This is a genomic window from Hoyosella levis (genome assembly GCF_026008515.1).
In the GTDB taxonomy this organism is placed as follows: Bacteria; Actinomycetota; Actinomycetes; order Mycobacteriales; family Mycobacteriaceae; genus Lolliginicoccus; species Lolliginicoccus levis.
The window spans coordinates 344,952-390,055 of record NZ_BQYM01000002.1 but is presented as its reverse complement, the minus strand read 5'-3'; the positions used below and the strand labels follow the sequence as shown (position 1 = coordinate 390,055).

43 protein-coding genes, 1 tRNA gene and 1 pseudogene (1 of these 45 only partly in view) are annotated in these 45,104 nt (G+C 68.4%); 17 read left to right on the top strand and 28 right to left on the bottom strand.

The features are described from left to right. Both QC765_RS03985 and QC765_RS03980 read left to right on the top strand, forming a co-directional pair. Positions 1-323 (top strand): annotated as a pseudogene (locus QC765_RS03985) (thioesterase family protein); the annotation flags it as partial. 121 nt (positions 324-444) lie between these two features. Beyond that, a complete protein-coding gene (locus QC765_RS03980) occupies positions 445-1,086 on the top strand; it encodes a TetR/AcrR family transcriptional regulator (RefSeq protein WP_278313105.1) in 642 nt (213 codons plus the stop codon). A gap of 61 nt (positions 1,087-1,147) precedes the next feature. Here QC765_RS03980 and hisG read toward each other — a convergent pair whose 3' ends face one another. From hisG to metH, 8 genes are all read right to left on the bottom strand, one after another. Next, the gene (gene hisG, locus QC765_RS03975) at positions 1,148-1,996 is read right to left on the bottom strand and encodes an ATP phosphoribosyltransferase (protein ID WP_278313104.1); all 849 of its coding nucleotides are present in this window, start codon (positions 1,994-1,996) and stop codon (positions 1,148-1,150) included. 52 nt (positions 1,997-2,048) lie between these two features. Further along, the gene (locus tag QC765_RS03970; RefSeq protein ID WP_278313103.1) at positions 2,049-2,312 is read right to left on the bottom strand and encodes a phosphoribosyl-ATP diphosphatase; all 264 of its coding nucleotides are present in this window, start codon (positions 2,310-2,312) and stop codon (positions 2,049-2,051) included. Between the two features lie 39 nt (positions 2,313-2,351). Next, positions 2,352-3,410, bottom strand: a complete 1,059-nt coding sequence (locus QC765_RS03965; protein ID WP_278313102.1) for a DUF8320 family protein — start codon at positions 3,408-3,410, stop codon at positions 2,352-2,354. Next, positions 3,403-4,593, bottom strand: coding sequence for a sensor histidine kinase (locus QC765_RS03960; RefSeq protein WP_278313101.1), 1,191 nt, complete (start codon positions 4,591-4,593; stop codon positions 3,403-3,405). Before QC765_RS03960 ends, QC765_RS03965 begins: the two co-directional genes overlap by 8 nt. Then, positions 4,584-5,630 (bottom strand): hypothetical protein, encoded by a 1,047-nt coding sequence (locus QC765_RS03955; protein ID WP_278313100.1) that lies wholly within the window; start codon positions 5,628-5,630, stop codon positions 4,584-4,586. The genes QC765_RS03960 and QC765_RS03955 overlap by 10 nt, the downstream gene beginning before the upstream one ends. Beyond that, complete coding sequence (locus QC765_RS03950) at positions 5,627-6,763, bottom strand: sensor histidine kinase (RefSeq protein WP_278313099.1); 1,137 nt, start codon at positions 6,761-6,763, stop codon at positions 5,627-5,629. The genes QC765_RS03955 and QC765_RS03950 overlap by 4 nt, the downstream gene beginning before the upstream one ends. A 177-nt stretch (positions 6,764-6,940) precedes the next feature. After that, a complete protein-coding gene (locus QC765_RS03945; protein ID WP_278313098.1) occupies positions 6,941-7,624 on the bottom strand; it encodes an HAD family hydrolase in 684 nt (227 codons plus the stop codon). Further along, positions 7,617-11,183, bottom strand: a complete 3,567-nt coding sequence (metH, locus tag QC765_RS03940; protein ID WP_278313097.1) for a methionine synthase — start codon at positions 11,181-11,183, stop codon at positions 7,617-7,619. Before metH ends, QC765_RS03945 begins: the two co-directional genes overlap by 8 nt. 203 nt (positions 11,184-11,386) lie before the next feature. Here metH and QC765_RS03935 point away from each other — a divergent pair, with 203 nt between their 5' ends. Both QC765_RS03935 and QC765_RS03930 read left to right on the top strand, forming a co-directional pair. After that, the gene (locus QC765_RS03935; RefSeq protein WP_278313143.1) at positions 11,387-12,238 is read left to right on the top strand and encodes a PAC2 family protein; all 852 of its coding nucleotides are present in this window, start codon (positions 11,387-11,389) and stop codon (positions 12,236-12,238) included. A 75-nt stretch (positions 12,239-12,313) separates the two neighbouring features. Beyond that, entirely contained in the window at positions 12,314-12,610 is a 297-nt protein-coding gene (locus tag QC765_RS03930; RefSeq protein WP_278313096.1) for a hypothetical protein, read from the top strand. 69 nt (positions 12,611-12,679) lie between these two features. On the opposite strand, the gene QC765_RS03925 is transcribed toward QC765_RS03930, so the two are convergent. From QC765_RS03925 to QC765_RS03885, 9 genes are all read right to left on the bottom strand, one after another. Then, positions 12,680-14,050 carry a wax ester/triacylglycerol synthase domain-containing protein gene (locus QC765_RS03925; protein ID WP_278313095.1) on the bottom strand — a complete coding sequence of 457 codons (1,371 nt, stop codon included), beginning with the start codon at positions 14,048-14,050 and terminating at the stop codon, positions 12,680-12,682. Positions 14,051-14,113: 63 nt separating this feature from the next. Continuing rightward, the gene (locus QC765_RS03920; protein WP_278313094.1) at positions 14,114-14,482 is read right to left on the bottom strand and encodes a hypothetical protein; all 369 of its coding nucleotides are present in this window, start codon (positions 14,480-14,482) and stop codon (positions 14,114-14,116) included. A gap of 364 nt (positions 14,483-14,846) precedes the next feature. Next, positions 14,847-16,100, bottom strand: coding sequence for a cysteine--1-D-myo-inosityl 2-amino-2-deoxy-alpha-D-glucopyranoside ligase (mshC, locus tag QC765_RS03915; protein WP_278313093.1), 1,254 nt, complete (start codon positions 16,098-16,100; stop codon positions 14,847-14,849). Between the two features lie 60 nt (positions 16,101-16,160). Continuing rightward, on the bottom strand, positions 16,161-16,952 hold the full coding sequence (locus tag QC765_RS03910) for an SCO1664 family protein (RefSeq protein ID WP_278313092.1): 792 nt from the start codon (positions 16,950-16,952) through the stop codon (positions 16,161-16,163). Continuing rightward, positions 16,949-17,548, bottom strand: coding sequence for a DUF3090 domain-containing protein (locus QC765_RS03905; RefSeq protein WP_278313091.1), 600 nt, complete (start codon positions 17,546-17,548; stop codon positions 16,949-16,951). Before QC765_RS03905 ends, QC765_RS03910 begins: the two co-directional genes overlap by 4 nt. 47 nt (positions 17,549-17,595) lie before the next feature. Further along, complete coding sequence (locus QC765_RS03900) at positions 17,596-18,282, bottom strand: histidine phosphatase family protein (protein WP_278313090.1); 687 nt, start codon at positions 18,280-18,282, stop codon at positions 17,596-17,598. Between the two features lie 63 nt (positions 18,283-18,345). Then, entirely contained in the window at positions 18,346-19,179 is an 834-nt protein-coding gene (locus QC765_RS03895; RefSeq protein WP_278313142.1) for an undecaprenyl-diphosphate phosphatase, read from the bottom strand. Between the two features lie 38 nt (positions 19,180-19,217). Further along, positions 19,218-20,261, bottom strand: a complete 1,044-nt coding sequence (locus QC765_RS03890) for an LLM class F420-dependent oxidoreductase (RefSeq protein ID WP_278313089.1) — start codon at positions 20,259-20,261, stop codon at positions 19,218-19,220. A gap of 49 nt (positions 20,262-20,310) precedes the next feature. After that, a complete protein-coding gene (locus QC765_RS03885) occupies positions 20,311-20,685 on the bottom strand; it encodes a hypothetical protein (protein ID WP_278313088.1) in 375 nt (124 codons plus the stop codon). 206 nt (positions 20,686-20,891) lie between these two features. Between QC765_RS03885 and QC765_RS03880 the strand changes: the two genes are divergently transcribed. Both QC765_RS03880 and QC765_RS03875 read left to right on the top strand, forming a co-directional pair. Further along, on the top strand, positions 20,892-21,935 hold the full coding sequence (locus QC765_RS03880) for a hypothetical protein (protein WP_278313087.1): 1,044 nt from the start codon (positions 20,892-20,894) through the stop codon (positions 21,933-21,935). A gap of 21 nt (positions 21,936-21,956) precedes the next feature. After that, positions 21,957-23,036 carry a quinone-dependent dihydroorotate dehydrogenase gene (locus QC765_RS03875; RefSeq protein WP_278313141.1) on the top strand — a complete coding sequence of 360 codons (1,080 nt, stop codon included), beginning with the start codon at positions 21,957-21,959 and terminating at the stop codon, positions 23,034-23,036. A gap of 105 nt (positions 23,037-23,141) precedes the next feature. On the opposite strand, the gene QC765_RS03870 is transcribed toward QC765_RS03875, so the two are convergent. Together QC765_RS03870 and QC765_RS03865 are read right to left on the bottom strand one after the other, a co-directional pair. Beyond that, positions 23,142-23,672, bottom strand: a complete 531-nt coding sequence (locus tag QC765_RS03870; protein WP_278313086.1) for a YbhB/YbcL family Raf kinase inhibitor-like protein — start codon at positions 23,670-23,672, stop codon at positions 23,142-23,144. Between the two features lie 49 nt (positions 23,673-23,721). Then, complete coding sequence (locus QC765_RS03865) at positions 23,722-25,113, bottom strand: M20/M25/M40 family metallo-hydrolase (RefSeq protein WP_373876650.1); 1,392 nt, start codon at positions 25,111-25,113, stop codon at positions 23,722-23,724. Between the two features lie 142 nt (positions 25,114-25,255). Between QC765_RS03865 and QC765_RS03860 the strand changes: the two genes are divergently transcribed. Then, positions 25,256-25,340: transfer RNA gene (locus QC765_RS03860), tRNA-Leu, on the top strand. A 133-nt stretch (positions 25,341-25,473) separates the two neighbouring features. Here QC765_RS03860 and QC765_RS03855 read toward each other — a convergent pair. Continuing rightward, the gene (locus QC765_RS03855; protein ID WP_278313084.1) at positions 25,474-25,797 is read right to left on the bottom strand and encodes a hypothetical protein; all 324 of its coding nucleotides are present in this window, start codon (positions 25,795-25,797) and stop codon (positions 25,474-25,476) included. 196 nt (positions 25,798-25,993) lie between these two features. On the opposite strand from QC765_RS03855, the gene QC765_RS03850 reads away from it, so the two are divergent. Together QC765_RS03850 and QC765_RS03845 are read left to right on the top strand one after the other, a co-directional pair. Next, entirely contained in the window at positions 25,994-27,427 is a 1,434-nt protein-coding gene (locus QC765_RS03850) for an SDR family NAD(P)-dependent oxidoreductase (protein WP_278313140.1), read from the top strand. A 74-nt stretch (positions 27,428-27,501) separates the two neighbouring features. Next, entirely contained in the window at positions 27,502-27,903 is a 402-nt protein-coding gene (locus QC765_RS03845; protein ID WP_278313083.1) for a DUF2784 domain-containing protein, read from the top strand. 4 nt (positions 27,904-27,907) lie between these two features. On the opposite strand, the gene QC765_RS03840 is transcribed toward QC765_RS03845, so the two are convergent. Both QC765_RS03840 and QC765_RS03835 read right to left on the bottom strand, forming a co-directional pair. Further along, positions 27,908-28,891: an Acg family FMN-binding oxidoreductase gene (locus QC765_RS03840; RefSeq protein ID WP_278313082.1), complete on the bottom strand. Its 984-nt coding sequence runs from the start codon at positions 28,889-28,891 to the stop codon at positions 27,908-27,910. Positions 28,892-28,929: 38 nt separating this feature from the next. Continuing rightward, positions 28,930-29,805, bottom strand: a complete 876-nt coding sequence (locus QC765_RS03835; protein ID WP_278313081.1) for a nitroreductase family protein — start codon at positions 29,803-29,805, stop codon at positions 28,930-28,932. A gap of 224 nt (positions 29,806-30,029) precedes the next feature. Between QC765_RS03835 and QC765_RS03830 the strand changes: the two genes are divergently transcribed. From QC765_RS03830 to QC765_RS03805, 6 genes are all read left to right on the top strand, one after another. After that, a complete protein-coding gene (locus tag QC765_RS03830) occupies positions 30,030-31,070 on the top strand; it encodes a nucleoside hydrolase (protein ID WP_278313080.1) in 1,041 nt (346 codons plus the stop codon). Continuing rightward, positions 31,057-31,683, top strand: a complete 627-nt coding sequence (locus QC765_RS03825) for a hypothetical protein (protein WP_278313079.1) — start codon at positions 31,057-31,059, stop codon at positions 31,681-31,683. Before QC765_RS03830 ends, QC765_RS03825 begins: the two co-directional genes overlap by 14 nt. A 119-nt stretch (positions 31,684-31,802) precedes the next feature. Further along, positions 31,803-32,591 carry a histidine kinase gene (locus QC765_RS03820; RefSeq protein WP_278313078.1) on the top strand — a complete coding sequence of 263 codons (789 nt, stop codon included), beginning with the start codon at positions 31,803-31,805 and terminating at the stop codon, positions 32,589-32,591. Further along, the gene (locus QC765_RS03815) at positions 32,584-33,321 is read left to right on the top strand and encodes an energy-coupling factor transporter transmembrane component T (protein ID WP_278313077.1); all 738 of its coding nucleotides are present in this window, start codon (positions 32,584-32,586) and stop codon (positions 33,319-33,321) included. The genes QC765_RS03820 and QC765_RS03815 overlap by 8 nt, the downstream gene beginning before the upstream one ends. Further along, entirely contained in the window at positions 33,318-35,042 is a 1,725-nt protein-coding gene (locus tag QC765_RS03810) for an ABC transporter ATP-binding protein (protein ID WP_278313076.1), read from the top strand. The genes QC765_RS03815 and QC765_RS03810 overlap by 4 nt, the downstream gene beginning before the upstream one ends. A 170-nt stretch (positions 35,043-35,212) precedes the next feature. After that, positions 35,213-35,509: a helix-turn-helix transcriptional regulator gene (locus tag QC765_RS03805; RefSeq protein ID WP_278313075.1), complete on the top strand. Its 297-nt coding sequence runs from the start codon at positions 35,213-35,215 to the stop codon at positions 35,507-35,509. A 5-nt stretch (positions 35,510-35,514) separates the two neighbouring features. Here the strand turns inward: QC765_RS03805 and meaB are convergent, their stop codons facing one another. From meaB to QC765_RS03790, 3 genes are read right to left on the bottom strand one after another with little or no spacing between them, the layout of a single operon-like run. Then, a complete protein-coding gene (gene meaB / locus QC765_RS03800; RefSeq protein ID WP_278313074.1) occupies positions 35,515-36,492 on the bottom strand; it encodes a methylmalonyl Co-A mutase-associated GTPase MeaB in 978 nt (325 codons plus the stop codon). 2 nt (positions 36,493-36,494) lie between these two features. Continuing rightward, complete coding sequence (scpA, locus tag QC765_RS03795; protein ID WP_278313073.1) at positions 36,495-38,771, bottom strand: methylmalonyl-CoA mutase; 2,277 nt, start codon at positions 38,769-38,771, stop codon at positions 36,495-36,497. Continuing rightward, a complete protein-coding gene (locus QC765_RS03790) occupies positions 38,768-40,657 on the bottom strand; it encodes a methylmalonyl-CoA mutase family protein (protein ID WP_278313072.1) in 1,890 nt (629 codons plus the stop codon). Before QC765_RS03790 ends, scpA begins: the two co-directional genes overlap by 4 nt. 167 nt (positions 40,658-40,824) lie before the next feature. On the opposite strand from QC765_RS03790, the gene QC765_RS03785 reads away from it, so the two are divergent. Together QC765_RS03785 and QC765_RS03780 are read left to right on the top strand one after the other, a co-directional pair. Then, a complete protein-coding gene (locus tag QC765_RS03785; protein WP_278313071.1) occupies positions 40,825-41,550 on the top strand; it encodes a TVP38/TMEM64 family protein in 726 nt (241 codons plus the stop codon). Positions 41,551-41,694: 144 nt separating this feature from the next. Then, positions 41,695-43,188, top strand: a complete 1,494-nt coding sequence (locus tag QC765_RS03780) for a flavin-containing monooxygenase (RefSeq protein WP_278313070.1) — start codon at positions 41,695-41,697, stop codon at positions 43,186-43,188. A 232-nt stretch (positions 43,189-43,420) separates the two neighbouring features. Here the strand turns inward: QC765_RS03780 and QC765_RS03775 are convergent, their stop codons facing one another. The 3 genes from QC765_RS03775 to QC765_RS03765 form a co-directional block, all read right to left on the bottom strand. After that, positions 43,421-44,581 (bottom strand): SPFH domain-containing protein, encoded by a 1,161-nt coding sequence (locus QC765_RS03775; protein WP_278313069.1) that lies wholly within the window; start codon positions 44,579-44,581, stop codon positions 43,421-43,423. After that, a complete protein-coding gene (locus QC765_RS03770) occupies positions 44,581-45,012 on the bottom strand; it encodes an NfeD family protein (protein WP_278313068.1) in 432 nt (143 codons plus the stop codon). Before QC765_RS03770 ends, QC765_RS03775 begins: the two co-directional genes overlap by 1 nt. 80 nt (positions 45,013-45,092) lie before the next feature. Then, on the bottom strand, positions 45,093-45,104 hold the final stretch of the coding sequence (locus tag QC765_RS03765) for a DUF3097 domain-containing protein (RefSeq protein WP_373876664.1). 744 nt of this gene lie beyond the right edge of the window; 12 of the gene's 756 nt are visible here — the last part of the coding sequence; its start codon lies off the right edge, out of view; it ends in the stop codon at positions 45,093-45,095.

Genomic DNA, 45,104 nt, shown 5'->3' with positions numbered 1-45,104 from the left:
TCACCATCGTGACATCACTCCTTCTGGGCCCTTCATGGCCCAGTGTTCAGGATGTCCACACTCCGGGGGGAATGCCCCAGAGGCTCTTCGCCGTGGTCGACTCGGCGAACGGGCTCGGCGCGAAGCTCGACATCCGCAAGTGGACCTACCTCAACACCGATCTGACCGTGCACCTGTACCGGCAGCCCGCGGGCGAATGGGTCGGTGTCTCCGCGGAGTCCTCCGTCGGCCCGGATGGCATCGGCATGTGCGCGGCAACGCTGCATGATGCGAGCGGCGCGCTGGGGAGGTCGGCGCAGACCTTGCTGGTGCGGCGCCGCTAGCGATCCAGCAGGTCACGGCGACGCGCCGCGCGCTGAGCAACCTAGCGGCCAGGTAACATTTCGTGCCGGCAGTGGCGCGATCACTACATCGCCCACCACGGCCGCACTAGGGTTGTTCCCCATGGCAGATGAATCGAGCAGGAAGAAGTCCGGCCGGCCGAGAGTGCTTCACGAGCACGATATCGTGGCCGCCGCGCTCGCGGAAGGCCTGCTCGATGCCACAATGCCCGCCGTTGCCCGCCGTCTCGGGGTCTCTCACTCGGCGCTCTACCGCTACTGCGCCGACCGCAACGCTCTGCTGCAGGCCTGCATAGCGCAGGCGGTCACCTCGATGCCCTGGCCGGACCCCGAGGAGCCCTGGCGCACCATGCTGCCGAAGCTCGCCGAGACAACCTGGGCCATGCTGGCACGCTACCCCGGCCTCACCGAGACCATGCTGACCGCGACCCGCTCGCCCGAGGAGCTGACCATCCTGGCCGAGAAGTTCGTCGGAGGGCTCGTGCGGCAGGGCTTCACTGCCCAGGACGCGATACTGGCGATCGAGCTGATCGGCGACCTCACTCTCACGACTTTCACCGCCATGCAGCGGCTCGACGCGCCCGTCGAGGGTGGCGGCACCGCTCGCGACCTCGCGCGGCAGGACTGGGTACGCCCCGGCGTGCTCTCCGACGCCCTTGCCGACGAGGCGCTCTGGCATGGACGCGGCGCGCTCGACAACAAGGTCGCGCTCCTCATCGACGGGTTCGCCCAGCGCGTCACCTAGGAGACCACGCTCCCGAGCCACGCCGACGAGCCTGTCGCGCTCCCAGTGGCCCGGGGCCGGACTACAGGCGGCAGGACCGGATGTCCGAGGCGAGGATCGCCTTGGTCCCCAGGGCCGCGAGGTCATCCATCACATTGTTCACGGAGCGGCGCGAGACCATGGCCCGCACCGCCACCCAGCCGGGGTCGGCGAGCGGCGCGACGGTGGGCGACTCGATGCCCGGAGTGATCGCGGTGGCCTGCTCGAGAAGCTCCTTCGGGCAGTCATAGTCAAGCATCATGTACTGCTGCGCGAACACCACGCCCTGGATGCGGGCGACGAGCTGATCGCGAGCTGGCGTGGAGGGCACATCGCTCTCGCGCTCGAGCAGCACTCCCTCGGAGGCGCAGAGGGAGTCTCCGAAAGCGACGAGGTTGTGCTGCCGCAGCGTCCGCCCGGATCCCACGACATCCGCGATGGCGTCGGCGACGCCGAGCTGGATGGAGATCTCCACCGCCCCGTCGAGCCGGATCACGGTGGCGTTGATGCCGCGACGCGACAAGTCGGCACGCACCAGGTTCGGGTAGGACGTGGCGATGCGCAGTCCCTCGAGCTCCTCGACCGTCCATTCGCGTCCCTGCGGGGCGGCGTAGCGGAAGGTGGACTTTCCGAAGCCGAGCGCGAGTCGCTCCCGGACGGGTGCTCCGGAGTCAGCGGCGAGATCGCGGCCGGTGATGCCTAGGTCAAGCTCTCCGGATCCGACGTAGATCGCGATGTCCTTGGGCCGCAGGAAGAAGAACTCGACCTGGTTGAGCTGGTCGAGCACGGTGAGGTCCTTGCTGTCCGAGCGGCTGCGGTAGCCAGCCTCGGCGAGGATCTCGGCAGCGGCCTCGGACAGTGCGCCCTTGTTCGGGACAGCAACGCGCAGCATGGGACTCGTTCCTTCGTGGTCTCGCGGTCGTGGTGGGTGGCGGAGGCGACGCTCAGAGATGCCGGTAGACGTCCTCGAGGGAGAGCCCGCGCCCGACCATCAGCACCTGCACCCAATAGAGCAGCTGCGAGATCTCCTCGGACAGCTCATCGTCGGACTGGTACTCGGCCGCGATCCATACCTCGCCAGCCTCCTCGAGGACCTTCTTGCCCTGGGCGTGCACGCCTGCGTCGAGCGCCTTGACAGTGCCCGATCCCTCGGGCCGGGCGGCGGCACGATCCTGCAACTCCGCGAACAGCGCGTCGAAAGTCTTCACGACCGCCTATTGTGGCACGGAAGCCATGCCTGCGGCGATTCAGCGCACCCTCGACAGCGATTCCGGAGTGATCTCGAACCGGGTAACACCGTTGTCCGCCATGCTCAGGACCGTCGCGATGGCGTCGCGGCCGGGTGGCAGCACACGAGCGGTCACCGTCGTGCCCGTACCGGCCTGGTCCAGCGCGCCACGCAATGCCGTGCTGATGGCATGCACGGCTCTGGAGCGCTGGACCTGCGGCAGGCCATCGAGGCCACCATCATCGAGCAGGACCACGGTCGCGCCGCGGGAGCGGGCATCGCGCGCGGCGGCAAGGATCTGCTCGGTGGCGAGCGACCTGGCGCGGATGCGGTCCCGCAGCTGGGCCTCCACGAGGGCGATCTGGGTGATCTCGGCATCGGTGAGCTCCTCGGCCTGCACGATCCTCTCGAGCAAGGGCCGAGCTGTCGCGTTGAGGAACACGAGCTGCCGATCACGCTCGGTGGCCCGGGCTGCCCCTCCATGCCGGTCCGCGATAACCGATGCCGAGGTATCACGCAGCTCATTGATAACGCCGACCTGCCTGCGCATCGTGATGCCAAGCACCGTGCAGGTGCCGATCATGCTGAGGTTCCACGAGAGCTCCTGCCACGGATCAGCGATGTCCGACGGTACCGGTCCCGCGATGAACCACCAGCCGAGGATCGTCGCGGCGAGCAGAGCCTCGCCCGCCCACGCAGCGAGAGCCCGGCCACGCAGCACGAGGAAGGAAAGAATGATCGTGCCGGTCGGCCAGGTCCACGACGCGTAGAGCGCGACATCGTCCGGGGCGCCGATCATCGCGGCATTGGCTAGCGCGGCGATCCCAGGCAGTGCCGCGATGGTTGCCGTCTCCCGGGCCGGCAGCGGGTCTCCGGGCGCGCGGAGCAGCAACCACGTCGCGGCGAGGATCAGCACCACCGAGAGGATCCACCAGGCAGGGCCGCGGTCCCACGTGCCGGTGGTGAATGCTCGGGCGCACTCGGCAATGGTCCACGCCGCTGCTATGGCGAGGGCGGTGCCGCTGCGCAGGCCGAGCAGCGTTGGCGTATCCGTGCGAGGTCGATTCCGCTCAGTCATCCTCGCTGCTCCAGGTGACGGTAATGGTGGTGCCCTCGCCCGGCGCGCTGTCGATCTGGAGCCGGGCGCCCTCGATGATCGCGACGCGCCCACGCATCGCGGTGTGGATCCCGAGCCTGCGCGGCGGGATGCGCGCGGGGTCGAAGCCTATCCCGTTGTCGGCGAGCATCGCGCTCACGAAGCCAGGCCCGCAGTGCACCAGCAACCCTCGCCTCGCGTGCTCGCCGGCGTGGCGGATGCTGTTGCGGGCTGCCTCGGCGATCACCTCCTGGAGCATGCGCACCACCTCGAGGGAATAGGAGGCACCCTCGTCGTCGATGGCCGCGTGGAACCCAAAATCCTCGCGGACATCACCTACGGTCTGGCGCAGCCGCGCTACCGCCTCCCGGGCGCTGACGGTCGCGCTTTCCTCGTCGCTGCGGGCGAGGGTGTCTAGCGTCTCGAGGCTTCCTCGCGCGGAATCCCGCACCTTGGGCAACGGCGCCCGGCTGCACGCGGCGACGAAGGTGGACACGATCGTGTCGTGGACGAGCGCATCGAGCCGGTCCCGCTCCTGGTTTATCGCCGTCTCGCGGACCCTATCCGTCGCCTCGGCGCGCAACGCCGCGGATTCGGAGTCGATGGTGGCCGCGTTCGCTTGCACGCTGCGGATCATCGCCGCGAAGATCACACCGATCATGGCGATCGAGATGCCCTCGCGAATCGCCCAGCCCGCGGGCACGTCGTACTGGGCCCAGGACGTTCCGATCGCATGCAAGGCCGCATAGGCGATGGCGATGGGAACGAGCCCGCGCAGCGGCAGGACGAAGGACGCCGTGATAATCGTCCCGGAGCCGATGAGCAACGGCCAGGGCATCGTGATCGGTGGGAGCTGATGCTGCTCGAACGCCAGGGGCAGCGCCGCGACGACCGGGATGTACAGGATGGGATAGGTGCCGCAGATCATGCGGACCGCCCGCGCGCTGCCCCACACCGAGGCGATCACCATCGCGGCGTACATCCCCGGGATGGCAATGATCGCCGGCAGCATCCACCACCAGGGGTTGCTCGCCATCTGCTCGAGCATGCCGGGCAGCTCGATGCCGAGGAACGCGGCCCCCGCGATGCCCAGGGCGAACCCGAGGACGCGCGTCATCCGGTCTGACGCCGTGTCCTCCCGTGCCATCAATCCCGCTAGTGGCATGCAGGGTCCTCCGCCTGCTGGTCGATCTGGATGGGTTCCCCCCGGCTCACCGTGACGCGGCGCGTCCCAGCCGGGGAGCTCGTCACGATGGAGCAGGCATGCCCCCGGCCCGGCGGCACTACCCGTACGGTAACGGTACCGTCCCGCTGTGCTTCGAGCACTCGAGCGACCAGCGCGCGCACCGCCTCCACCTCGTTGCCGCTCGCGCCCGCGAGCCCACCATCATCGAGCAGCACTACCTCGACGCCCCTGCGCCGGGCGCGAGTGGCCGCCTCCAGCACAGCATCGGTCGCGAGGATGCGGGCGCGGACCCTATCCCGCAGGCGCGCCTCGACGAGCAGCAGTTCCGACCGCTCGCGCGCATTGAGCGAGACTCCTCCAGCAATGCGCTCCAGGCCGGGAACGGCGCTCCGCTCGAGCTCCATGACCAGGGCGGCGGACTCGCGCTCGCGGGCTGCCAGCGCCGCCTGCTCCACCGCAAGTGCTTGCCCGGCCTCACGGAGCCTCGTCGCCCTGCGGCTCTGGGACCGCAGTGTCAGCGCGCAGCCAAGCCCGATGCCGAACAGGCATGAGGTCCAGATCAGCTTCTGCACGATGCTGCCCTGCCAGCCGTGCCCGGCGGCGATGGGCATCACGGCATGCGCCACGGAGGCCACCACGTGTCCCACTACTGCCTCGGCGAGCCGGCCCCGGCACGCGAGCACCGCCATCATCGCCGCGATGACCACCCACGCCCATCGCGGCTGGCTGGCCTGCATGGTGATCACCCAGGACTCAGCGATGGCCACGACCAGCGCAAGCATCACCACCAGCCACGCCGTTCGGGCCCGCATCGGCTCGCTGCGCCCGCTGACCGCAAGGAGTGCCATCGCCAGCGTGGCCGACCCGATGACAAGCGCGCCGGCCACCCCGAGCCGCGTCGGGTTGGCGATCACAGCGCCCGTGGTCCCGACCATCACCCACGCCACCACCACACCGACCGCTGCCCGGGTACCGAACCCCGCGATCGCCGCAGCGGTAACCGCTCCGCGCGTCACAGGGCCTTCCAACCTATCCGCACGGTCGTCCCCTGCCCGGGCGCCGACTGGACCTCCGCGATCCCGCCCGGCAGGGTCCGCATCCGTTCCTTGATCGAGAGCGCGATGCCGATCCGTCGCGGTGGCACCGTCCGCGGATCGAATCCAGCTCCATCGTCGACGATGCTGACCGTGATCCGTCCTGGAGCCACGTGCCCGCTGATGCGACGGGCCACGGGCCCGGTCCCGGCGTGGCGCAGAGAGTTCACCACCGCCTCGCCGACCGCCGCCTGCACCGCGTGGACAACCAGCGCGGGAATCGGCAGGTCGCCGGTCGCGACGACGTCATTGGCGAAGCCGGATGCCACGGCATGGCTCGGCACGATCAACTCCGCCGCGACGCCGGGCGCGATGGCGCTCGCGAGGTCCTCCTCGCGAAGCCGGAGTCCATGGATCGCGCGCAGCCCATGGTCGGCCGCTTTGACGGCTTCTTCCTCCGCATGCCCTTGGCCAGCGAGGGCGAGCGCCGAGAGCACCGTGTCATGGACGAGCGCGTCCACGCGCGCCCGTTCCTCGCTGCTCGCCCGCGCCGCCGCCACGCGCGCGGATTCCGCCCAGATGGCTGCCGTCTCCCGGTCCACGAGTGCCGCCCCGCTGCGCAGCGCGGACACCGCGACGACGAGGATGACGACAAGCGCCAGGGAACCGGATACCTCCTCGCTGAGCAACCTGGCCCAGAGCCTCCCGGTTGCCCAGCTCATCTGCCCCACGACCAGGCACATCATTGCCCCCAGGTGGAGCCACGCGAGCCGGCGGGAGCAGACCGCGGCGACCACTGATGCCACGGCGCCGCAGACAGCGCTTGTCCAGGGCCAGTCCCCCCAATCGAGGCCTCCTCGCGGATAGGCGACAAATCCGGACAGGACGACGAGGGCATAGAGCAGCGCGTAGGCCGCACCGGCCATGCGGACCGCGCGCAACGGCGCCAGAGCACCTGCCACTACTGGAAGGAGCGCACCGCCGGCGAGCACGACTGCGGCGAGGACCGACCAATCGGCGGAGGCCACAGCAGCCTGTTCCTGGATCGCGCTGGCTGCGACAAGGATGAAGAGGACACCGGCGATCCCTGCCATGACGGCCACGAGCCGGATCATCCGTTCCTCGGTGCGCGGATGTGCGTCCAGTGCTCAGCGCTCCCCTCATGCCGCGCAGGATGTAGCTATTGGCGTATATACGCTACTCAGCGATCGGCGGGATCGCGAAGCGCGCAGTGGGCGTGCCTGCAGGCCCCGGAGCCCAGCCATTCGACCCGTTGCGATCTTGCCGCGCTGCTAGCTCGGCATCCAGATGGAGCGCAGCTCATCAAGGGTGAGACCCTCGAGGCTGTCGCGCTGGATGCGGCGCGGCCCGGCCGGGACGGGCACCGCGCAGGGGATGACGAGCACGGTCGTGCCCGCGGCCTCGGCGGCGGCGGTGCCGGTCGGCGAGTCCTCGATGGCGAGGCATTCGGCGGGGCGCAGCCCGAGCATTTCGGCTGCTTTCTGATAGGGCTCAGGGTGCGGTTTGCCGAGTTGCACCTCGTCGCCGCACACGATGGCGCCGAACCTGTCCCTCCCGAGAGTGCCTAGCGCCCGCTCGGTCAGGAAACGCTCGGTGTTGGTGACCAGCGCCATGGGAAGTCCGCTGCGGCCAACGAGTTCCAGCGCCTCGCGGGCACCGGGGCGCCATTCGAGGCCCGCGTCGAACAGCTCGGCGGTCTTCGCGCGCAGCCACTTCCGGGCAGTGGCGAGGTCCTCGGGCGTGCAGGGGATGCCGAGATCGTCGAAGAGGATGGTGAGGCTGTGCGCCATGTTGGAGCCGACCATCGATTCGCGTCCCTCTGCGGAGAGGGTGCCGCCGAGTTGCTCCGCGAGCGCTTCCAAGGAGACGTCCCACAGCTTCTCGCTGTCGAGGAGGGTGCCGTCCATGTCCCAGAGGATCGCGGACGGCCCCCCGGTGCTGCCGGGCTCAGACATTGAAGTACTTCGCCTCGGGATGGTGCAGCACGAAGGCATCGGTGGATTGCTCGGGATGCAGCTGATACTCCTCGGACAGCACCACGCCAAGCCGCTCTGGCTCGAGCAGGTCCACGAGCGTGGCACGATCCTCGAGGGTGGGGCAGGCCCCGTAGCCGAAGGAGTAGCGGGCTCCCCGGTACCCAAGGTTGAAGAACTCCTGGACGTCCTCTGGATCATCGCTGGCAACCTTGGTGCCGCTCTCGTAGACGAGTTCCTCGCGCACCCGCTGGTGCCAGTACTCGGCGAGGGCCTCTGTGAGCTGCACGCCGATGCCGTGGACCTCGAGGTAGTCGCGGTAGGCGTTCTCGGCGAACAGGTCATTGGCGAAATCCGCGATGGGCTGGCCCATCGTGACGAGCTGGAAAGGCAGCACATCCACTTGCCCCGTCTCGCGCGCCCGCTCCCGCGAGCGAACGAAGTCCGCCACGCACAGGAACCGGTCCCGCTGCTGCCGGGGGAAGGTGAACGAGCACCGCACGGGGGCATCAGGCTCGGGGGACTCGAGCACGTGCACGGTGTCCTTCTCCGATACCGCGGGGAAGTAGCCATACACGACGGCGGCGTGGGCGAGGATGCCCTCGGTGGCGAGCCGGTCGAGCCAGTAGCGCAGGCGTGGCCGGCCCTCGGTCTCGACGAGCTCCTCGTAGCTGGGCCCCTCGCTGCCCCGGACACCGCGCAGGCCCCACTGCCCCATGAACAGGGCTCGCTCGTCGAGCGTGGTGGAGTAGTCGTTCAAGCTGATTCCCTTGACCACCCTGGTGCCCCAGAACGGTGGCGTGGGCACATCCATGTCGGCAGCAACGTCGGAACGCTCGGGAACGACGATGGGCACTTGCTCGGCCTTGCGCTTCGCGGCGATGCGCTTGGATCGCTCATGCCGCGCCTTGCGCTCCTCCTCCTTGCGGCGGGCCTCGATGGCCTCGGGGCTGTCCGGGTCGGGCCCCTGGCCGCGCTTCTCCGCGATGATCGTGTCCATCAGCCGCAGTCCCTCGAACGCATCGCGGGCATAGCGGACCTGGCCCTCGTAGACCTCCGTCAGATCATTCTCGACGTAGGTGCGGGTGAGGGCGGCCCCGCCGAGCAGGACAGGGAACTGCCCTGCCATGCCGCGCTGGTTGATCTCCTGGAGGTTCTCCTTCATCACCACGGTGGACTTGACGAGCAGGCCGGACATGCCGATGACATCGGCCCGCTGCTCCACGGCGGCATCGAGGATCGTCGAGATGGGCTGCTTGATGCCAAGATTGACGACGTCATAGCCGTTGTTGCTGAGGATGATGTCGACGAGGTTCTTGCCGATGTCATGCACGTCGCCCTTGACGGTGGCGAGCACGATTCGGCCCTTGCCGTCCTCATCAGTGGCTTCCATGTGCGGCTCGAGGTGGGCGACGGCAGTCTTCATCACCTCGGCGGAGGTGAGGACGAACGGTAGCTGCATCTGGCCAGACCCGAAGAGCTCGCCGACCTCCTTCATGCCCGCGAGCAGGTGATCATTGATGATGGCGAGCGGCGGCTTCTCCCCCATCGCCTCATCGAGATCGTCCTCGAGGCCATTGCGCTCACCGTCGACGATGCGCCGCTCGAGCCGATCGAACAGGGGCAGCGCGGCCAGCTCCGCCGCCCGGGACTCGCGCGCCGAGGCCGCGGAGACGCCCTCGAACAGCTCCATGAACGTCTGCAGCGGATCATAGTCATCCCGGCGGCGGTTGTAGACGAGGTCGAACGCGACCTTGCGCTGCTCGTCGCCGATCTTCGACATCGGCAGGATCTTCGACGCGTGCACAATGGCGGTATCGAGCCCGGCCTGGGTGCACTCATGGAGGAACACCGAGTTCAGTACCTGCCGGGCGGCCGCGTTCAGGCCAAAGGAGATGTTCGACACCCCGAGGGTGGTGTGGACGCGGGGGTGCTTCTCCTTGAGCAGCCGGATGGCCTCGATGGTCTCGAGCCCATCCCGGCGCACCTCTTCCTGGCCCGTGGAGATGGGGAACGTGAGGCAATCAACAATGATGTCCTCCTCGAGCAATCCCCAGTTCGTGGTGATGTCCTCGATGAGCCGCTCGGCGATGCGCACCTTCCACTCGGCGGTGCGGGCCTGCCCCTCCTCATCGATGCACAGCGCCACTACTGCGGCCCCGTGCTCCTTGACCAGCCGCATGATCTTCTGGAACCGCGAATCCGGCCCGGCGCCGTCCTCGTAGTTCACCGAGTTGACGGCGCACCGCCCGCCCAGGTGCTCGAGACCGGCCCGCAGCACCTCCGGCTCGGTCGAATCGAGCATGATCGGCAGCGTCGAGGAGGTGGCGAGGCGGGAGGCGACCTCGGACATGTCCGCGGAGCCATCACGGCCGACGTAGTCGATGCACAGGTCCAGCATGTGCGCGCCATCGCGCGTCTGGTCCTTGGCGATGTCGAGGCACTTCTGCCAATCGGCGTCGAGCATGGCATCGCGGAATGCCTTGGAGCCATTGGCGTTGGTGCGCTCGCCGATCATCAGGATGGAGCTGTCCTGCTCGAACGGGACAGCCGAGTACAGCGATGCCACGCCCGGCTCGGGTCGCGGATCCCGGTGAGCCTTCTCGACGGCACGGACCGCGTCCCGAACCGCGGTGATGTGCTCGGGAGTGGTGCCGCAGCAGCCCCCTACCAGGCTCAGTCCGTAGTCGGTGACGAATCCGGTGAGCGCGGTGGCGAGCTCGTCGGCAGTCAGGGGATACTCGGCGCCGTTGCGCCCGAGAACCGGGAGCCCCGCGTTGGGCATCACCGACACGGGCAGCCGGGAATGCTTGGACAGATGGCGCAGGTGCTCGCTCATCTCCTCGGGCCCGGTGGCGCAGTTGAGCCCGATCATGTCGATGCCCAGTGGCTCGAGCGCGGTCAGCGCGGCGCCGATCTCGCTGCCGAGCAGCATCGTTCCCGTGGTCTCCATGGTGACGTGCGTGATGATGGGCAGGCGCGTCCCGGACTTGTCCATCGCGTGCTGCGCGCCAATGATCGCCGCCTTGACCTGCAGCAGGTCCTGGCTCGTCTCGATGAGGATCGCGTCCGCGCCCCCATCGATCATGCCGAGCGCGCACTCGGAATAGGCATCGCGCAGCGCAGCGAAAGGCGCATGGCCGAGCGTGGGCAGCTTCGTGCCCGGGCCGATCGACCCCAGCACGAAGCGCCCGATGCCATCCGCGCCGGGGCTGTACTCGTCGCATGCCTCGCGCGCGAGGCGGGTGCCCTGCTCGGCGAGATCCCGGATGCGATCCTCGATGTCATAGTCCGCGAGGTTCGGCAGGTTGCACCCGAACGTATTGGTCTCGATCGCGTCCGCGCCCGCCTCGAGATAGGACAGGTGGATATGACGCAGGACATCGGGCCGCGTCTCGTTCAGGATCTCGTTGCAGCCCTCGAGGCCGCGGAAGTCGTCGAGGGTGAGTTCCGCCGCCTGCAGCATCGTGCCCATCGCGCCGTCGCCGATCAGGACACGGCGGGACAAGGCATCGAGAAACTTCGACGAAGGCACAGGCATGGTCTCCAGGGTAATGGTCGGGGCCGACAATCCTCATCATCGGTGCTCGCGCTGCCGCGCGAGAGCAGATCGCCACGCTACCTGCTCCGCCAGTCGGGCCGAAACCAAGCACCGGCACGCGGGCCGGGCCCAATCGGTCGTAGGCTGCATATGTGAGCTTCCGCTACGAGACCAACGACCCGCCAGCCCTGCGTGCCCCCATCATGGTGGCCGCGTTCGAGGGATGGAACGATGCGGGCGACGCCGCCACCGATGCGGTGGAGTACCTGGAGCTCATCTGGGATGCCTCGCCGCTGGCTGAGCTCGACGCCGACGACTACTACGACTACCAGGTCAACCGGCCCAACGTGCAACTGGTCAACGGCATAACCCGCGAGGTGACCTGGCCCAGCACGCGCATCTCGGCCTGCACGCCACCGGGCAGCGAGCATGACCTCGTGCTGCTGCGCGGAATCGAGCCCAACTTCCGGTGGAAGACCTTCTGCGACGAGCTCCTCGGGCTCGCCGAGTCCCTCGGTGTGACCCGCATCATCCTCATCGGGGCACTGCTCGCCGACACCCCGCATACCCGTCCCGTTCCCGTAACGGGCACGGCATTCAGCGCCGAGGTCGCCAAGCAGTACGGTCTGGAGCAGACCAAGTACGAGGGCCCCACCGGCATCGTGGGAGTGCTGCAGGACCAGTGCGTGCGGCGCGGGATTCCCGCCGTGAGCTTCTGGGCCGCGATCCCGCACTATGTCGCGCAGCCCCCCAATCCCAAGGGCACCGTCGCGCTGCTGCGCCGCATCGAGGATGTCCTTGATGTGGAGGTCCCGCTCGGCGAGATGCCCGTCCAGGCCGAGGAATGGGAGCAGGCCATCAGCGAGATGGCCGAGGACGACGAGGAGATCGCGGAGTACGTCCGTGCGCTCGAGGAGCGCGGCGACGCCGAGGATGATCTCGGGCAACTGGCATCGAAGATCGATGGTGACGATATCGCCCACGAGTTCGAGCGCTACCTGCGTCGCCGCGGCCCCGGCACAGCGGGCGGGCATGGGCCAGGCTCGCCTGCCTAGCCGCGCGCCTCGCGCTCGCGCCGCGGATCCGGGATCCTGGAGGAGTACCACCCACGTCGAGAACAGGAGGGTCGCATGTTCGCCATCCTCGCGCTGGTCGCCATCGCACTGATAACCGCGACCGTGCTCGCGTTCGCGGCGAGCGGCCCCAGGACGTACTGGCGGGCCAGCGCTGCCTTGCTCTGGGCAGGGGTCGGCGTGTTCATCGCCCGCGCCACGGTGCTCGAGGATCTCGATGGATTGCCGTTCCTCCTGCCGCTAGCGATGCTGCTGCTGATTGCCGGCAGCATCGCCACCTACACGCGTGTCATCGTCAGCACCCTGGAAACGCTGGAACGCCGGGACGGCCCTGCGCGACGCCGCCCCTGGTAGGAGCCAGCGGTCTCAGGGAGGAACCGTCCCTGGTTGTTGCCGTCACTGGCCACGCGGGGCGGCGGTGGCCTACCGCGCGGCGCGCATCGTGGCAAGCTCCTGCTCGAACGCTTCCCGGTATGAATCCGGGTCGGTGATGCTCCCCGACAAGGACAGGACGCCGATCGTCATGTCATCGCCCAGGGTGGAGACCCAGTGAGCAACTCCCAGCCCCTCGATGAACGGGACCGCAAAGGACCGATAGATGGGCGCCCCGCCTAGCGCGAGAGGTCCGGGACCGATCGGGACATTGACGAGCACCGCGTTGGCCATGGGCGCCTGGGGCCCCTTCGCCCGCCGTCGCTGCAGCCGGCCCAGCAGCTTCAGCGCCTGCGGGAGGAACAGGGGCGGTATCGCTTGCATGGCACGTTCCCCGTGCAACCGCGGCCCCTCGGCGAGCCCGGTCTTGATCCGCCCCGATGCCTTGGCGATCGCGGCGAGCCGCACCAGCGGATCCTCGATATCTGTGCGCAAGGGAAAGATCACCATGGCAAAATCGTTGCCCAGCAACCTCTCCCGGCCATCCGTGCTCGGCGCGGTCGAAACAGTGACGATCGATCTCAGCGACTCCAGGGGCAGCGTCGCATGCTCCCGCAGGTATCGGCGCAGCGCACCGCCGATCACCGACAGCACGGCATCGTTCACCGTCGCGCCGGCGATGCTGGCCCGCGCCTCGTTCATTGCTCGGAGCGAGGTCGTGACGATGAAGTAGTGGCGCCCCGTGCCCGATGGATCGGTGGCCGCGCGTGGTCCGCTGCCGCCGAGCCCGTCGATCGGCCCGCCGGTCCGCCCCGATCTGGCCCGCGCGTGCCCGAGGCTCGTGACGATCCGCCGAGCGCGCCGCGGCAGCTCGGCGATATTGATCGCGGAGATCGCAGCGGCGGTCGGGGCTGCCCGGGCGCGCTTTCCCGGCGAAGCGCCCGCAAGAGCGAGGGGCGCCACCGCCAGGAGGGCCCGCACGAATCCTGCAGAGGCTGCTCCGTCCATCGCGGCGTGCTCGGTGCGAACGACGAGAGCCATCGTCCCCGGCCTGGTGCCGTGGCCCTCGGGCACCCCGGTCAGGAGCATCACATGCCAGGGAGGGCGAAGCGGATCGAGGCGCTCATAGCGGATCGCGACGAGACGGTCGCAGAACTCCTGCCAGGTCAGCGCCGGGTCGAGTGCCTCGACACAGACATGCTCGGCGATATCGAAGCCTGGATCAAGGACGAGGTGGCTGCTGCCCAGGCCGGCTGGAGCGCGGACGAGGCGGGACTGGAAACAGGGATGATGCTCGAGGCGCTCAGCGACTAGCTGGCGCAACGATTCCGGCGTATCAGGAACTGACACCGCCTGACTGGGGTCTAGCAGCAGGACGTGCATGATCGCTGACGCCTGCGCCGCCTCGTTCAAATGGGTCATCCAGGTGCTGGTGTCATCGAGCCTCACTACTCGAAGCTACTCCGCGTGGCCTGGCTGATCCACCTAGCTAGCCAGCGCGACGGGACGGGCCGCGCGCAACGCTGGCGCGATCGTCAAGGAGTAGCCACTCGAGCCCGTCTGGCTGACTCCCGCGGTATAGGTCGGGGGGCACCAGGCCTCGATCCCGGAGTGCTCCCCCGGTTCGCCCAGGTACAGGAACACCGGGCGATCGCGGTCACCGCCGACATGGAGCGTCAACCCATGCGCGTTGGTCGCGGGGACCCGGATAGCGACCGTAGCTTGGGGAGGGACCGTCCCGGAGACTGGCACGGGGTGACGTGTTGACGCCAGGGCAAGCGAGGCTGGCGAATCGACGACGAGTGGCTCGGCTGTGAGGTTGGTCACGCTGATGGTCAAGGCGGCAGTGCGCATCGTGTTGATCTCCACCTAGGTCTGCAGTGCGGCTTGGGCGCGCGCCGCGCGTAGCGAGCGCGACGTTCTACCCTGACTATCGGTAGTTGCTGGAGCAATGTTTCAGGATTGCCCGTGAATTCCCGGCAAACACGGTGTGATAGCGCACACAAGATGACTTCCGGCAGCGGGCCCGAGTGGGCAGGCCGACTTGGGTTCGGGCTCGGGCTCGGGCTCGGGTTTGGGCGGGCTCGGGCTCGGGCTCGGGCGGTAGAAGCACTGGAAACTGTCAAACGCGATAGAAAGCAAGCCCCGTTTTCCGCAGCTTCTATCGCGTTTGCGGCAGCACGCCACCCGCGGCCTCGCGCCAGCCTGGTCCAGCCCGCTAGCCCCGCAGCGGCACTCCGAGCAGGGCGTCGACGGCGGCGGCAACGTCCGCACCAGCCGTGGCGCTCCGGCCACCCCGGTCCGTGGCCTCCGCTGCCCAGAAATCCAGCGCGGCCAGCGCGCCCGGCGTGTTCAAGTCATCGGCGAGATGCCTGCGCACCTCGGCGATGACGCCCGAGGCGTCAGGCGCCCCGTCCTGCCGGACTGCGTCGCGCCAGCGGGCAAGCCTGCGCTCCGCGTCGGCGAGCAGCTCGTCCGTCCAGTGCCGGTCCTCGCGGTAGTGCCCGTTGAGCAGCGCCAAGCGGATCGCGGCAGGATCCACCCCTTGCCCGCGCAGTCGCGAGACGAACACGAGGTTCCCGCGGCTCTTGGACATCTTCTCGCCGTCGAGGCCGATCATCCCGGTATGCACGTAGTGCCGCGCCATGCGATGCGCGCCCGTCGCGGCCTCGGCGTGCGCCGCGGAGAACTCGTGGTGCGGGAAGATGAGATCGCTGCCGCCGCCCTGGATGTCGAAGCCAACGCCGATGCGATTGAGCGCGATGGCCGAGCATTCGATGTGCCAGCCGGGCCGTCCCGTGCCGAAGGGTGACTCCCAGGAGGGCTCGCCGGGCCGGGCCGCGCGCCACACCAGTGCATCGAGCGGATCCCGCTTGCCTGGCCGCTCGGGGTCGCCACCGCGCTCGGCGAAGAAGCGACTCATGGTCTCTGCGTCATAGCCTGACTCATAGCCGAACTGCTCGGTCGCGGAGATGGGGAAATACACATCCGGGTACTCGGGATCGTCGACGGTGTAGGCGTGGCCTGAGGCAACAAGCTTCTCGACCATCTCGATGACTTCGTTGATCGACTCGACAGCCCCGATGTAGTCGCGCGGCGGGAGCACCCGCAGGGCCTCCATGTCCTCGCGGAAAAGCGCTGTCTCGCGCATTCCCAGGACGATCCAGTCCTCGCCATCGCGCTCGGCGCGCTCGAAGAGTGGATCGTCGACATCGGTGACATTCTGCACGTAGTGCACATCGTGCCCGAGGTCGCGCAGCACGCGGTTGATGATGTCGAAGGCAAGATAGGTGGCAGCATGCCCGAGATGCGTGGCGTCGTACGGAGTGATGCCGCACACGTACATCGTGGCGGTCGGGCCGGGAGCCACGGGCCGCAGCGCGCGATCGGCGGTGTCGAACAGGCGGAGCGCCGGGCCACGGCGATGCGGTGCCCCGATGGAGGGCAGATCAGGGGCAGACCAGGACAGCATGTCTCCCACTGTAGGCGCTGCGCCCCGCCTCGCCACAGTCGCGCGCCTTCCGGCCCGCAGCTACCAGAGTGGCCACGGGATGGGGTTCGGTGATGCGGGAAGAGGCATTGAGCCTGATTCCCTCAGCCACTCTGTCCGATCGCGAAGCGCCGTGAGCTCAGCGAAGGTGAGATGCTCGGCCAGCTCCTCCGCGAGGCTCCCCTCGAGCGCGATGGCGAGCGCGCCCAGGCGGTCACGCTCGTTGTCGGCAAGCGGATGCCCGGCCCACCCCCACAGGACCGTGCGCAGCTTGTCATCGGAATGCAGGCAGATCCCATGATCGATCGCGTGGATCCGTCCATGCTTGTCGCGCAGGACGTGACCACCCTTGCGATCGGTGTTGTTCAGCACCACATCAAGCAGAGCGATCTCGCGCAGTCGCGGATCGTCGCGGTGCGCGATGACCAGCTCCTGCGGCGGGTCGTCGTCGGACCACGCGCGCAGCACGGGCAGGTAGCCCGGCTCAATCGCCGAGGCCGGAAAAACACCAACGAGATCGTCGGTGTCCTCGCTCGTGTCGATCCATTCCTGCACCATCCCTGGCCCGTGCGGGCCGTCGCGCAGCACGGTCACCGGTATGGCACCGATGCCGAGCGCCCTATCGATGAGGAACGCCGCGCGCTCGCGCCCGGCCAGCGTTCCGTCGGGAAAGTCCCAGAGCGGCCGCTCGCCGCGCACGGGCTTGTAGATGCAGCGCTGCCAGGTCCCGTCGAGCTGCGCGTCGCACAGGAAGCTGACGTTGCTCGCGGCCGGGATGCGGCCCAGTATCGCGAGCTCGCCCTCGCCGAGCACGCCCGCGGTGCCCGTGGTCACTCGTCGTCGTCGCTCTCGGGCGCTTCATGCGGATCGATGTGCACGCCACGGCGGTAGCCATTGAGCCGGATGCACAGGTGCCCCTCGGGATCGAGTGGCTCGCCGCAGAGCGGGCAGGTCGGCCGGCCCGCCGAGACGATGGAATGGGCGCGCGCCACGAACTCCCGCGCCTGCTCGGGCACCAGGAAGACACGCAGGGCGTCGGGCCCCTCCTCCGCGTCGCCGAGCACGACGGACTCATCGACCTCGCCCTCGGTGATGGCGAGCAGCTCGACGACCACCGAACCGGCCTCAGCGTCCCAGCCGAGGCCCATCGTGCCGACCCGGAACTCCGGCTCCACCGGGCTGATGAGCGGATCGGTATCGGAGAACTCATCGGCGGGTGGTGGCACGGGAGCTCCGAACCGCTTGCGCACCTCGTCGAGCATTGCCCCGACGCGGTCGGCGAGCACCTGCACCTGTTGCTTCTCGAGCATCACGGAGACCACGCGCTTCTCATGGGTCGCTTGCAGGTAGAACGTGCGATCGCCGGGCTGCCCGACGGTTCCGGCGATGAAACGATCGGGGCTGCGGAAAACATGGATCACGCGTGACATGGCTTCTCCAACCCTACTGTGTGCGGTTTCGGTAGCGCGACTCGATGCTAGCGAGGCACATGGCCACCCACCGCAGCCTCCGATGACGTGCCGCCGCCATCCCCATGGTGCCCGAGCCCGTCGAAGCTCGAGCCGTGGTCGTTCAAGTGGTGCAGGAACGGGCGCGTCTCGGTGTATCGGATCACGCTCACCGAGCCGGGCTCGACGACGATCCGCTGGAACCCGTCGAGGTGCAGGCCCAGCGCATCCGCCACGACCGCCTTGATGATGTCCCCATGCGAGCAGGCCAGCCACGCGACATCGCGACCGTGCTCCACGCGCAGCTGCTCATCGTGCTCGCGGATCGCGGCGACTGCGCGGGCCTGCATCGCTGGCATCGACTCCCCTCCAGGGAACGCCACAGCCGCTGGGTGCTGCTGGACCACCCGCCACAATGGCTCATTCATCAGGTCGGCCAGCGAACGGCCCGTCCACGAGCCATAGTCGACCTCGATGAGCCGATCGTCAGCGATCGGCTCGACGCCGAGGCGCTCGGCCAGTGGCGCGATGGTCTGCGCGCAGCGCAGCAATGGCGAATGCACGATGCCGACGAGCGGCACCCCGGATAGCCGCTCCACCAGGTCGCTTGCCTGGGCCAGGCCACGCTCGTCGAGGCTGATGCCGCTGCTGCGCCCGGCGAGGATGCCGGAGGTATTGGCGTGGGATCGACCATGGCGCAGCAGCAGGACCGTCATGCCCTCACTGTAATGCCGGTGCAGGAGGCCGTGCCCCAGCCATGGCGGGAGCCTAGCCCGCGGTCACGTCGCGCTGATCGTGCCCGCCGACAGCAGTGCCAGCATGATCACGCCGACGATCACCCGGTATCCCACGAACCACATCATCGAGTAGCTCTGGACGAACCGCAGGAACCAGGCAATGGTGGCGTAGCCGATGATGAACGTGATCACGGTCGTCACCACGAGCTGCAGCGCCGTGGCGCTCAGGCCCGTTCCCGCCGGATCGAACGCATCGGGCAGGCTGAACAAGCCCGATGCCACCACGGCGGGGATGGCGAGGAAGAACGAGAACCGGGCGGCGGCGTAGCGATCGAGGCCCATCGCGAGGCCCGCGGTCATGGTGCCGCCAGAGCGGGAGACCCCGGGGATCAGCGCGAACGCCTGCGCGATGCCCATGCCGACGGCGTCCTTGCCGTTGATCTCCGCGACGGGACGACGCTTGCTGCCCCAGTAGTCGGCGGCACCGAGCAGCAGGCCGGCGATGATGAACATCCACGCGATGATCCACAGGTTGCGCGCCCCCTCACGAACCTCGTCGCGGAAGATGAAGCCGAGCACGCCGATGGGCAACGAGCCGATGATGATGTACCAGCCCATCCGGTACTCGAACGCCTGGCGCGCCTCCTTGCTGATGAGGCCATGCAGCCAGCCGCGCGCGATGGAGTAGATGTCCTTGGCGAAGAACACCAGCACCGCGGCCTCGGTGCCCAGCTGGGAGACCGCGGTGAACGATGCTCCCGCGTCAGTGCCAAAGATCAGCTCATCGGCCAGGCGCATGTGCCCGGAGGACGAGATGGGCAGGAACTCGGTGAGCCCCTGGATGATCGACAGCACGATCACTTGCAGCCAGGACATGTGCTCGGCCGTCCCGGCGGCCTGCGCCACGAGCTGGTTCACTCAGCGACTCCTGACTTCTCGTACGCCTCGATGGCGGTGCGCAGGACGGAGAACGGATCGAGTCCAGGCATCACGCTGATGATCAGATTGGTGACGCCCGCCTCGGCATACGCGCGCATCTTCTCCGCGATCCGGTCGACCGGGCCGAGCAAGCCGACCTCGTCGAGGAACTCCACGGGCAGCGCGGCCTGCGCGTCGGCGTAGCGCTTGGCGAGGAAGTGCTCCTGCACCTCGTCCGCTGCGCCGCCGTAGCCCATTCGGGTGGCGTTCTGATGGTAGAAGTTCTTCTCCCGGCTGCCCATTCCGCCCACGTAGAGCGCGGTGAACATGCGGGTCGCGTCCGCGGCCGCGCGCCAGTCATCGCCGGGCACCAAGGGAAGGGTGGGCGCCACGTCGAATCCGGCGAGCGTCTTGCCTGCCTTCGCCCGGCCCGCTTCCACATGCGCGAGCTGGTCGGGCAGCATTCCTGGCGAGGCGAACATGCCGAGCCAGCCATCGGCGATCTCCCCGGATAGCTCCAGGTTGCGCGGCCCGATCGCTGCCAGATAGATGGGGATGTCCTCGCGCGCGCCCTGCACCGTCAGGTGGATGGGCTTGCCCGGACCATCGGGCAGCGGCAGGGTGTAGTGCTTGCCCTGGTGGACGAGCTTCTCGCGGCGCAGCGCGGACCGCACGATGTCCACGTACTCGCGGGTTCGAGCGAGCGGCTGGGAGAACCGCACGCCGTGCCAGCCCTCGGAGACCTGTGGGCCCGAGACGCCCAGGCCGAGCCGGAAGCGGTGACCGGACATCGTGTCGAGGGTCGCTGCGGTCATTGCGGTCATGGCCGGGGTGCGCGCCGGGATCTGCATGACCGCGGATCCGATGTCGATGCGGGAGGTGTGCGCGGCGATCCAGGACATCACCGTGGCGGCATCGGAGCCATAGGCCTCCGCCACCCAGACCGAGGAGAATCCCAGCTCCTCCGCCCGCTTCGCCACCTCGAGGTTGCCACCGTCGTTGCCGAGCCCCCAGTAGCCAGCATTCAGGCCGAGTTTCATGGCTAGAACGGTACCGCGCGATCGGTGTTGGCGGCGCGCGGACGGCGGATCAGCAAGAGCTGTGGCTCGGCTCCCGCCAGACGAGCAGGGACGTGACGCGGTGGAGCCACGAGGCAAGCGCGCTCTCGGCGCGCGCATGATCGAGCCGGTGCTCGGTATCGGTCACCGCGTCGCGGACTGCCGCGACGACGCTGCGCTCGTCAGCGACGTCGATGTCGACGATGGAGAGGTCCGCTGCGCCTGCGACATCCGTCGTGTCGGGTACGGTTGTCGAGAGCCCAGGTCGGTACACCTCCACGTGCAGGAGGTGATTGCGGACCTGGAAGGTGAAGGTGCGCCCATCGGGCGTCTGCCCGAACCCGTGGGCGTAGGGATCGAGGGAAAGGTCGTCGATGACAAAGCCGGAAGCGGTGTCCGCTGTCATGCCATTACCTCCATGCTGGTGAGTAACCACGTTGTTCCTCTAGACACGCAGAGCGCAATGGTTGGTTCGAGGCGCGACCGCCGTGGGCGCATCCCTTACCATTGCAACGCTCACGGTACCGCCAACGACACGCCCGCATCGCGCTTTTCGCGAGGCTTGTCGTGTCAGCACGCGTCGTCCCGCGCACTGGAAGGCCCTATCCCATCGTGAATACACGCCGATCCCTCCCCGCCGTGCTCGCGCTGGCGTGCGCCCTTGCCCTGCCGGGCTGCGGCGACCAGTCGGGTTCCCCAAACGTGCCCACCGTGCCTCCGGCGACCCCTGCAGCGGCTCCCGAGCAGGTCGATACCGAGGGCCTCGACATCGTGCCGCTCGAAGCCCGGGTCCATGGCATCCACTGGGATGCCACTACCGGCTCGACCATCATGCTCGCCGAGCAGGCAGTCCTCATTGCCCGCGGGCTCGCCACCGCGCCCACCGATGCGCCGCCGGAGGACCTTGAGCGGATCGAGCTCCCCGGCACCCCCACTGCCCTCGCCCTCGACGGTGCCGGCACGGCCTACGTCACTGCTGGAGCCTCAGTGCTCGCGATGGACCTCGCGCGCCCGCGGCCGCGCGAGATCGCCCGCCTCGACGGATCAGCGACCCTTGCCTCCATCACGTTCATCGACAACCACGCGATCGCGGTCGGCACCAGCGACGGGGCCATCCACGTCCTCGATCCCGCATCGGAATCGCGGTCGCTGGGCGAGCCCGAGATCACCGGCCTCGTCGGCACCGATGTGCTCGTCAGCGTGGGCGGCAGCGTTGCCGCGCTCGACCGCCGCCAGTCCAAGATCACCGAGGTACTGCTCGAGCAGGAAACCGTGGGCTTCGCGCTCCGAGCGGGCAACGGCGCATCGACCATGATCACCGATCCGCGGGGACGCATCCTCGTCGCCAATACGCGCGACGGGGAGCTGCTGGTGTACTCGCTCGACCGGCTCATCCTGCGCCAGCGCTATCCAATCCCCGGCGCGCCCCACGGCATTGCCTACGATGCACGGGAGGACGTCGCCTGGATCACCCAGACCGGCCACAACGAGATTGGCGCCTACACGCTCGACACCGGGATACCTGTGGAGGTCGCCCGGTATTCGACCGTGCGGCAACCCGACTCTGTCACCATTGACAGCGACAATGGTTTTGTCTACATAGCGTCCGCGACCGGTGATGGCATCCAGCGCATCCGGACCTCGGACGCACGCTAGCCGCACGATCAGGGAGAAATGGTGTACCGCATACTGCTGAGGCTGATGTTCCTCCTGCCCCCGGAGGTCATCCATCGGTTCGTGTTTGGCGCGATCAAGGTCGTGGGCATCATCCGGCCCTTGAGCTGGATCAGCAACGCCCTGCTCGCCCGCCACGACCCGATCCTTCGCAGCACTGCCTTCGGCGTCGAGTTCCCCGCCCCGCTTGGGCTCGCCGCGGGGTTCGACAAGAACGCGGCTGCCGTCAACTCCTGGGGCCCCATCGGCTTCGGCTATGCCGAGATCGGCACCGTCACCGCGCACCCGCAGCCCGGCAACCCCGCGCCACGGCTGTTCCGCCTGCCCGCCGACCACGCCCTCATCAATCGCATGGGCTTCAACAACCACGGCGCCGGCTTTGCCACCAACAACCTCCGCAAGCGACGAACCAGCATTCCCATCGCTGCCAATATCGGCAAGACCAAGATCGTGCCCACCGATGAGGCCATCAACGACTATCTCGCCTCCGCGCGCCTGCTCGGGCCGCTCTCCGACTTCCTGGTTGTCAACGTCAGCAGCCCCAACACCCCAGGGCTGCGCGATCTCCAGGCCGTCGAGTCCCTGCGCCCACTCCTCACGGCCATCCGCGCCGCCGTCACCGTGCCTGTCCTCGTCAAGATCGCCCCAGACCTCTCCGACGAGGACATCGACGCCGTGGCAGATCTAGCGCTTGACCTCGAGCTCGACGGCATCGTCGCCACGAACACCACCATCTCTCGCGCGGGCCTCAATACCCCGGCGGCCGAGGTCGAGGCCATGGGGGCCGGCGGGCTCTCGGGCGCCCCTGTCGCTGACCGCTCACTGGCGGTGCTCCGGCGACTGCATCGCCGGACCGGCGGGCGCATCACCCTCGTCTCCGCGGGCGGCATCGAGACGGTCGACCAGGCCTGGCAACGCATCCAGGCCGGCGCCTCCCTCCTCCAGGGATACACCGGCTACATCTACGGCGGACCGCTGTGGCCCCGCCGCATCCACCAGGGCATCGCCCGAAAGCTCCGCGCCCACGGCTACGCGTCGCTCGCGGAAGCGGTCGGCAGCGAGAACCGGCAAGGCGCCCGCTAGCGCTCGAGGATTGCCCCCGGCCGCGGGAACCAGGCCTGAAAGTGGAAGCTCTTCCCGCTCGGGCGGGGAAAAGCTTCCACTTCTGGCCGCGCGGGCAGAAGCCCGCTACTCCTGGCTGTAGGTGCCAACGATCACGGCGCGAGCGATGGCCTGCGAGAAGAGGTTGAACCCGAGGAACGCGGGCGTCGCGGTCTCGGACAGGTCAATGCTCTCGGTCGCCACGGCGTGCACCGCGATGAAGTAGTGGTGGATCCCATGACCGGCAGGCGGTCCGGCGCCGATGTAGCCACGGAAGCCAGCGTCGTTGCCCAGCTGCACAGCACCATCGGGAATGGCGTTGCTGTCCTTCGCGCCGGCGCCGGAGGGCAGGTCGGTGACGCTGGCGGGGATGTTGGCCACGGCCCAGTGCCAGAAGCCGGATCCTGTGGGGGCATCGGGGTCGAGGACGGTGACGGCGAAGCTCTTCGTCTCCTCGGGAAATCCACTCCAGGACAGCTGCGGGGAGATGTCCTCTCCGCCCGCGCCCAGCATCCCGGACACCTGGGGCATGGCGAGGCGCTCGCCATCGGTGACATCTGTGGACGTCACGGTGAAGGTGGGCAGCACGGGCAATGAGGCGTAGGGATTGATGACCATTGCGCTTCCTCTCGTTGTTCTCGTTGTAGCAGTGAGTTGTCGAGCCGGGCTAGCAGCGCCTGAGCAATTCTCCCAGGACGCGGGTTCCGAAGCGCAGCGCGTCGACGGGTACTCGCTCGTCGATACCGTGGAACAGCGAGGCAAAATCGAGATCGGGCGGCAGCTTCAACGGAGAGAACCCGAAGCAGCGGATCCCGAGCTTGGCGAACGCCTTCGCATCCGTCCCGCCGGAGAGCATGTAGGGCACGGTGCGCGCGCCGGGGTCCTGAGACAGCAGCGCATCGTTCATGGCATCGACGAGGTCTCCATCGAACGTCGTCTCGTAGCTATCGAGCTTGGTCACCCATTCGCGGGTCACGTCGGGGCCGAGCAGCTCATCGACCTCCTTCTCGAACGCGGCCTGTCGACCGGGCAGCACGCGGCAGTCGACCACCGCCTCGGCGGTCTGCGGGATGACGTTGGCCTTGTAGCCGGCGCGGAGCATCGTGGGGTTGGCGGTATCGCGGAGGGTGGCGCCAATGATGCGGGAGATGCTGCCGAGCTTGGCGAGGGTGCCCTCGAGATCGGGGGAATCCGGGGAGAGGTCGAGTCCGGTCTCCTCCCCTACTGCCGCGAGGAACTGCTGCACCGATTCGGTGAGCACCAGCGGGAACCGGTGCCGGCCAAGCCGGGCCACGGCCTCCGCGAGGTAGGTGACGGCATTGTCCTCGTGCAGGAAGGAGCCGTGTCCGGCGCGGGCCTTCGCGGTCAGCTTCATCCAGGCGATGCCCTTCTCGGCCGTCTCCACGAGGTACAGGCGCCTATCGGTGCCGTCCGGCCGGGGCACCGTGAGGGAGAAGCCGCCAACCTCGCCGATCGCCTCGGTGACACCGTCGAAGAGGTCGGGCCGGTTCTCCACCAGCCAGTGGGAACCGAACTTGCCGCCCGCTTCCTCATCGGCGAGGAACGCGAACACCAGATCGCGGGGTGGCACGGTGCCCTCGCGCTTGAACTGCCGGGCGAGGGCGATGGTCATGCCGACCATGTCCTTCATGTCGATCGCGCCGCGGCCCCACACGTAGCCGTCCTCCACCGCGCCGGAGAAGGGGTGCACGCTCCAATCAGCTGGCTCGGCGGGAACGACGTCGAGGTGGCCGTGGATCATCAAGGCTCCGCGAGCGGGGTCCGCACCCGCCAGCCGGGCGAAGACATTGCCGCGGCCCGGCCCGCCCGACTCGACGTAGGTGGTCTCGTACCCGGCCTCCTGCAGCTGCTCGGCGACCCATTCGGCACAGGGGCGCTCGGGGTTGAGGGTCTCGGGATCGCCGGTGTTCGTGGTATCGAAGCGGATGAGGCGGCTGACGATATCCACGACCTCCGCCTCGGCGGCGCTGTGGCGTTCCCCCGCGGTTCCGCTGGCGGGAACAGGCTCGGATCCTGGAGTGCTGTGCTTGTCGGCCATCACACTCCTTTCCTACCATCGCGGGAGGGGGAAGTCAGGGATGCTTGGCTGGATTACCCCAAACATGCGGTTTGAGCAGCGGATTTTGGACTACGTGCATCGATGGGCTAACCTATCTCGGCACGCGCAAAAAACCGCGCATGTCCGGGTGGCGGAAATGGCAGACGCGCTAGCTTGAGGTGCTAGTGCCCGTATAGGGCGTGGGGGTTCAAGTCCCCCCTCGGACACAGAAGAAACACCCTGCATCAGCACGATGCAGGGTGTTTTTCATTGCTCCAGGTTTTCATTGCTCCAGGGTGAAGCTGAAGCGCTAGCTGGTTCGCGGTGCTCCTCTGGCTCGGCTCAGCACCCGCCCAGCGATCAGCGCCGTCGCTGGTCCTCGTGCTTCGAGATCTCCTTGTCGAGCTGGCTCCACAGCTCGTCGCGCACCTCCGCGAGGGCTTTCTCGATCTGCTGCTCGGTGGAAGTGGCCACGAGCTTGGGCATGCCGGAGATCCAGCATTCGAGGACGACGCGCTGCGATGGGGTGTCTCGCTCCTTGACCGAGATCTCCATCTCTACCTGCTCCGGCATCCAGCGGGAAAGCCTGGCATCGAGGCGGCCAAAGAGGATCCCATTGATCACATCGCTATCGTCGCTGGTGAACTGGGGGACGATCCGCACGCGGTCGGCGTAATCGCTCATCGGAGCTCCATTCATTGCTGGTGGTGATGCCCCCTCGATGCTAGTCCCGGAATTCACGATGCCGCTGGTGGAGCGGTATCATCGACGCCGCGCCCGGGCTAGCCCGGGCCGCTTGACCGAGACGACGGCACGATCGCGCGCGGGGTGGCTCGACGGCCCGGCGACTGGAGCACAGAATGGCTGGCACGTACCCCTCATGATCGATCCTGACGAGCTGGCGACCTGCCTGCGCGTGCTGGAGCAAGCCGGTGAGCTTGATCCCGAGCATCCCGATTCCCTCACCGTGCAGCGCGCGGTGGGTGGCTTGTTCAAGTCCCTGAAGCGGCGCCGCCGCGTGCAGGCCCGGGCGGAGAAGAACTCCCATGACCGGGCGATCATCGAGTCGACCGCCACGGGCTCGCCGACACGCATCGATGATGAGACCGAGGGCATCCCGCTGACGTCCACGGCGCGGGGCGCTTCGGCGGGCACGCTGCTCCAGCCCCAGGGCTGCTACATCTGCAAGACCGACTACACCCAGATCGATGCGTTCTATCACCAGCTCTGCCCGCAGTGCGCGGCCTCGAGCCACGCGAAGCGTGACGCCCGCACGGATCTCACTGGACGACGCGCCCTGCTTACCGGTGGCCGTGCCAAGATCGGCATGTACATCGCTCTGCGGCTGCTCCGCGATGGCGCGCACACCACCATCACGACACGGTTCCCGCAGGATGCCGTGCGCCGGTTCGCCGCGATGGAGGACAGCGGCGACTGGATGCACCGGCTCCGCATCGTCGGAATCGATCTGCGTGATCCCGCGCAGGTGGTGTCGTTGGCAGAACTGATGCAGGGGGATGGTCGGCTAGACATCCTCATCAACAATGCCGCGCAGACCGTGCGCCGCTCCCCCGGTGCCTACAGCGCGCTCGCCGACGCCGAGTCGGCCCCGCTGCCCTCGGGCGAGCTCGCGGAGGTCGTGACCTTCGGCAAGCCCAGCCAGCTGCACCCCGCCGCGCTCACGGGTGATCTTGATGTGGCGGCGATGGACGCCTCCCGGCTCGACGCCGCCACGGTGACCTCGCTGGCCCTGCGGGCAGGCTCCGCGACGGTGGAGCGCATCAGCCAGGGCGTCGCGATCGACGCGGGCGGGCTGCTGCCCGACCTCGCGCGGTCCAACAGCTGGGTGCAGCGCGTCCACGAGGTCGATCCGCTGGAGCTGCTCGAGGTGCAGCTGTGCAACTCGGTCGCCCCGTTCATCCTGGTGTCCCGCCTGCGCGCCACCCTGGCAGCCTCCCCTGCTCGCCGCAAGTACATCGTGAACGTCTCGGCGATGGAGGGCCAGTTCTCGCGGCGCTACAAGGGTCCCGGGCATCCGCACACCAACATGGCGAAAGCCGCGCTGAACATGCTCACCCGCACGAGCGCGGAGGACATGAAGGACGAGGGCATCCTGATGACCGCTGTGGACACGGGCTGGATCACCGATGAGCGCCCCCACTACACCAAGGTGCGGCTCGCCGAGGAGGGCTTCCACGCGCCCCTCGATCTCGTCGACGGCGCGGCGCGCGTGTATGACCCGATCGTGCAGGGCGAGAACGGCGTGGACCTGTATGGCTGCTTCCTCAAGGACTACAAGCCCTCCGCATGGTGACACGGCGTTCGTCCTTCCCGGATGCTGAGTCTGCCGGGCCCGCCTAGCATGGAGGGAAAGGCAGGAGGCGGACCATGCTTTACCGGATCATCGGCGATGTCACCATGGTCACGCATTTCCTGTTCCTCGCCTACGCGATGCTCGGGGGCTTCCTGGCCTGGCGCTGGCCGCGCACGATCATCCTGCATGTGCTGTGCGTGGCGTGGGCCGTGGGGCTGACGGTCATCAACATGCTGGGCGTGGCGTGGTACTGCCCGCTCACCTATGTCGAGGACTGGGCGCGCGACCGTGCTGGCGAGGAGGGGCTGCCCGAGTCGGGCTTCATCGACCACTACCTGACCGGCGTGATCTACCCGGAGCAATATCTTGGCCTCGCCCGGGCGGCACTGCTCGGATGCGTGATCGTGTCGTGGATCGGGTTCATCGTGATCCGGCGTCGGTACCGGCACCGGCAGGGCAGCCTCGTGGCGCGCTAGCCCTCTACTCGGTCTCCAGGGTGTCCTCGAGCCGCCGCCGCGGAACTGGTGGCAGTGCCGGTCCGCTCGCGAGGCCCAGGCGTACCGCGACCTGCGGCAGCGCCAGGGAGGGCCCGGATCGCGCGGCTGCCTGGTGGACGAGGTCCCGAGGCCCAGGTTCCTCGGTGATGTGGGTGAGCGTGCATGTCGCCACCCCTCGTGCCGTGGCCTCGAGCAGCACAGCGGAGAGCGCCTGCCCCGCCATCAGCCACTCGGTCGGCGAGTCCCCGGCAGTCGCGAGAACGAGGATCCGAGCGCCGTCGTTCGTGCTGGTGGCCGCGAGCGTGCCGCGCTCGGTCTGGAAGTCTCGGCCCGCGGCATTGCCAGTGCCCGGGCGGGGCAGCGCCGTGGCCGGGATGCCTTCGTCGCGGGTCCGCGCGCCGATCCACCAGTGAGTGTCGTGCTGGTAGTCGGTGTCGTACCGGTGCTGGGCGGTGACCATGCCGGATGCCTGCGTGATCAATGGCAGCAGGTCGTGGTCGATGAGGGTGCTGGAGACGCCGAGCTCGTGGGCAGCGGTGGCGAGCGTGGCCGCGAGAGCATCGAGCGTGGTCGGCTCGATCGGCCGGTAGGGGCGGCGATCGCTGCGGCGCTGTGGGATGGCGGCCACGATCCGGGCCACGCGCGGATCAGGACGATCGAGCGGGACGGCGGTGACCTCGGCCAGGATCCGGGGATCCTGGCCAGGCATCGGGTGGACGCGCGTCTCCCAGCCGGCGGCACGCAGCGAGGCGCGGGCATGGTGCAGGGCCGCGCCGCAGCTGATGATCGCCTGGCGCCCGTGGGGGTCCGCGTGACGTAGCGTCCGCAGTTCGTCGAGGCGCAGGCGCAGGACGCGCCCATCAGTGGTCCATTGCCAGGGCTGCGAGTTGTGGATCGAGGGCGCGCTTCGTGATTGATCGACGGCCGAGCGGAGTTCCGCGAGGCCGGGGGTGTGAAGCGTGTTCATCGGAATGCCTTCCGGAGAGCAGGGATGAGGCCTATTGGTCAACGGCATTGCAGGAGGTCATGCACGGCCCGCCGATTGGTTCGCGGTAGTGCCGGGTAGCGGCGTATCCCGATCCGGATCACTGCTTGCGCATGATGCAAAGCGCCCTCGCTCCAGCCCTCGCTCCAGCCGTCGCTGGAGTGGCAGCGGCGGGCCTCGCGGGCAATGTCTTCCCGATCGGCGAGGTCAACGACCGGGCACGTGGCGAGCCCATGGGAGGTAGCGACGAGCAGGGCCTCGGAGAGTGCCTCCCCCGCGCGAAGCCAGTCCCGCGGGGTGTCATGGCGGGTGGTGAGCACAGCAAGCGCGGAGTAGTCGGGATCCATGCCCCAGTGCCCGAGCCGCTCGGTGCGCAGGGGCAGTCGCGCGGAGGGCACGATGAGGTATGCGGAATGGTCGTCAAGGATCGTGATTCCCACGCCATGCTGCTTGGTGCTCGAGCGCAGCGCGGCGAACACCCCATGATCGTGGGCGGGGGCGGCCAGTGGCCTTGTCTCGGTGCGGCGCTGCTCGATCGCCAGGAACATCGCCATGTCGCGCGGGCTGATCACGCGGCGCGGCACGAGCCGCACTGTCGCCACGAGCGTGTCGCTGGGCCCGCGGGGGAAGCGCTGCACCGCGCCGTCCCAGCCTTGTCCGAGCAACGCGACCAGGCCGTGGTGAAGGGCAACGCCGCAGCTGAGGGTGGTGAGCCTGCCGAGCGGGTCCCGGACACCAGACATCCGCTCGGGATCCGCGCTCAGGTGCAGTCCCTTGGCGTCGAAGCGCCACTGCCAGGGCTGCCGGTTCCATACCGAGGGCGCGTGGCGGGCGATCCCGAGGGCGTCCTGCACGCTGGGGGCAGGCTTTGTCGTGGGCACGTCGATGTGTGGCATCGTGTTCTCCCCGGATGTTGCGACGCGGCGCGCCCTGGTGGTCCTGTCACTCTCCAGGGTCGCTCGCTCGGCGCCCCTCCCGACACGGGAGAAAGTCACCGCCGCGCCCCCCGGTATTCCCCAGTGCCAGGGACCTTCGGCCACCATTGGACCCGCATGGCCTGGTGACCGGCGCTCCCCGCCATCTCGTAGGATGCGAGTGGCCACGCGGGAAGGAATGAATCATGCGCCAGCAGCTAATGATCGACCTCGATACGGGCATCGATGATTCGCTCGCGCTGGTCTACCTGCTGGCCTCGCCGGAGGCCCGGATCCGGGGCATCGCCTCCACTGGCGGCAATGTGACCGCGCGACAGGTCGCGGCGAACAACCTGGCCTGGCTTGATCTGTGCGAAGCGCCGGATATCCCGGTGGCACTGGGGGCAGGGGCGCCGATCCTCGATGACCTGCGCACCAGCGAGGAAACCCACGGCCCGCAGGGCATCGGCTACGCCGAGCTGCCGGCGGCCCGGCGAGAGCTGTCCCCGCTCACCGCGGCCGAGCTGTGGGTGGAGCAGGCGCGCGCGCACGAGGGAGCTCTCGTCGGCCTTGTGACAGGTCCGCTGACGAATCTCGCGCTCGCCCTCGACCTCGAGCCGCGGCTGCCGGAGATGCTTTCCCGGTTGGTGATCATGGGCGGGGCATTCCACCATCCCGGCAACACCACCCCGACCACCGAGTGGAACATCTCGGTCGACCCGGAAGCGGCGAAGCAGGTGTTCGATGCGTTCGGCGCGGCCGAGACCCATCCGCTGCCGATCGTCTGCCCGCTCGATCTGACCGAGCGCATCATCCTGCTCCCCGAGCACGTCAGCGCGCTCGCCGAGGTGGCGGGCGCGCCGGGCGAGCGCATCGTGGCCGACGACCCGCTCGGGGAGCGCTCCACGTCCCCCAACCCGATCATCCGGCACCTCGCCGATGCGATCCGGTTCTACATGGAGTTCCATCGGGCCTACGACCAGGGCTTCATCGCGCACATGCACGATCCGTTCGCCGCGGCGGTCGCCCTGAACCCGCTCTGGGCGAGGACCCGCGCGGCCACGGTGGACGTGGAGCTGGCGGGAACCATCACGCGCGGCACGACCGTCGCGGACTGGGCAGGCATGTGGGGCCGGCATCCCAACGCCGACATCGCCACCGATACCGATCCGGAGGCGTTCCTCGCGCACCTCGTGCAGCGCGTGGGCAGCTTCGCGGCATCGTTGACGGCTGATGGGCAGCGCTGAGCCGGACGGCCCCCGGCCGCCGTCCGGCGATGACCGCGTCGAGCGATGGGAGCAATCCCTCGCCCTGCCCGTGCTGGTGGCAGCACTCGTCTCGGTGCCGGCGGTATTCCTGACCCTCATCGACGGCCCGCTGGCAACCCTGGGGCACATCGTCAACTGGCTCACCGCGCTGGTGATCGTGGGCGAGTCGCTGGTGCTGATGATGGTAAGCGGGGACGCCTGGCGCTGGGCCACCCGGCACAAGTGGACCTTGCTGCTCACAGCGGCGATGATCCCAGCGGTGGTGCTGGCCATCGGGCCGCTGCAGATCGTGCGCGCGATCGCGTGGCTCGGCGCGCTGCGTATCCTGCGCGTCTCGCGCATCATCAAGGCGGGGCGGATCATGCAGCAGCGCACTGGCATGGGCCGGCGCTCGGGCACCGTTGTGATCGCGGGACTGACCGTGGTGGCGACGGTGTTCGTCGTGTTCGCGCTCGCCGATCCTGGCAGCGGCACCCGGCAGGCCGCGTCCTGGGTGCTCGACAACCTTGGCCCGGTCCCGGCCATCGTGGCTGGGCTGATCGTCTTCGCGACGACCCTGGTGACCTTGCGCTACCGGCAGCGGCGCAGCTAGTCCCCCGCGCTCGCCGCGGGTGTCCGGTTCAGCTGCGGTGCTGCTATCATTCTCCACGCCGTCGGGGCAGCGGCGGCCTGGACAAGACCGCATTGTCGTCGAGCCGAGCAGGAGTGGACGTGGCCGCCCCGAACCAGATCCTTCCCCGTCATCGCGCGAGCATGTTGCTCGGCGCTGGCATCATCGTCACCACCTACTTGTACCTGGTGCTGCTGCGCCCCGAGGGCCTCCCCGATGGTGCCGGCGCGGCAAGCGTGATCGCGCTCGTCGGCAATATCGCGGGCGCGCTGCTGCTCCTCGCCGGGGTGATCCACCGGCTGCCGCTCACGACGGTCGCGCTGATCCCGAGCGCGATCGCGCTGAACATCGTCATGGGCCAGATCACCTCGCAGCTGGGAATCAACCTATATCTGGATTCGCTCGGCACGGTCCTCGTCGGTGCGCTCGCGGGCCCGGCAGCGGGCATCGCGGCAGGCGTGCTCGGCAACGTCGTCTGGGGCGTGACACTTGCGCCCGTGGCCACCGCCTTCGCCTCGGTGGCCGCCCTCACCGGCGCGATCGCCGGATACATGGCCCGGGCGGGGCTGTTCCGCCGCATCTGGACCGCCCCGATCGCGGGCGCGCTGACAGGGGTGGTGACCGCGCTTGTGGCCGCGCCCATCGCGGCGTTCGCGTTCGGTGGAACCACTGGGGGCGGCGCGACGGCCGCGGTCGCCGCGCTCCGCGCGATGGGGTCGAGCCTGCTCCAGGCAACCACGCTGCAGGGCCTGATGTTCGATCCGCTGGACAAGGCGATCATCTTCACCGTCGCGGCGCTGGTCCTCGCAGCGCTGCCACAGCGCGTGCTCGCCCAGTTCGGGCCCGCGATGACAAGACCGGCGCGCTCGCCGGATCCAGTCCATGGATGAGATGGGCTGGGCGCGGCGCCGCCACCCCGTCCTGCTACTCATCGGCTTCCTGTGCTTGATCGTGCTGGTGTTCGTCACGCCGGTCTGGTGGGGGCTGCTTCCCGGGATGCTTGTCCTGGTCGTGCTGCTCGCGCGCTGCGGCCGAGCTAGTACCTGGGTAATCCTCGCCGCGCCGTTCGCCGTGCTGGCCTTCCTCCTGCAGGGCTTGTTCTATCCGGAGGGCGTCACCGAGCTGGCCAGCCTGGGTCCGGCCCGGGTGACCACGGAGGGCCTGGCGTTCGCGGCGCTGCTGAGCCTGCGCATCGGCACCAGCGTCGCCCTGTTCCTCGTGATCGGATCGGCAGTGACGCCCGCTCGGATGATGCCCGCGCTGACAAGCGTCGGAGTGAGCCCGCGGATCAGCTACATCGTGATGTCCAGCGTCACCCTTGTCCCGGAACTGCGCGATCATGCCACGACCGTGCTGGACGCCCAGCGTGCCCGTGGCCTGCGGACCCACGGCGGCCCGGTGCATCGCCTCCGGATCATCGCCCGAGTCGCATTGCCGGTGGTCCTGCGCATCATCGCGCAGTCCGGGGAGAGGGCCTTCATGCTGGAGCAACGCGGCTTCGGCGCCGCGCGACGGCCAACGACCTACCGGTCCCTCGAGTTCCCCCAATGGGAGCGGCTCGCGTGCGTGCTGCTGGTTTCCCTGACTATCGCCGTGGTGATCGTGCTGGTGGCGGGATGACCCTGATGATCCATGTGACGGGCCTGTCGTACGAGTACCCCCACTCGAATGGCCCCGCCCTCGACGAACTCGGGCTGAGCGCGGAGAGGGGCAGCTGCACCGGGATCATCGGTGCCAACGGCAGCGGCAAGACGACCCTGGCGCGGCTCACCGCGGGCTGGCACGGGCATGGCCTGCTCGGGGGCACCATCACTATCGCGGGACACGACATCCACGCGATGTCGTTGCGCGAGCGCGCCGGGCTGGTCGGGTTCGTCGGCGACAATGCCGCCACCCAGCTGACCGGCATCACCGATACGGTGGAGGACGAGATCGCGTTCGGTCTCGAGCAGCGCGGCATCGCCCGCCGCGTGATGCGCGAGCGCGTCGCCGCCATTGCCGACGCGCTGCAGATCGAGCACCTGCTCCCCCGGCATCCGCGCGCCCTCTCCGGTGGCGAGCAGCAGTGCGTTGCCATTGCCGCGATCCTGGTAGCTCGTCCCCAGGTGCTGGTGCTCGACGAGCCGACGACGATGCTCGACCCCCACGGCCGGGAACGCGTCTCCGAGCTCCTGCACCTGGCGCGAAAGGCAGGGACGACCATCCTGCTGGTCGAGAATGATCCAGTGCTGCTCGCCGAGCATGCCAGCACCATCGCGGTGCTCAGCGGGGGCCGTGTCGCCGCGACCGGAGCCGCTCGGGAGATCCTGGGCTCCCCCGAGCTTGCATCCACGGGCGCGCGGCCCAGCCGTTACAGCATCGCGGCCCAGCTCGCGGACCTCCCGGCGCGGCCGCTTCCCGTGACGCTGCAGGACGCCAAGGCGGTGTTCGCGCCGTACCGGCTGCGCGACAAGGAGCCGGATCATCCGGAGCGCATCGATGGCGATCACGCTCTCGACCGGGACCGCGGCGTGTCGATCGAGCTCGAGGGGGCCGTCGTCGATCATGGCGGGGTCGCTCCCGCTCTCGATCGGGTGTCGCTGTTGATCCCCGACGGCAACCGGCTCGCCATCGTGGGCCGCAACGGCGCCGGCAAATCGACGCTCGCCGCGCTGCTCAACGGCACGGTGCTGCCCGCTTCAGGGACAGTCCGCGTGGGTGGGCTCGATACCCGCGAAGCTCCCGTGCATCGGCTGGCTCAGCGCGTGGGCATCGTCATGCAGGATCCCGATGCGCAACTGTTCGCCCATACGGTCCTCGACGAGGTGGAGTTCGGGCCGCGCGCGTGCGGTTTCCATGATGCGAGCGATCGTGTCGCGGAGGCGCTGCACCTCACGGGGCTGGCAGGGCAGGAGCGCGCGCATCCGCACGATCTCGGACGGGCGGGGCGGCTGATGCTCGCGCTCGCCTGCGTCCTGGCGATGCGTACTCCCGTCGTGGTGCTCGATGAGCCGACGGTGGGACTCGATGCCGGTGACCTCGCCCGGCTCGAGATGGTGCTCGGTGTGCTCCGCGAGCAGCGGCGCACCGTGGTGATCATCACCCATGATGTGGATTTCGCGGTCGAGCAGTGCGATCGTCTAGTGCTGCTCCACCAGGGCCGGGTCGTGGCGGATCGGCCCGTGGCGGCGATGGTGGGGCGAGGCCTGCTCGCTGAGATCTATGGGAGAGCTCCTCAGCTCGCGACGCTCGCGGGGGAGCTGGATTGGCCGTGGTTCCCGCGCACGCCCGAGGAGCTCGCGGCGGCGCTAGCACCAAGCACGCCCGGCATGGACGATCAGCCACGCCCTCGTCCTCAGTGAGCATGCCCGGGCACCCCCGTTCATCAGCGATGACGCCGTCATCTGCATCGACGTCATACGAGGCTGTATTGACTTCGTATGGGCAATTCGTACACGATTGAAGTCCGATTCGTCCGTGGCCGATAGTGGGGACAGATACCGCAAAACGCCCATCCTGGAAAGGCCTAGCGATGATAAGCCTCACCACGTTCCCCCCGGCACCGCCCCGCGACAACGATGACGAGGAGAACGTCGCGCGACCCCGGCCTAGCCTGTCCAAGCGCGAGGAGGAGGTCCTGCTCGCCTGGATCAAGGCCGACACGAAGGATGAGGTCTCCGGTGAGCTCAACGTCGCGATCGGCACCATCAACACCTACCTCGCCCGGGTACGCGCCAAGTACGCCGCAGTGGGAAGGCCCGCGAGCACCAAGGCAGCGCTGCTCGCCCGCGTGCTGCAGGACGGCATGATCGACCTCGACGATCTGTGACAGCGTCAGGTTGTGCCGTCGAAGGCATCCAGGATGCGCTGCGCGCCCAGCGCAGCAGTCAGCTCGCCGCCGCGCACGGCTGCTTCCACCTCGCCGCGCATGCTCTTCACGGCCGGGTTCTCGGCGAGCCGCTGCAGGAGCTGATCGTGCACCATCGTCCAGGTCCAGTCGACCTGCTGCTGGCTGCGCCGCTCGTCGAACACACCAGCCTCGGTGAGGGTGCGGCGGTGGCGCTGCACGGTCTCCCAGAAGGTGTCGATGCCCGAGTCCTCGAGCGCGCTCATCGTCAGCACGGGAGGCTGCCAGAGCGACCCCCGCGGGTGGATCAGCCGCATCGCCCCGGCAAGCTCGCGGGCCGCCTTCCTTGCATCGCGCTCGTGCGGCCCGTCTGCCTTGTTCACCGCGACCACGTCGGCGAGCTCGAGGACACCCTTCTTGATGCCCTGTAGCTGGTCGCCGGTGCGGGCGAGGGTGAGGAAGGTAAAGCAATCGACCATGTTGGCGACCGTCACCTCGGACTGCCCGACTCCAACGGTCTCGACGAGAATGACGTCATAGCCCGCGGCCTCGACGAGCACCATGGTCTCGCGCGTGGCCTTGGCGACGCCGCCTAGCGTCCCCGCGGTCGGGGACGGACGGATATAGGCATCCGGCTCCACGGAGAGGCGGGCCATGCGGGTCTTGTCGCCGAGGATGGAGCCACCGGTGCGGGTGGAGGAGGGATCCACCGCGAGGACCGCGACCCGGTGCCCCTTGCCGATCAGCTGCATGCCGAGGGCATCGATGAAGGTGGACTTGCCCACGCCTGGAACGCCGGTGATGCCGACGCGGTAGGCGCTGCCGGAGCCGGGCAGCAGCTTCAGCAGGAGCTGCTGGGCCTGGTCGCGATGATCGCGGCGGGTGGATTCAACGAGAGTGATGGCGCGGGCGAGGTCGGCGCGCCGACCATCCCGGATGGCATCGGCGAGTGCGTCGGCATCCATGCTCAGGCGGGCTCGCTCGTCGCGTGGCCGAGCTGGCGGGCGAGCTTGCCGAGCAGATCCACCGCGGCATCGGCGATGACGGTGCCGGGCGGGAAGATCGCGGCCGCGCCCGCCTCGTAGAGCTCGTCGAAATCGCCGGGCGGGATCACGCCACCCACGACGATCATGATGTCGGGCCGCCCCACCGAGGTGAGCGCATCGCGCAGCGCGGGCACGAGCGTGAGGTGACCGGCCGCGAGCGAGGAGACCCCGACGACATGCACGTCGTTGTCGGCGGCCTGCTGAGCGACCTCCTCGGGCGTCTGGAACAGGGGGCCCACATCAACGTCGAAGCCAAGGTCGGCGAAGGCAGTAGCAATGACCTTCTGGCCGCGATCGTGTCCGTCCTGGCCCATCTTCGCGACGAGCACGCGCGGCCGCCGACCCTCCTCGTCAGCGAAGCGCTGCACGACCTCCATCGCCCGGGACACATTGCTCACGTTGCCTGCCTCGTCCTTGTACACGCCACTGAGGGTGCGGATCTCGGCCTGGTGGCGGCCGAAGGCCTTCTCGAGCGCGTCGGAGATCTCGCCGACGGTGGCCTTCGCGCGGGCAGCTTCGATGGCGAGCGCGAGCAGGTTCAGCTCGAGGCCCTCGCCCTCGCTGGGGTGCCCGGCGGCGAAGGTGAGCTTCTCGAGGGCTGCCTGGACCGCGGCGGGGTCACGATCGGCACGGAGCTTCTCGAGCTTGTCGAGCTGCTCGCGGCGCACCCGCGAGTTCTCCACCTTGAGGACCTCGACAGGGTGGTCCTCCGGCACCTGGTACTTGTTGACACCGATCACCGGCTGGCGACCAGAGTCGATGCGCGCCTGCGTGCGGGCCGCGGCCTCCTCGATGCGCAGCTTGGGGATGCCCTCGCTGATTGCCTGCGCCATGCCGCCGTGCTCGGCGACCTCCGCGATGTGGGCGCGGGCCTTCTTCGCGAGCTCATGGGTGAGCCACTCGACGTAGTAGGAGCCGCCCCACGGGTCGATCGGCCGCGTGGTGCCGGATTCCTGCTGCAGCAGCAGCTGCGTGTTTCGCGCGATGCGGGCGGAGAAGTCCGTCGGCAGGGCCAGCGCTTCATCGAGGGCGTTGGTGTGCAGCGACTGGGTGTGCCCCTGGGTGGCGGCCATGGCCTCGATGCAGGTGCGGGCCACGTTGTTGTACACATCCTGCGCGGTCAGCGACCAGCCGGAGGTCTGCGAGTGGGTACGCAGCGACAGTGACTTGGGGTTCTTCGCATCGAAGCCGGCGACGAGCTCGCTCCACAGCAGCCGCCCGGCGCGCAGCTTCGCGACCTCCATGAAGAAGTTCATCCCGATGCCCCAGAAGAAGGACAAGCGCGGCGCGAACGCGTCCACCTCGAGCCCGGCGGCCATGCCTGCCTTGATGTACTCGACACCGTCAGCGAGCGTGTAGGCAAGCTCGAGGTCGGCGGTGGCCCCGGCCTCCTGGATGTGATAGCCGGAGATGGAGATCGAGTTGAACCGTGGCATCCGCTGGCTGGTGTAAGCGAAGATGTCGGAGATGATCCGCATCGACGGCTGCGGCGGATAGATGTAGGTGTTGCGGACCATGAACTCCTTGAGGATGTCGTTCTGGATGGTCCCGGCAAGCTTCTCCGGTGGCACGCCCTGCTCCTCGGCGGCCACCACATACAGCGCGAGGATCGGCAGCACCGCGCCGTTCATGGTCATCGACACCGACACGCTGCCGAGATCGATGCCATCGAACAGCTGGCGCATATCGAGGATCGAGTCGATCGCTACCCCGGCCATGCCAACGTCGCCCTGCACGCGCGGATGGTCCGAGTCATAGCCGCGGTGGGTGGCGAGGTCGAACGCCACCGACAGGCCTTTCTGCCCGGCGGCGAGGTTGCGGCGGTAGAACGCGTTGGACTCCGCCGCGGTGGAGAATCCCGCGTACTGGCGGATCGTCCAGGGCTGGTTCACATACATCGTCGGGTAGGGGCCGCGGATGTAGGGGGCGGTCCCGGGCACGCTATCGACGGGGTAGCCATCGGCGGCAGCGGCGTCACGATCCTCCCGCGTGAACAGCGGCGGCACCGCGATTCCCTCGGGCGTGTGCCAGACGACATCCTCGGCCGTGTAGTTGTTCGCCCGCGCCGCGGCCGCCTCGTGCTCGCGCGCCTGCTGCGAGGTCGGGGCCTCGCTCGTCGAGCCAGGATCGCTCAGCGGGATGTCCTGGAACGAGGGGAACCCCTCGGGAGCGCCTGGCGTGGTTGGTGTGCTGGTCACTGGACCCCCAGTTGGTCGAGGAGCTCTGCGAGCGCGCGGGCCGCGTCCATGCGGGCGGAGACAAAACCGTCGGGCCGGGCATCTTCGGGCAGGTCGCTTGGCAGCGACCGGGCCGAGCCGGCGACGAGCACCGTACTGATGCCGCTTCCCCGGAGTGCCTTGATCGCCTCCGCCGCCTCCGTGCCATATCGGGAGTCGGTTCCGCACACGACCGCGATGGTGGTTCCTGCATCCGACGCGGCGGCGGGGAGCTGGTCGAGGCTGACCGGTCCCGGGTTGACGCCCTCGATGCCGCCGGCTGCGAGGAAGTTCATGACAAAAGTCGTGCGCACGTTGTGCTCGGCGAGCGGTCCCACTGGCGCGAGCACCACGCGCGGCCGCGAGCCGGTGCGGGCGAGGTGCGCATCGGAGCGGTCGCGCAATGTCTCGAACGGAGCCGCGTAGCGGTGCACCTGCTCACCGATCAGGGGCGTTCCGTCGCTCTCGTTGGTCGGCTTCTCGCCGAGGTCGGGGAACTCGCTGACACCGGTGATGCTCCAGCGCCGCTCCGCGACTGCTTGATCGCGCGTGCTGCGAGTAGCGGCGATCTGCTCGCCGAGCCAGCCCTCGGCAAGGGTGGACTCGAGGCCCCCGCGTCTTTCGATCTCCTGCAGGAAATCCCACGCTGTCGCGGCGATGGTGGCGGTGAGGCTCTCGACGAACCAGGATCCTGCGGCGGGATCGAGCACCCGGCCGAGATTGGATTCCTCGAGCAGAAGCAACTGGGTGTTGCGCGCAATGCGCTGGGCGAACGCCGCTGATACGCCCATCGCGCCGGGCGGCAGCGCGGCGTCGAATGGCTGGACGGTGACAAAGTCGGCGCCACCTACTCCTGCGCCGAACGCTGCCACGGTGCCCCGGAGCATGTTCACCCAGGGATCCCGCTGCGTCATCATCGCTGCGGAGGTCACCGCGTGCTGGGGCGCGCTGCCCGCCTCGGGCGCGCCGAGGACCTCAGCGATGCGTGCCCATGCTTGCCGTGCCGCGCGAAGCTTCGCGATCGACTGGAACTGGTCATCGGTGACCGAGAAGCGGAACTCGACCTGTGACAGTGCATCCGCGGCCGTCATTCCCGCTGCCATCATCGCCTGCACGTACGCGATGCCCGCCGCGCACGCGGCACCGACTTCCTGGCTGTCGGACGCCCCGGAATCGTGGAAGACCGTGGCATCAACGAGGAACGCGCGGATCTGCTCGCTGCGCGAGAGGGCGGCCTGCGCCAGCGATACCGCTGCGGCCACGTCGATCGATTTGCGGACAGCACCGGACTCGCGGGCGAAGGCCGTCGTCAACGGCGCGGCACCGAGGCTGATGCGTGCCGTGGCGCGATCGAACCGCTCATCGCGGCCACGCTCGTCGAGCAGCGACAGCAGGGCGTTGGCTGCCGCGGCCACCTCGGCCCCGGCGTCGAGCATCACCGGGGCGAGGTCGAGGTAGACCCCCTCGAGTACCCGCGCGAGCGAGTCGACCGTGATCGAGCCCTTGCCGATGACCAGCCACAACGCGGAAGCACCGTTCTCCAGCGCGCCCACCACGTCATCGTGCACGGAGGAACCGGTGCCGTCGAACCGGCAGGTTACGTGCCAGCCTCGGCTTGTATCGCGATGCGGATCAGTGCCCCGCACGAACGGGTGGGTGCCAGGCAGCGGAGGCTCGGGCAGCTCGTCAGCGCTCGTGTAGAGCGGGCGGATCCCGAAGCCGTCGAGAGTCTCGGTGACCAGGTGATCGTCCGGCGTGGCGCCAAAGTCCGCGGCTTCCTTGCGCTGTGCCTTGGCGAGCACTGCCGCGACCCCGCGCCGCCAGGACGCGAGATCCGGGCCCGCCTTCGGTGCATCGTCGACCGTCATTGTTGAGAGTCTAGTGCGCGGCGGGTTCCGCTTCGCAGCCCGCCTCTGGACGTGTCCCCAGCGCGCTGTTACCGCGAATTGCCGGGATGTGACATTTCCGACGATCGGGCGCAAAATCGCTGCTCACGGTTCCGCTGTTAACTATCCAGCACGTAAGGTTGGCTGCTATGGAGAGCAGTGGCGCGACAACGAGCCCGGGGAGCGACAGCACCCGGGACGGTGCCGCTGCCCAGCCCGTCCGCATCCCCATCGTGCGCGCCGCGCTCGCCACGGCTCTGCTCATCGCAGCAATCACCGCCTACGTCCTCGCGCCCACGCCAACCGTCATGGAGATGCGCGAATGGGCCGAGCAACTCGGTCCCTGGTTCCTTGCGCTGTTCGCGATCGTGAACCTCATCGCGATCCTGTTCCCCATCCCCCGCACCATCTTCACCGTCACCGGCGGAGTGCTTTTCGGCGTCGTGCCCGGGATCGTGCTCTCGATCGCCGTCGGCACGATCGCGGCGCTCATCGCGCTGGTCGCCGTCCGCTCCATCGCCCGCGACTACATCCAGCAACGCATCTCGCTGCGCGAGTTCCACGAGGTCAACGACCGCCTCGCCCGCCGCGGCTGGCTCGCCGTGGCCTCGCTGCGCCTGATCGCGCCTTTGCCATTCTCCGTCGTGAACTACGCCTGCGGCCTGTCCTCGATCAGGGTGGCCCCGTTCGCTCTCGCCACGGTCATCGGCATGCTTCCCGGCACCACGGGCGTCATCCTGCTCGCCGATGCCATGACCGGCACCACCAACCCGATCCTGCTGCTCGTCTCGTTGTGCCTCATCGGCCTCGGCGTGCTCGGGCTGCTGATCGATGCGCGCACCGCCGCTCCCGAGCCCCGCTCCGCCACCGCCTGAGCCGACCGCTCCGCGGCGATCTGGCCTAGCTATCCGGCTAGCTACCCGGCCCGGCCTTGGGTAGCTCGCCAATCCGGGCACGCGGCGCCGCCCTATCACTGACACTGGAGGGCAGGCACCCACGCGCAGGGAAAGGCACTCACCGTGACCACATCCAGCCCCGGCGGCACACCGCTGCCACCACACGCGACCGTCCTCATCGCCGGTGGCGGCTTCTCCGGCCTCGGCGCCGCCATCAAGTTCATGCACGAAGGCATCACTGACATCGTCGTCCTCGAGAAGGCCAGCGACGTCGGCGGCACCTGGCAGGCCAACTCCTACCCCGGCTGCGCCTGCGACGTCCCCTCCGTCCTGTACTCCTACTCGTTCGCGCAGAACCCCGACTGGAGCAGCAGCTTCTCGCCGCAGCCCGAGATCTACGCCTATCTCCAGCGCGTCGCCCGGCAGTACGGCGTCATGGACAAGGTCCGGCTCGGCACCACCCTCCAGGACGCCACCTGGGACGACACGACGAAATGCTGGCGGTTCACCACCAGCGCGGGCTCGATGACCGCCGACATCTTCATCAACGCCACCGGCCCCCTCTCCGAGGTCTCCATCCCCGAGATTCCCGGCACCGAGGACTTCGCCGGGGAGATGTTCCACTCCGCGCAGTGGAACCACGAGTACGACCTGCGGGGCAAGCGCGTCGCCGTCATCGGCACCGGCGCCTCCGCGATCCAGTTCGTGCCCGAGATCCAGCCCGACGTCGAGAGCATGGTGCTGTTCCAGCGCACCGCCCCCTGGATCCTCCCCCGCCGCGACCGCACCTTCTCCTCGTTCGAGAAAGCACTCTTCAAGCGCGTGCCCGCGATCCAGAGGCTCGCCCGCTACACCACCTACTGGTACCGCGAGAGCTACGTCATCGGCTTCACCCAGATCCGGCCCGCGCTGCGCATCGCCGAAGCGCTCGGACGGTGGAACATCCGCCGCCAGGTCCGCGACAAGAAGCTCCGCGAGAAGCTCACGCCGGACTTCCAGCTCGGCTGCAAGCGCGTCCTGATGTCCAACACCTATTACAAGGCCATCGACGCCGACAACAGCGACGTCCACACCAGCGGCATCCTGCGCATCACCGAGGACTCCGTCATCGCCGGGGACGGCACCGAGCACCCCGTTGACTGCATCATCTGGGGCACCGGGTTCCACGTCTCCGACACAGCCATCGCCCAGCACGTCCGCGGCCGCGACGGGCAAACCCTCGCGGAGGCCTGGCACGGCAGCCCCGAGGCGTACCTCGGCATCACCGTCCACGGGTTCCCCAACTACTTCCACATGGTGGGTCCCAACACCGGCCTCGGCCACAGCTCCATCGTGTTCATCATCGAGGCACAGCTGCGCTACATCCTCGATGCCGTCAAGCAGCTCCGGGACAATGATCTCGCTACCCTCGAGCCGCTGCCCGAGGCGCAGGACGAATGGGTCGACCTCGTGCAGAAGAAGTCCGAGGGCACTGTGTGGCTCGAAGGCGGCTGCAACAGCTGGTACATCGACGCCAAGGGCCGCAACTCCACCCTCTGGCCCGGATACACCTTCACCTATCGCAAGCTGACCGCCAAGGCGGACCCGGAGAAGCACGTCGCCGAGGCGCGCGTGTAGGAGCCTCGGCTGGCTGGTTGGTCTCGGTTGGCCTCGGTTGGCTGGTTGGTCTCGGTTGGCTGGTTGGCCTCGAATCAAGATCTGCTGGTCAATGTCACGCAGGGGCGCTCGTGTCGCGGCGTGTCGCGTGACATCTGCCCGCAGATTCTCGGGTGCGGAAAGCGCCGAGCCAGCTGGGCATCCTCAGCGGATGCGTCCAGCTGGCTCGATTCGCCAGGAAACGTGCCCCCAGCTACTCCTTCGGCGGCACGGGCGGCGCCCCGGCGATCCCACCGCTGAGCTCGGTCAAGCCCGCGGAGACGGGCTTCTGCGCCTCGGCCTCGGCGGCCCGTACCGCAGCGGTGATCGTTGGATCGGTGGTGATGTCGAACCAGTCCTCGATGCCCTCGGCATCTTCCTCGGGCTGCGGCAGGTTCTCCTCCACGGGGCTCGGCTCGAACCGGAACACCCCATCCTTGCCGGGCACACCCAGCTGCTTCGCGAAGGACTGCAGCGTGGCGTTGTAGTCGCTCGGCACGACCCACACCTTGTTGGCGTCTCCCTTGGCCATCTCCGGCAGCGTCTGCAGGTAGCGGAACGCCAGCAGCTCCGGGGTGGGGCGAGCCTTCTTGATCGCCGCGAACGTCTTCTCGATGGCCTTCGCCTCGCCCTGCGCCCGCAGGTACGCGGCGGCACGATCGCCCTGGGCGCGCAGGATCATGGATTGCCGCTCGCCCTCGGCGTCGAGGATCGAGGCTTGCTTCGAGCCCTCCGCCTGGAGGATCCGCGCCTGCTTGTCGCCCTCGGCGGTGCGGATCGCCGATTCCCGGTGCCCCTCGGCAGTGAGGATCGTCGCGCGCTTCTCGCGATCCGCCTTCATCTGCTTCTCCATCGACTCCTGCACGGAGGGTGGCGGATCGATCGACCGCAGTTCCACGCCGCCGACCTTCAGGCCCCAGCCGGACGTCTTCTCGTCGAGAGCGCCACTGAGCTGCTGGTTGATGACATCACGGGAGGTGAGCGTCTCCTCCAGCGTCATGCCGCCGACGACGTTGCGCAGCGTCGTGGTGGTGAGTTGCTCCACGCCGCCGATGTAGTTGTTGATGCCATACACAGCAGCGGACGGATCGGTGACCCGGAAGTACACGACCGTATCGATCATCAACCGCAGGTTGTCCTTGGTGATCGCTGACTGCGGCGGGAAGGACACCACCTGCTCGCGTGTATCAACCCGTGCTCGGATCCGGTCCGCGAACGGGATCAGGAAGTTCAGCCCGGAGATCGTGCGCGTGTACTTGCCGAAGCGCTCGACGACGGCCGCCTCGGCCTGGGGGATCAGCGCCACCGACTTTGCTAGCAACACCACCGCGAACAGAACGAGGACAAGGACTACAGCAAGAAGAGTGGCTTCCATCAGAGTTGCCTCCAAACGATGGCGGTGGAGCCCGTTATCTGGGCGACGTGTACTTGCGTGCCGGGCGGATAGGACTCCGTCGGGTCCAGCGGGCGCGCGGTCCACAGGTCACCGGACAGCCGTACTTGGCCGCTGGTAGCCGTGATCTCCTGCGTGACGGTCGCCGAGCGGCCCTCGAGCTCGGCCACGGTGCCCTCGACCGAGGGCTCTGAATGCAGCTTGCGCATCAGGACCGGGCGGACGACGCCAAGCAAGGCGACCGAGCTGCCCAGGAACACCGCGGCATCGACCCACAGCGGGAAATCCGTGACAGCGCTGAACCCAGCGGTGGCCAGGGCGCCACCCGCCAGCATGAGCAGGAAGAACTCGCCAACGACAAGCTCGGCGAGCGCAAGGAGCGCAGCACCGATGAACCAGAGTAGTGCGGTCACACTGTCCATCTAAGTGGTGCGTGGCCAATCCGGCAACCGGAGGAGCCACATGGGCGGGTGGAGGACACGCGAGTGGCAGCCTAGTCGCCGGT

Bases quoted from the DNA above. Each gene is read 5' to 3' on its own strand.
- meaB (WP_278313074.1), bottom strand. From the start codon at position 36,492: ATGGATGCCGACGCACTCGCCGATGCCATCCGGGATGGTCGGCGCGCC.
- QC765_RS03810 (WP_278313076.1), top strand. From the start codon at position 33,318: ATGACCCTGATGATCCATGTGACGGGCCTGTCGTACGAGTACCCCCAC.
- QC765_RS03825 (WP_278313079.1), top strand. From the start codon at position 31,057: ATGGGCAGCGCTGAGCCGGACGGCCCCCGGCCGCCGTCCGGCGATGAC.
- QC765_RS03925 (WP_278313095.1), bottom strand. From the start codon at position 14,050: ATGACCCATTTGAACGAGGCGGCGCAGGCGTCAGCGATCATGCACGTC.
- QC765_RS03785 (WP_278313071.1), top strand. From the start codon at position 40,825: ATGGAGAGCAGTGGCGCGACAACGAGCCCGGGGAGCGACAGCACCCGG.
- QC765_RS03950 (WP_278313099.1), bottom strand. From the start codon at position 6,763: ATGATCCGGCTCGTGGCCGTCATGGCAGGGATCGCCGGTGTCCTCTTC.
- QC765_RS03920 (WP_278313094.1), bottom strand. From the start codon at position 14,482: ATGCGCACTGCCGCCTTGACCATCAGCGTGACCAACCTCACAGCCGAG.
- QC765_RS03890 (WP_278313089.1), bottom strand. From the start codon at position 20,261: ATGAAACTCGGCCTGAATGCTGGCTACTGGGGGCTCGGCAACGACGGT.
- QC765_RS03845 (WP_278313083.1), top strand. From the start codon at position 27,502: ATGCTTTACCGGATCATCGGCGATGTCACCATGGTCACGCATTTCCTG.
- QC765_RS03835 (WP_278313081.1), bottom strand. From the start codon at position 29,805: ATGCCACACATCGACGTGCCCACGACAAAGCCTGCCCCCAGCGTGCAG.
- metH (WP_278313097.1), bottom strand. From the start codon at position 11,183: ATGCCTGTGCCTTCGTCGAAGTTTCTCGATGCCTTGTCCCGCCGTGTC.
- QC765_RS03855 (WP_278313084.1), bottom strand. From the start codon at position 25,797: ATGAGCGATTACGCCGACCGCGTGCGGATCGTCCCCCAGTTCACCAGC.
- QC765_RS03850 (WP_278313140.1), top strand. From the start codon at position 25,994: ATGATCGATCCTGACGAGCTGGCGACCTGCCTGCGCGTGCTGGAGCAA.
- QC765_RS03805 (WP_278313075.1), top strand. From the start codon at position 35,213: ATGATAAGCCTCACCACGTTCCCCCCGGCACCGCCCCGCGACAACGAT.
- QC765_RS03815 (WP_278313077.1), top strand. From the start codon at position 32,584: ATGGATGAGATGGGCTGGGCGCGGCGCCGCCACCCCGTCCTGCTACTC.
- QC765_RS03840 (WP_278313082.1), bottom strand. From the start codon at position 28,891: ATGAACACGCTTCACACCCCCGGCCTCGCGGAACTCCGCTCGGCCGTC.
- mshC (WP_278313093.1), bottom strand. From the start codon at position 16,100: ATGCTGTCCTGGTCTGCCCCTGATCTGCCCTCCATCGGGGCACCGCAT.
- QC765_RS03865 (WP_373876650.1), bottom strand. From the start codon at position 25,113: ATGGCCGACAAGCACAGCACTCCAGGATCCGAGCCTGTTCCCGCCAGC.
- QC765_RS03965 (WP_278313102.1), bottom strand. From the start codon at position 3,410: ATGACTGAGCGGAATCGACCTCGCACGGATACGCCAACGCTGCTCGGC.
- QC765_RS03905 (WP_278313091.1), bottom strand. From the start codon at position 17,548: ATGTCACGCGTGATCCATGTTTTCCGCAGCCCCGATCGTTTCATCGCC.
- QC765_RS03895 (WP_278313142.1), bottom strand. From the start codon at position 19,179: ATGTCCTGGCTGCAAGTGATCGTGCTGTCGATCATCCAGGGGCTCACC.
- QC765_RS03900 (WP_278313090.1), bottom strand. From the start codon at position 18,282: ATGACGGTCCTGCTGCTGCGCCATGGTCGATCCCACGCCAATACCTCC.
- QC765_RS03790 (WP_278313072.1), bottom strand. From the start codon at position 40,657: ATGACGGTCGACGATGCACCGAAGGCGGGCCCGGATCTCGCGTCCTGG.
- hisG (WP_278313104.1), bottom strand. From the start codon at position 1,996: ATGCTGCGCGTTGCTGTCCCGAACAAGGGCGCACTGTCCGAGGCCGCT.
- QC765_RS03830 (WP_278313080.1), top strand. From the start codon at position 30,030: ATGCGCCAGCAGCTAATGATCGACCTCGATACGGGCATCGATGATTCG.
- QC765_RS03870 (WP_278313086.1), bottom strand. From the start codon at position 23,672: ATGGTCATCAATCCCTACGCCTCATTGCCCGTGCTGCCCACCTTCACC.
- QC765_RS03885 (WP_278313088.1), bottom strand. From the start codon at position 20,685: ATGACAGCGGACACCGCTTCCGGCTTTGTCATCGACGACCTTTCCCTC.
- QC765_RS03930 (WP_278313096.1), top strand. From the start codon at position 12,314: ATGTTCGCCATCCTCGCGCTGGTCGCCATCGCACTGATAACCGCGACC.
- QC765_RS03775 (WP_278313069.1), bottom strand. From the start codon at position 44,581: ATGGAAGCCACTCTTCTTGCTGTAGTCCTTGTCCTCGTTCTGTTCGCG.
- QC765_RS03935 (WP_278313143.1), top strand. From the start codon at position 11,387: ATGGTGGCCGCGTTCGAGGGATGGAACGATGCGGGCGACGCCGCCACC.
- QC765_RS03960 (WP_278313101.1), bottom strand. From the start codon at position 4,593: ATGCCACTAGCGGGATTGATGGCACGGGAGGACACGGCGTCAGACCGG.
- QC765_RS03980 (WP_278313105.1), top strand. From the start codon at position 445: ATGGCAGATGAATCGAGCAGGAAGAAGTCCGGCCGGCCGAGAGTGCTT.
- QC765_RS03945 (WP_278313098.1), bottom strand. From the start codon at position 7,624: ATGTCTGAGCCCGGCAGCACCGGGGGGCCGTCCGCGATCCTCTGGGAC.